The 57,671-nt window shown below is 48.8% G+C and carries 56 protein-coding genes and 1 tRNA gene (2 of these 57 only partly in view); 23 read left to right on the forward strand and 34 right to left on the reverse strand.

Annotation, left to right across the window (positions count from 1 at the left end; translation table 11 throughout):
- The 4 genes from M0L20_RS02640 to M0L20_RS02655 form a co-directional block, all read right to left on the reverse strand.
- Positions 1-721: the 5' portion of a phage integrase SAM-like domain-containing protein gene (locus tag M0L20_RS02640; RefSeq protein WP_248475513.1), read on the reverse strand. It extends 542 nt beyond the left edge of the window; 721 of the gene's 1,263 nt are visible here — the first part of the coding sequence; the start codon lies at positions 719-721; its stop codon lies off the left edge, out of view.
- 274 nt (positions 722-995) lie between these two features.
- A tRNA-Ser gene (locus M0L20_RS02645) sits at positions 996-1,082 on the reverse strand.
- 425 nt (positions 1,083-1,507) lie between these two features.
- Complete coding sequence (locus tag M0L20_RS02650) at positions 1,508-2,194, reverse strand: S24 family peptidase (RefSeq protein ID WP_248475519.1); 687 nt, start codon at positions 2,192-2,194, stop codon at positions 1,508-1,510.
- A 304-nt stretch (positions 2,195-2,498) separates the two neighbouring features.
- Positions 2,499-2,657, reverse strand: coding sequence for a hypothetical protein (locus M0L20_RS02655; RefSeq protein ID WP_248475520.1), 159 nt, complete (start codon positions 2,655-2,657; stop codon positions 2,499-2,501).
- 173 nt (positions 2,658-2,830) lie between these two features.
- Between M0L20_RS02655 and M0L20_RS02660 the strand changes: the two genes are divergently transcribed.
- The 13 genes from M0L20_RS02660 (at position 2,831) to nrfD (ending at position 14,972) form a co-directional block, all read left to right on the forward strand.
- Entirely contained in the window at positions 2,831-2,998 is a 168-nt protein-coding gene (locus M0L20_RS02660; protein WP_248475525.1) for a hypothetical protein, read from the forward strand.
- A gap of 85 nt (positions 2,999-3,083) precedes the next feature.
- A complete protein-coding gene (locus M0L20_RS02665; RefSeq protein WP_248475527.1) occupies positions 3,084-3,548 on the forward strand; it encodes a hypothetical protein in 465 nt (154 codons plus the stop codon).
- Positions 3,479-3,913 carry a hypothetical protein gene (locus M0L20_RS02670; RefSeq protein WP_248475529.1) on the forward strand — a complete coding sequence of 145 codons (435 nt, stop codon included), beginning with the start codon at positions 3,479-3,481 and terminating at the stop codon, positions 3,911-3,913. The genes M0L20_RS02665 and M0L20_RS02670 overlap by 70 nt, the downstream gene beginning before the upstream one ends.
- 12 nt (positions 3,914-3,925) lie before the next feature.
- The gene (locus tag M0L20_RS02675) at positions 3,926-5,791 is read left to right on the forward strand and encodes a DnaB-like helicase C-terminal domain-containing protein (protein WP_248475532.1); all 1,866 of its coding nucleotides are present in this window, start codon (positions 3,926-3,928) and stop codon (positions 5,789-5,791) included.
- A 116-nt stretch (positions 5,792-5,907) separates the two neighbouring features.
- Positions 5,908-6,342, forward strand: a complete 435-nt coding sequence (locus M0L20_RS02680) for a hypothetical protein (RefSeq protein WP_248475534.1) — start codon at positions 5,908-5,910, stop codon at positions 6,340-6,342.
- Between the two features lie 2 nt (positions 6,343-6,344).
- Positions 6,345-7,037 carry an antA/AntB antirepressor family protein gene (locus tag M0L20_RS02685; protein WP_248475535.1) on the forward strand — a complete coding sequence of 231 codons (693 nt, stop codon included), beginning with the start codon at positions 6,345-6,347 and terminating at the stop codon, positions 7,035-7,037.
- Positions 7,034-7,405, forward strand: coding sequence for a LytTR family DNA-binding domain-containing protein (locus M0L20_RS02690; protein ID WP_248475536.1), 372 nt, complete (start codon positions 7,034-7,036; stop codon positions 7,403-7,405). Before M0L20_RS02685 ends, M0L20_RS02690 begins: the two co-directional genes overlap by 4 nt.
- Before the next feature lie 59 nt (positions 7,406-7,464).
- Entirely contained in the window at positions 7,465-7,755 is a 291-nt protein-coding gene (locus M0L20_RS02695) for a hypothetical protein (RefSeq protein WP_248475537.1), read from the forward strand.
- On the forward strand, positions 7,748-8,989 hold the full coding sequence (locus tag M0L20_RS02700) for a phage integrase SAM-like domain-containing protein (RefSeq protein ID WP_248475538.1): 1,242 nt from the start codon (positions 7,748-7,750) through the stop codon (positions 8,987-8,989). The genes M0L20_RS02695 and M0L20_RS02700 overlap by 8 nt, the downstream gene beginning before the upstream one ends.
- 417 nt (positions 8,990-9,406) lie before the next feature.
- Positions 9,407-11,998: a cellulose binding domain-containing protein gene (locus M0L20_RS02705; RefSeq protein ID WP_248475539.1), complete on the forward strand. Its 2,592-nt coding sequence runs from the start codon at positions 9,407-9,409 to the stop codon at positions 11,996-11,998.
- A gap of 277 nt (positions 11,999-12,275) precedes the next feature.
- Complete coding sequence (locus tag M0L20_RS02710; RefSeq protein WP_248475540.1) at positions 12,276-12,545, forward strand: hypothetical protein; 270 nt, start codon at positions 12,276-12,278, stop codon at positions 12,543-12,545.
- A 272-nt stretch (positions 12,546-12,817) separates the two neighbouring features.
- Positions 12,818-13,375, forward strand: coding sequence for a TetR/AcrR family transcriptional regulator (locus M0L20_RS02715; protein WP_248475541.1), 558 nt, complete (start codon positions 12,818-12,820; stop codon positions 13,373-13,375).
- Positions 13,376-13,541: 166 nt separating this feature from the next.
- Positions 13,542-14,972, forward strand: coding sequence for an NrfD/PsrC family molybdoenzyme membrane anchor subunit (nrfD, locus tag M0L20_RS02720; protein WP_248475548.1), 1,431 nt, complete (start codon positions 13,542-13,544; stop codon positions 14,970-14,972).
- 594 nt (positions 14,973-15,566) lie between these two features.
- On the opposite strand, the gene M0L20_RS02725 is transcribed toward nrfD, so the two are convergent.
- The 8 genes from M0L20_RS02725 to M0L20_RS30295 form a co-directional block, all read right to left on the reverse strand.
- Positions 15,567-16,193, reverse strand: coding sequence for a terminase (locus tag M0L20_RS02725; RefSeq protein WP_248475550.1), 627 nt, complete (start codon positions 16,191-16,193; stop codon positions 15,567-15,569).
- A gap of 64 nt (positions 16,194-16,257) precedes the next feature.
- Positions 16,258-16,569 (reverse strand): DNA-packaging protein, encoded by a 312-nt coding sequence (locus M0L20_RS30495; protein WP_248475552.1) that lies wholly within the window; start codon positions 16,567-16,569, stop codon positions 16,258-16,260.
- Positions 16,557-16,802, reverse strand: coding sequence for a DNA-packaging protein (locus tag M0L20_RS30500; protein ID WP_248475554.1), 246 nt, complete (start codon positions 16,800-16,802; stop codon positions 16,557-16,559). Before M0L20_RS30500 ends, M0L20_RS30495 begins: the two co-directional genes overlap by 13 nt.
- A 170-nt stretch (positions 16,803-16,972) precedes the next feature.
- Positions 16,973-17,470, reverse strand: a complete 498-nt coding sequence (locus M0L20_RS02740) for a hypothetical protein (protein ID WP_248475556.1) — start codon at positions 17,468-17,470, stop codon at positions 16,973-16,975.
- Positions 17,471-17,733: 263 nt separating this feature from the next.
- Positions 17,734-18,663 (reverse strand): HEPN domain-containing protein, encoded by a 930-nt coding sequence (locus M0L20_RS02745; RefSeq protein WP_248475558.1) that lies wholly within the window; start codon positions 18,661-18,663, stop codon positions 17,734-17,736.
- 74 nt (positions 18,664-18,737) lie between these two features.
- On the reverse strand, positions 18,738-19,919 hold the full coding sequence (locus tag M0L20_RS02750) for a tyrosine-type recombinase/integrase (protein ID WP_248475560.1): 1,182 nt from the start codon (positions 19,917-19,919) through the stop codon (positions 18,738-18,740).
- 856 nt (positions 19,920-20,775) lie between these two features.
- A complete protein-coding gene (locus M0L20_RS02755) occupies positions 20,776-21,534 on the reverse strand; it encodes a response regulator (RefSeq protein WP_248475562.1) in 759 nt (252 codons plus the stop codon).
- Between the two features lie 33 nt (positions 21,535-21,567).
- Positions 21,568-23,184 carry a histidine kinase dimerization/phosphoacceptor domain -containing protein gene (locus M0L20_RS30295; protein WP_248475563.1) on the reverse strand — a complete coding sequence of 539 codons (1,617 nt, stop codon included), beginning with the start codon at positions 23,182-23,184 and terminating at the stop codon, positions 21,568-21,570.
- A gap of 805 nt (positions 23,185-23,989) precedes the next feature.
- Between M0L20_RS30295 and M0L20_RS02765 the strand changes: the two genes are divergently transcribed.
- Positions 23,990-24,868, forward strand: coding sequence for a PPK2 family polyphosphate kinase (locus tag M0L20_RS02765; protein ID WP_248475564.1), 879 nt, complete (start codon positions 23,990-23,992; stop codon positions 24,866-24,868).
- A 56-nt stretch (positions 24,869-24,924) separates the two neighbouring features.
- Here M0L20_RS02765 and M0L20_RS02770 read toward each other — a convergent pair whose 3' ends face one another.
- Positions 24,925-25,227, reverse strand: a complete 303-nt coding sequence (locus M0L20_RS02770) for a DUF4286 family protein (protein WP_232559328.1) — start codon at positions 25,225-25,227, stop codon at positions 24,925-24,927.
- A 71-nt stretch (positions 25,228-25,298) separates the two neighbouring features.
- On the opposite strand from M0L20_RS02770, the gene M0L20_RS02775 reads away from it, so the two are divergent.
- Positions 25,299-25,721: a cytochrome B gene (locus M0L20_RS02775; RefSeq protein ID WP_232559329.1), complete on the forward strand. Its 423-nt coding sequence runs from the start codon at positions 25,299-25,301 to the stop codon at positions 25,719-25,721.
- Between the two features lie 67 nt (positions 25,722-25,788).
- Here M0L20_RS02775 and pyrF read toward each other — a convergent pair whose 3' ends face one another.
- The gene (pyrF, locus tag M0L20_RS02780; RefSeq protein ID WP_248475565.1) at positions 25,789-26,607 is read right to left on the reverse strand and encodes an orotidine-5'-phosphate decarboxylase; all 819 of its coding nucleotides are present in this window, start codon (positions 26,605-26,607) and stop codon (positions 25,789-25,791) included.
- A gap of 114 nt (positions 26,608-26,721) precedes the next feature.
- On the opposite strand from pyrF, the gene rfbC reads away from it, so the two are divergent.
- Positions 26,722-27,267: a dTDP-4-dehydrorhamnose 3,5-epimerase gene (gene rfbC, locus M0L20_RS02785; protein ID WP_232559331.1), complete on the forward strand. Its 546-nt coding sequence runs from the start codon at positions 26,722-26,724 to the stop codon at positions 27,265-27,267.
- 74 nt (positions 27,268-27,341) lie between these two features.
- Here rfbC and M0L20_RS02790 read toward each other — a convergent pair whose 3' ends face one another.
- Positions 27,342-28,034, reverse strand: a complete 693-nt coding sequence (locus M0L20_RS02790; protein ID WP_248475566.1) for a type 1 glutamine amidotransferase domain-containing protein — start codon at positions 28,032-28,034, stop codon at positions 27,342-27,344.
- Positions 28,035-28,393: 359 nt separating this feature from the next.
- Here M0L20_RS02790 and M0L20_RS02795 point away from each other — a divergent pair, with 359 nt between their 5' ends.
- Positions 28,394-28,789 carry a hypothetical protein gene (locus M0L20_RS02795; RefSeq protein ID WP_232559333.1) on the forward strand — a complete coding sequence of 132 codons (396 nt, stop codon included), beginning with the start codon at positions 28,394-28,396 and terminating at the stop codon, positions 28,787-28,789.
- A gap of 31 nt (positions 28,790-28,820) precedes the next feature.
- Here the strand turns inward: M0L20_RS02795 and M0L20_RS02800 are convergent, their stop codons facing one another.
- The 5 genes from M0L20_RS02800 to M0L20_RS02820 all read right to left on the reverse strand — a co-directional run bounded on the left by M0L20_RS02800 (position 28,821) and on the right by M0L20_RS02820 (position 36,225).
- Entirely contained in the window at positions 28,821-30,326 is a 1,506-nt protein-coding gene (locus M0L20_RS02800; protein ID WP_248475567.1) for a hypothetical protein, read from the reverse strand.
- Between the two features lie 97 nt (positions 30,327-30,423).
- On the reverse strand, positions 30,424-31,461 hold the full coding sequence (locus tag M0L20_RS02805) for a DUF6807 domain-containing protein (protein ID WP_248475568.1): 1,038 nt from the start codon (positions 31,459-31,461) through the stop codon (positions 30,424-30,426).
- Between the two features lie 140 nt (positions 31,462-31,601).
- Positions 31,602-32,219: an LEA/WHy family protein gene (locus tag M0L20_RS02810; protein WP_248475570.1), complete on the reverse strand. Its 618-nt coding sequence runs from the start codon at positions 32,217-32,219 to the stop codon at positions 31,602-31,604.
- 55 nt (positions 32,220-32,274) lie between these two features.
- On the reverse strand, positions 32,275-34,185 hold the full coding sequence (locus M0L20_RS02815; RefSeq protein WP_248475571.1) for a DUF3857 domain-containing protein: 1,911 nt from the start codon (positions 34,183-34,185) through the stop codon (positions 32,275-32,277).
- A gap of 6 nt (positions 34,186-34,191) precedes the next feature.
- The gene (locus M0L20_RS02820; protein ID WP_248475573.1) at positions 34,192-36,225 is read right to left on the reverse strand and encodes a transglutaminase family protein; all 2,034 of its coding nucleotides are present in this window, start codon (positions 36,223-36,225) and stop codon (positions 34,192-34,194) included.
- 174 nt (positions 36,226-36,399) lie between these two features.
- On the opposite strand from M0L20_RS02820, the gene aat reads away from it, so the two are divergent.
- From aat to M0L20_RS02835, 3 genes are all read left to right on the forward strand, one after another.
- Positions 36,400-37,041 carry a leucyl/phenylalanyl-tRNA--protein transferase gene (gene aat / locus M0L20_RS02825; RefSeq protein ID WP_232559339.1) on the forward strand — a complete coding sequence of 214 codons (642 nt, stop codon included), beginning with the start codon at positions 36,400-36,402 and terminating at the stop codon, positions 37,039-37,041.
- 82 nt (positions 37,042-37,123) lie between these two features.
- Complete coding sequence (gene proB / locus M0L20_RS02830) at positions 37,124-38,158, forward strand: glutamate 5-kinase (RefSeq protein ID WP_232559340.1); 1,035 nt, start codon at positions 37,124-37,126, stop codon at positions 38,156-38,158.
- 84 nt (positions 38,159-38,242) lie between these two features.
- Complete coding sequence (locus M0L20_RS02835; RefSeq protein WP_248475575.1) at positions 38,243-39,493, forward strand: glutamate-5-semialdehyde dehydrogenase; 1,251 nt, start codon at positions 38,243-38,245, stop codon at positions 39,491-39,493.
- Positions 39,494-39,596: 103 nt separating this feature from the next.
- On the opposite strand, the gene M0L20_RS02840 is transcribed toward M0L20_RS02835, so the two are convergent.
- Positions 39,597-41,066 (reverse strand): gluconokinase, encoded by a 1,470-nt coding sequence (locus M0L20_RS02840; RefSeq protein WP_248475576.1) that lies wholly within the window; start codon positions 41,064-41,066, stop codon positions 39,597-39,599.
- A gap of 122 nt (positions 41,067-41,188) precedes the next feature.
- A complete protein-coding gene (locus tag M0L20_RS02845; protein WP_248475577.1) occupies positions 41,189-42,400 on the reverse strand; it encodes an ROK family protein in 1,212 nt (403 codons plus the stop codon).
- A gap of 351 nt (positions 42,401-42,751) precedes the next feature.
- Between M0L20_RS02845 and M0L20_RS02850 the strand changes: the two genes are divergently transcribed.
- Positions 42,752-43,909, forward strand: a complete 1,158-nt coding sequence (locus M0L20_RS02850; RefSeq protein ID WP_248475578.1) for a glycoside hydrolase family 18 protein — start codon at positions 42,752-42,754, stop codon at positions 43,907-43,909.
- 93 nt (positions 43,910-44,002) lie between these two features.
- Here M0L20_RS02850 and M0L20_RS02855 read toward each other — a convergent pair whose 3' ends face one another.
- The 8 genes from M0L20_RS02855 to lysM all read right to left on the reverse strand — a co-directional run bounded on the left by M0L20_RS02855 (position 44,003) and on the right by lysM (position 52,424).
- Positions 44,003-44,983 (reverse strand): type I phosphomannose isomerase catalytic subunit, encoded by a 981-nt coding sequence (locus M0L20_RS02855; protein ID WP_248475581.1) that lies wholly within the window; start codon positions 44,981-44,983, stop codon positions 44,003-44,005.
- Positions 44,984-45,108: 125 nt separating this feature from the next.
- The gene (locus M0L20_RS02860; RefSeq protein WP_248475583.1) at positions 45,109-45,975 is read right to left on the reverse strand and encodes a tetratricopeptide repeat protein; all 867 of its coding nucleotides are present in this window, start codon (positions 45,973-45,975) and stop codon (positions 45,109-45,111) included.
- 168 nt (positions 45,976-46,143) lie between these two features.
- On the reverse strand, positions 46,144-48,258 hold the full coding sequence (locus M0L20_RS02865; protein ID WP_248475584.1) for an outer membrane protein assembly factor BamB family protein: 2,115 nt from the start codon (positions 48,256-48,258) through the stop codon (positions 46,144-46,146).
- Between the two features lie 103 nt (positions 48,259-48,361).
- Positions 48,362-49,447, reverse strand: a complete 1,086-nt coding sequence (locus M0L20_RS02870) for a M20 family metallo-hydrolase (protein ID WP_248475585.1) — start codon at positions 49,445-49,447, stop codon at positions 48,362-48,364.
- Between the two features lie 96 nt (positions 49,448-49,543).
- Entirely contained in the window at positions 49,544-50,428 is an 885-nt protein-coding gene (locus M0L20_RS02875) for a S1 family peptidase (RefSeq protein ID WP_232559349.1), read from the reverse strand.
- A 67-nt stretch (positions 50,429-50,495) separates the two neighbouring features.
- Positions 50,496-50,768: a hypothetical protein gene (locus M0L20_RS02880; RefSeq protein ID WP_248475586.1), complete on the reverse strand. Its 273-nt coding sequence runs from the start codon at positions 50,766-50,768 to the stop codon at positions 50,496-50,498.
- A gap of 107 nt (positions 50,769-50,875) precedes the next feature.
- Positions 50,876-51,784, reverse strand: a complete 909-nt coding sequence (locus tag M0L20_RS02885; protein WP_232559351.1) for a DUF937 domain-containing protein — start codon at positions 51,782-51,784, stop codon at positions 50,876-50,878.
- A 166-nt stretch (positions 51,785-51,950) separates the two neighbouring features.
- A complete protein-coding gene (lysM, locus tag M0L20_RS02890) occupies positions 51,951-52,424 on the reverse strand; it encodes a peptidoglycan-binding protein LysM (protein WP_232559352.1) in 474 nt (157 codons plus the stop codon).
- Positions 52,425-52,646: 222 nt separating this feature from the next.
- On the opposite strand from lysM, the gene M0L20_RS02895 reads away from it, so the two are divergent.
- Positions 52,647-53,405, forward strand: coding sequence for an outer membrane beta-barrel protein (locus M0L20_RS02895; protein ID WP_248475587.1), 759 nt, complete (start codon positions 52,647-52,649; stop codon positions 53,403-53,405).
- Positions 53,406-53,473: 68 nt separating this feature from the next.
- Here the strand turns inward: M0L20_RS02895 and M0L20_RS02900 are convergent, their stop codons facing one another.
- Positions 53,474-54,079, reverse strand: coding sequence for a hypothetical protein (locus tag M0L20_RS02900; protein WP_248475588.1), 606 nt, complete (start codon positions 54,077-54,079; stop codon positions 53,474-53,476).
- 68 nt (positions 54,080-54,147) lie between these two features.
- Positions 54,148-54,486, reverse strand: coding sequence for a winged helix-turn-helix transcriptional regulator (locus M0L20_RS02905; protein WP_232559355.1), 339 nt, complete (start codon positions 54,484-54,486; stop codon positions 54,148-54,150).
- A 541-nt stretch (positions 54,487-55,027) separates the two neighbouring features.
- On the opposite strand from M0L20_RS02905, the gene miaA reads away from it, so the two are divergent.
- Positions 55,028-55,927: a tRNA (adenosine(37)-N6)-dimethylallyltransferase MiaA gene (gene miaA / locus M0L20_RS02910; protein ID WP_248475589.1), complete on the forward strand. Its 900-nt coding sequence runs from the start codon at positions 55,028-55,030 to the stop codon at positions 55,925-55,927.
- A gap of 43 nt (positions 55,928-55,970) precedes the next feature.
- Here the strand turns inward: miaA and M0L20_RS02915 are convergent, their stop codons facing one another.
- Positions 55,971-56,264, reverse strand: coding sequence for a rhodanese-like domain-containing protein (locus M0L20_RS02915; RefSeq protein ID WP_232559357.1), 294 nt, complete (start codon positions 56,262-56,264; stop codon positions 55,971-55,973).
- Positions 56,265-56,330: 66 nt separating this feature from the next.
- Positions 56,331-57,671: the 3' portion of a T9SS type A sorting domain-containing protein gene (locus tag M0L20_RS02920; protein ID WP_248475590.1), read on the reverse strand. 627 nt of this gene lie beyond the right edge of the window; only the last 1,341 of its 1,968 coding nucleotides appear in the window; its start codon lies off the right edge, out of view; it ends in the stop codon at positions 56,331-56,333.

Consider the following 57,671-nt stretch of genomic DNA (forward strand, 5'->3'; position numbering starts at 1 on the left):
TATGCTCTCGAACTTTCTGAAATTCTTCTTCAGTAAGATAGACGGGATCGTCCCACTCGGGACCCTTGATGCGTAACCCTTCCAGGGGATTCGTATCAGAAAGTTTATTGAGTTTCGCCCAGATCAGAACGTTTTTGATGGTCTGGGTCTGCTTAATAATGTAGCTATCAGCGTGGCCAACTTTGCCGCCATCGAGGGGAATAGATTTCATCCACCGACGGAACTTCTTCACCCAAGTAATGTCGAAGTCTTCGAGCAATAGGTCCGTCGCTTTCTCATTGATCAGAAAATTAGTGAGCTTTTTTCGCACATTATCGCAGACATTCAGTGTTTCCTTGCAAAGATCACGCTCCTGATCCTTGCGGCTATCAGCCATGTACAACTCAAAGGCGGTCAGTATGGGAGCGGCTCCAGTCAGGGTTTTGTCAAGATAAGCCCGTTTCAGTTTCGCAGCCGTAATTTTCTCTTTGCTTCGATACAGCGTTGTGTAAGCAGCCCGGACATCATTGCGCATAATATCAAGAAATTCATTCTTGAACTGGGCTTCGGGATCTGCCCTGGTGACCCGGTCGCTATCCCAGTGCTCTTTCCAGATCTCAAGCCCCGTCGAGCAGATATCCATTTGCTGACCGGCTACCGTTACCCGACAATACAAGGTACACTTACCACCTTTTTTGCTTTTCCGTCTCCAGAATGAAACGTCCATTTTTACGAGAAACATAACTACTCACGATTTTGGTGAGCAGGGTGTACGGTACATTGTAGAGAGACAGGAACCCATTGATTACCATATAGTACCGTTTTCATATTAAATTGACTTTATGGTTACATAGCGGGGTACCAATAGGTTTTTTTGGGTGTCACTAGAGTTGCCACTAATGCCCAGAAAGGCCGCATAAAACGCGGGGCAGGAGGCTATATTCTGGGGATCAGGCACAAAAAAAGCCCGCAACGGGCTACGTAGCGGGCACTCTTGGTCTTAAACAGTTACTTTGCAGAGAGGAAGGGATTCGAACCCTCGATACGGTTGCCCGCATACACACTTTCCAGGCGTGCTCCTTCAACCACTCGGACACCTCTCTATTATATCGTTCCAAATATCTGATTTTGAGGACGTTACTTTTTGAGTTTTAGCGTTTTTCAAGGCGTTTTGTCTCACTAAGTGTCTCCGATATTGGACTGTATTGCGGGTGCAAAGTAAGCGAATGAGCAGTGATTGTGCAAGTACTGTGCAGTATATGTGCCGTTATGCGGTTTATTTCTTCTGTGTAAGGAACACCGACGATTCTACGGGCGAGGTATTTGTTTTATTTTTATTGCGGTACTCTTCGTATTCCTTAAGGTCAACGCAAAAGTCTTCCTTCTTTTTACTGATCGCTTTCCCGGTCGAAGTATCGTAATAGCTGATTTCGCAGGTATAGCACTTTTTTGGACCTATGGGGTTACATTCGAAGCGAAGAAGTAGAATCGAGCAATAGACTAAAAGCCGTTTCATCGTTTGACTGATTTATTTACGGTTCCAGTCTCGGTCAATTTTTCGAATAAAATAGAGTTCGTATACCTCGGATAGTTTTACTTGGAAGTCAGGGTATTCGCTTTTGTCTGGGTTGACCGAGGCACAAGTAATGATGCCGGCTTTTGTGTCGTGCTGAATGATGCGCTTTATTATTAATCCATCATGAGTAACAATGACAAAATCAGTGCCGCCATTAAGATATAATTTATCCCTCCATAAAACAGGGTCAACAAATCGACCGATAGCTACATCACCGTGACAAATGGCGTTTCGGCTATTGTCATCCATACTATCACCTCTTACCTCAAAAGCCCTAAAGGTGCCCTTCTCATTTTTCGGCAGAACAATATTGTACTTGGGTAGCTCAGTGATGTATTCAGGATCTTTCCAGCCGTGCGGATAACTAGCGTAAGCATATTCGGGCACCAATGGCATTGTCATTAAAACCATACCATTATCTAAATCCCAAAACTCGTTACCTGCTTGGTTCTTCGTTGACTCGGTTTCATCAACCAGATCAATCATTATTGCGTCTTCGCCGGACTTACTTATATACTGGCTTGCTCCAGACTTACTATCTAAATCAAGGAGGTCTTCTACTACAACACCTAAGGCAGCAGCCATGCCTTTTAGATCCTTTTCCTTCTTGACCTGACCACTCGAAAGAATAGTGTTCATAGTCCTTCTACTGATTCCTACGGCGTCAGCAAACGACTCTTGTGTAAACCCCTTTGTCTTGTATAAGCGTTGGACCTTATAGGCGTCAATATACATTGATAATCAACTAGTTATCAAATATCTGCACAAAAGGGCAAATATTTTTGCCCAATAACTTGCACAATTGTGCAGATTGAGCAATATTTACAGCACAATAACTGCACAAATTTAGCACGATATGAACACAGAGCAAGTAACAACTATGCAAACAGAAGTGTCTTTGAGTGAACGGTTAAAACGAGCATATGAACGGGTGTCACCCAGTTTACGAAAATTCGCCCGACAAGAGTTTGCGACCTTTCACCGCATCCATGAAGACACCTTTCGAAAGAAGCGCAATGGTGATGCGGTTGCCACCGAGCAAGAATGCGAATGGATGGAAGGTTGGAAGCCAAAACCCATAAAGGCATGACGATCCACCCATTCAAAATTGTTCGGGGTGGACAGGATGAACCCAAGGCTACTCCCTCACCTCCAAAGAAGTTTGCTAAGCTTAACAACAGGCAAATGCGAATTGATCGGCTAATGGCTGAATTCTTCGCCGATCGCGACCTGTACATTGACAAAATGAGAGCTAAACAAAGGAAGTAACCATGAGTGGCAAAAAAGCAAAACAGCACCACAAAGAATTGGCTTTACTCCGTCTGCCACGAACGCGCCGGAAGCGCCCAGAAATCGCCAAGCTGCCCTAGCCAGTTAGGCGCTGCTCAACAGCTAACCTCTCCTCCCAACAATCAATGGATCTGCCTCAACCCGGCTTTTTAGCCAGGCCGCTACCCCTTTGCCTAATCGGAACCAATGAGCCCGCCAAACGCCCCCAATCAGCCCTCTACGACTCAATCCGCAGCCAATGAACGGATACCAACTCACCAAAGCCTTTTACGACGAGGTTGAAAGCAACGAAGCCATGCAAATAGCGTGTAAGGCCCATCATCTGAGTCTGTATACCTGGATCTGTGAGTTGCGCAATCGCAGCGGTCGTGAGATTCTTGATCTGCCCGTCGACTACACCATGCGAATGGCGTTTATCGGCTCACAACATACGCTGGCTAATGCCATCGAAGATTTAGTCAAGTGGGGGTTGATCGAAGTGCTGATGAAGACCAAAGGGCAGGGTACCAAGGTTAGAATCGCTTTTGCATTTCTGCAAAAGCACTGCAAAAGCGATGCAAATGAAGAGGGCGCTTTTGCAGAAATGCAATTGCAAAAATGCAATTGCATTTCTGCAAAAGCGATGCAAATGAAATGCAAACAACTAAAATTAATAAAACTAAAAAAACTATATATATATATAGGGGGCGTAAAAAAATTTTAGAGGAGTCAACAACCACCGACTCACAAGCGCAGGAGCCACTACCAACGGCACTGCCCACCGACCCGCCACCGATTGAGCCGCTACCGCTCGATCCGCCACCCGAACCGACTACGCCTGACACCAGCGTTCGTCTGAACGGCAAAGGTCAAATGATCAAACCCGACCTGCCAACCCTAACGGCTTTTGTGCTGGACAAGGGCGGTACCAAGCTGATGGCCGATGAGATGTTCTACTTCTACACCTCCAAGGGTTGGATGGTCGGCAAAAGTCCCACGAAAGACTGGAATGCCGCGGCTCGCAATTGGATCTCTCGAAGCAAGTCGACTGAAAGTGCCCAGGCACCTCAGAAAAAACTAATCGTCTAACCAACTATCACCATGGCAACCTACGACGAACTCGGCATTGATGTCAAACTGCACGGTAGCCGAAATCAAAAAGTCAAATGCCCCATGTGCATTCACCAGCGTAAAAATAAATCTGATAAATCTTTATCGGTTGACCTTACCCGAGGCTTGTACAACTGTCACTACTGCTCCTGGCACGGCTACGTCACCGATAAAACTGACGAGGAAATACGGCAGGATCGTAAGAAGTACGCCAAGCCCGAACCCCTTGAACTGCCCCTCAATGACAATACGGTTCGCTGGTTTAAAGAACAGCGCGGCATCGATCCCGAGACCCTGCAATACTTCCGCGTCAGTGAGTCCAAAGAATGGATGCCCGAACGCGATGGCCATCCTGCGGGGAAGCGCAGCTGCATCAACTTTAACTACTTCCGCGACGGCGAAAAGGTCAACGTCAAGTATCGCGACAAACTCAAGTGCTTTCGGCTGACCAAAGATGCCGAGCTGGTGCTGTACAACCTGGACTCGTTGAAAGACCGCACCACCTGTCTGATCTGCGAGGGGGAGATCGATGCGATGACCTTCTACCAGTCGGGACACTATGGCGCCGTGTCGGTACCCAACGGAGCCAGCAAGGGTAGCGCCAAGCTGGAATACCTCGACAACTGTTGGTCGGCCCTCGAAAAGATGCAAAAGATCATTATTGCCGTGGATGGGGATCAGGCCGGGGAATTCTTGAAAAACGAGCTGATCCGGCGCTTCGGCAAACACCGGTGTTGGGTCATTGAGTATCCTGCGGATTGTAAAGATGCCAATGAAGTGCTGCTCAAACACGGGATCGAAGCGGTCCGTACGTTGTGGCAATCGGCGGTTGCCCCTCCCCTGGAATCGGTTCTGCTAGTCGACGACCTGCGGGCCGAATTGGAAGACATTGCCCTTAATGGCTGGCCAAAGTCCGACGCCATTGGTTACGAAGGGTTCGACCACTTACTTCGTTTTCGACGCGGGGAGGTTACCACCGTTACGGGTATCCCTGCCCACGGCAAAGGCGAGTTCACCGATCAGATCGCCATTCGACTAGCCTCCCGTCACGGCTGGAAGGTGGGGGTGTTCTCTTACGAAGAGCCGTCGTTCATCAAGGTTATCAAGCTTTGCCAGAAGTACACCGGCCTGCCCTACTACCGCACGGATAAGAACGCGATGATGAATGCGGCCCAGCGTAACGCAGCGCTCAACTTCGTCAACGACCACTTCTTTTTTATCGACATTGACACGGTCGACCTAACCATCGATGGCATTTTAGACAAGGGCCGTGAACTGGTTTTACGAAAAGGCATTGACCTATTGATCATTGACCCTTACAACTGCATCGAATCCAAGCGGCAAGCCTTCCAGAGCGAAACCGAGTACGTCAGTGAAGTGATGGGCAAGATCACCCGCTTTGCCCGCCTGAATGACGTTCACGTGTTTCTAGTGGCTCACCCGACAAAAATGCGCAAGGACGAGAAGGGCAATTACTACGTGCCGACACTGTACGATATCGCCGGTTCGTCAAACTTCTTCAATAAGACCTACAACGGGTTGTGCGTTTACCGTAATTACGAAACCAACACAGCGGACGTACACGTGCAGAAGGTTAAGTTTTTCTTCAACGGTCAGTTGGGTTCACAGACCTTCAAGTTCGACGCCCACACGGGCCGTTACGCCGAGGAGGGCAATCCGATGTGGCAAACCGAGATCGAGTTTCAGCAAAAGCGCCAGGTTCAATTAGCTATGGACTTAGAAGCTTCTGCGCCCGTTGAACCACCATCAGCCGAAGCCAGTCAGTCCGAGACGCTAAAGCCAACCGGTTCGAACAGCTTCCAAGACCCCTTAGACAAAGAAGACGTCCCCTTCTAGCGAGAACACCGCTATGACCTTTTCCGCTTCTAAGCGCCCCTGCCTGAAGCTTAATACCTCCAATCGACTATCAATTTAACCTGGCCTCGTACGGCCAACCTAACCAATTCAATCCGATGAGTACGCAACCACACGATGCGCCTGGTAGGGATTCTACATCCCAAACCGAAGCAACACCCGCATTTCCAGGTGTCATCCCAAGAACCAATTACTCGCTAGTGCTTCCGCTGGTCGTTCGCCACGGCAATCAGGAAGCGGGAGCCATGCTGGTCTACCGGGCCATTAGCCATTACAAGCAAAACGTCCTGCGTAATCTCTTGCAGAGTTACAGCGCCGACGATCATTCATCAACGGTTGAAGACCTGCTGGAGCTGGAGCTACTGGAAGGCTACTCGCTTGAACTGGTATCGGCGCTTGAAACAGCAGCACGAGCCAACTATCAAGCCTACTGCCAAACGGCTGAACCCGAGGAGTACCGCCAATCCTATCAGGAATGGGAAGAGCAGGACGACAAGCGCCACAATGAGTACTTCAAGACCTACAGCCGCTAATCATGAAGGAGCTAATCGCCATTACGACCGGTGGGCAAGGCTCGCTTGTCGTCTCAGCCCGTGAACTACACCGCTTTCTAGGTAACAGAAGACAGTTTGCCGACTGGATCAAAAACCGGATACGCCAATATGAATTCGTCGAAGGCCAAGACTACATATCGGTTTCACAAAATAGTGAAAACGGTGGACGAATGATTGAGTACGCCCTAACGCTCGACACGGCCAAAGAGCTATCGATGGTTGAACGGACGCAGAAGGGCAAACAAGCTCGCCAATACTTCATCGATTGCGAAAAGCGGCTCCACAAACGAGCGCCCGCTTTGCCTAGTAGCCTCCTCGTCGATCACGACCAACGCATCGCTGACTTAGAACAGCAGCTTAAGCAAATGATCGATTCTCAGCAACAGGCCGCTCGTTCGCTGCTTGACATACCGCGTAGTACCGAAGCCTTACCCGAAGAAACGACTCGCATCAAAGTACAACGGTTAGTTAACGCTTATTGCCGGGCCAAAAGCGTGGGTCAGCAGGAAGTCTGGCGTAAGGTGTATGACCGCTTGTACTACCTCTACAAGATCAACATCCGCGCTCATAAACGCTCCGAGCGGGAAAGCTGGTTGGATGTGGTCGATAGAAAAGGCTACATGGATAAGGTGTACGCTATTGCCAGTGCTGAACTTACCTACGAAGAGGAATGAGAGCGCTGGCGTATCGTAGTGGGGCTGGCCAAGGTGTCAGTCCTGCAACACCGGTAGCGATAAATCCGGCTACGGACTCTCCTCTGATCGTACGGGTAGAAGGGCGTGGTAGCTACGCCATCGTTTATACCAACGACGGTAAACCGCACTTGCTGGCCAAGAATCTGTCGGCACTGGCCAAGCAGCTACCTACTTTCTGGCGGGTGCACAAGTCGCACCTGATCAATCCGTACTACGTTGCCGGCACGGTGGAATCGGTTCGTTCCAAAGCTCTGCTTCGGCTAACCACAGGCTATAGCGTACCCGTGGCGCGTCGACAACGAGCCGCTATCTGTGCCAAGCTCGACCCGCTTAGCTTCCTGCACTAAAAATCACTCTCTCCCGCTGACCAAACCGGTTCAGCTTCACCATCTAACTTATGAATGCAATGAACACCCCAGCCAATACCAACGAAACGCCCCAAAACGCGCCATTGCAACTAGTTGTCAACAGTAAGCTTACCCTGACTCGGGACGACTCGTGCTTAGTGGATATGATGAACCACCTGCCCATGATGAACGATACGCGGGAAGAAGTAAGAAACTGGTTTTTGGCCTACGTCGAACGTGGCGAAATCGGTACGCGATCTTGCGATCATTACAAGTGCCTGGACGATTTCTTTAGTGCCATTATTTTAAAGCTGGTTGATGCGCAGAAAGGAGGACAGGCTCATGTATAATTCGTTGTTCATTAACTTCTACCTGCGGAAGTCCACTACGGAGCCTACACTTGGTTCGGTCAATGTGCGGGTAACGGTCAACGGTAAACGCATCACGCTCGGAACCGTTACGTCGGTAGCCGATTCGAGTTTGCCTAAGTCGGTGATGATTCAGCGGGACCACTGGGACAAGCGCAAATCGAAAGTAAAACCCCAAAGCCCACACGCAACGCTGTTGAACAAGGCAATATCTGATTGTGAACAGAAGCTCCAGAAGGTCTACGCCCAACACGAAAGCTTTGATCAGAAAATGACCGCCAACGGTTTAAAGGGCGTGGTTAAACACGGTCAGCGGATGCTACTAACTTTTCCGGCACTCATTGATAAGTTTTTGGAAGAGCGAATAGCCCTAAAAACCAAAGCATCGACGGTAGACACCTATCGATTCAAAACCCGTCCGCTGTTATTGTTCTTAGAGTCCGAAAACGCGTCAGATCTACCCGCCGTTGACTTTACACCGGGAACGCTCAAACGCTACCGGACGTACTTAATCACCCAGCGGGGTAACTCGGACCGCAACGCCGACAAAAGCTGTCAGGTCGTCAAAACGCTTTTGTTGTGGGCCGCTGAAAGCGAATTGATTCACAAGAATCCATTGATGAACATTCGGATCAGAGTTGACAAAACGCCAAATCTGGAATGTGTGACCCAGGAAGAGCTAGCCACTTTGCGGGAAGCGGTCTTACTACCCCAAATGCGGGAGGTTGCTGACTGTTTCGAGTTCGCTTGCTACACAGGTTTGGCTTATCAGGATATGAAAGCCCTGTCAGCTAAAAACCTGCAACTCGTCGAAGGGAAACACTGCTTAGTGGGGTATCGATTAAAAACGGGAACGGAGTACTGTATTCCGGTTACGGAGCGGGTTTGGGACTTGATGGATAAGTACAAGGGTATCAACCTGCCCTTACCCGCACTTGATGACTACAATCCGTTGCTTCGTCAAATCATGTTCTCGGTAGGCATCGACAAGCGGATCACCTCACACACGGCCCGTAAGACATTTGCTGACTGGTGTATCAACGAAGTGGGTTTATCGGAGGAGGCTACCATCGTCGCGATGGGTCAGAAGAACGCCAAGGAGCTGACGCCGTACCGGAAGACCAGACCCAAACGGTTGTTGGCTGAGTTTCCAACGGACTTGATGCGTCGGGAAATTGACCGAGTGCCGTTCAAGCATATTGTCAAAGCGTCGTAACGAAGTGAAGCCTCAGCGTACTGCCTACAAGCCTGTGTATAGTTTGTAGAGGCCTTGCTACCCTAGTAATTAGACTAAGTGCCCGACTCGTGTTTAAGTCGGGCGCTTAATTTGTTGAATATAGTTTCGCCAAGCTATGTCTTATAAATGCCTTACTTAAAGTAAAACTTTACTTAGTGTACTGGCATAATTAGATCGATTAAGACATCGATAGGCTAAAGAAATGTCCGTTTTGCCCCTATTTGGGAGAATTGTTATAGTGATTGGGCGATTTGTTATCGTCCGTTAGCTTGGCTCTGGTCTACTTTTGCCTCGCAACGCAAGCGGGTGCTGACCCGCATCAGGCGGTTGTATATCCTTACATTTTACCAATTATTTTTTGGCGAGCAGGATCACTAACCCCCTGCACTAACGCGTATGAAAACACAATTTACTACTAAAGCCCGGCGACTAACGGCTCGCTGGCAATGGGGACTAACACTGCTACTAGGCGGCAGTGTAGCCATGAGCGTTCAGGCTCAGAACTCCGGCTCGGTGACCACTACCCAGAGCTTTTCCTACACCGGCCAGATTGAAACTTGGCAGGTGCCTACCGGCGTGACTTCGCTGACCATTGAAGCTAGAGGTGCGGCGGGTGGTGACGTAATTAATCGAGTAGTTACTGCAGGCAAAGGAGCGATCGTGGCTGCCCGGGTGGACGTCACCCCAGGTCAATCCTTAAGTATTCTGGTGGGTCAGAGTATTGGCGGACGCTCAGCTGGCGGTGGGGGCTCGTTTGTAGTAGCATCACCCAGCAGCAGTACATTGGCCACTCCCTTAGTCATCGCTGGAGGAGGAGGGGGAGCTTCTCGGTATCCTTCGGAGGTAGGAGCCAAGCACGGACAAACAGGCTCCGATGGGGGCTCGGGTTCAGTGTCCGGAGGAACGGGGGGACTTGGTGGTGACGCTGCCAGAAATTCCTCCCGGCTTACTGGTGGTGGCGGTGGCGGTTTCATTGGAAACGGTGGAGGATCTGTCGCATATCCTAACGCTGGAGGGCGATCATTCATTAACGGCGGGCAGGGAGGTAGTAATTCCAGTAGCGGTGGTTTTGGGGGGGGCGGTGGGTCCTTTGACGACTATACCGGCGGTGGTGGCGGCTATTCAGGTGGCGGTGGGGGTGGTGATTCGAACGGCGGTGGGGGTGGGTCATTCACGGCCGGGGAGCGGTTGTTTGCCCGCAGTGGCGCAACAGAAGGTAATTCTGGCAATGGCTTGGTAACGATTACCTATCAAGCTCCCCCTTGCTCTCCTTTCTCCGCCAGCCTCACGAACGATGGCCCCCTGACCTGCGCCAAGACCATCGTTACCCTAACCACAACGGGTGGACCGACCGGTGCTACCTACACCTATAGTCCGGGAGCGGTCGCCAGCTCAACCAGTAGCGCTACGGCTACGGTGACCAACTCGGGTCCCTATAGCGTCACAGTAACCGTGCCCGGTGGCTGCTCGGCCACGGCCACAACGAACGTTACCAGTAACACCATCGCGCCAGCGGCTCCCGTCATTGCTACCCAGTCGGGCGGGCCTTATCCCGCTGGTGTATCGAGTCTGACTATTTCACAGAATACGGGCAATGTAATTTTGGGTGTTTCGGGTTGCCAGGACGGTACCATCAACTGGAACGGAGGCACCAGCACCACGTTGGCGGTCTCAACGGCTAATCTGGGTACGCAGAGCTTTACGGCTACCTGTACCAGCAATCAGAACGGTTGTGCCAGTTCCATCGGTACCGCCACGGTCACGGTCGTTGCGCCCACGCTCAAAGTGCTCTCGCGCGATCCGGATAACGGGCTCTTGAACACTAACACGCTCAAGCCCTATCTGCTGCTGCAAAATGCGGGTACGACCCCCATCCCCTACGCTAACGTCACCTTGCGCTATTGGCTGACGACTGAGGATAATGTAGGTCTGATCTTCCAGAAGAACTTTGTAGCCATTGGGCAAAATAACCTCAACCTACGCTACGTACCACTGGCGACTCCGCGTCAGGGGGCCATGGGCTACATCGAGTATAGCTTCAGCGCCGGGGCGGGTAGTCTGGCACCAAACGGGGATTCGGGACCGCTGGAAGTACAGGCCAGTAAGCAGGACTACAGTAACTTCTTCCAGGGCGACGACTACTCCTACAGCACCAACGGCAGCTATACGCTCAACCCCCGCGTCACCGCCTATCAGAACGGCACTATCTTCTATGGTCAGGAGCCTACTTCTGTCAACTCGCAGACGGCGGTGCAGGTCTATTCAGCACCCAAGGAGGGAATCACTACCTATCAGGTGCAGCCCCGGCTGGAACTCCGCAACACAGGGAACGTAGCTCTATCGGTCCCTGATTTCCGACTACGCTACTACTTTACCTCCGACAACAACCAACCAGCGAACGTGTATGTCGATTACGCTGACATCGGGGCGGCTAACGTAGGGGCTCGGATAATTAAATTACCAGCACCAGTCGGCGGAGCTGACAGCTACGTTGAGTTGCGCTTTACCGGTGGCCCCCTGACGCTCAATCCAGGCAGTAGCTTGGGGGCCATCGATCTACGGATTGTGCGATCAGACAACGGGCTTTTTGATCAAAGTAACGACTACTCCTATGCGCCTAACTACAGCGGTCTGGGGCTGAACAATCGCATCACGGTGCTGCTCAATAACCGGCTCATCTTTGGCACTCCTCCACCGGGTGCACCATACCGGGTGGGTTTTGATGAACGGGCCGAGTCGTTATCGGTGAAGGTGTTGGGCAACCCCGTAGTGGGTCAGTCGGCTGAAGTAGAGATTAGCGGGGTAAATGGTCAAACCGTACAACTGAAGTTGGTCGATCTACAAGGCAAGACGCTCCATGGCCAGAGCATTAAAGAGGCTGGTTCGGTCGAACGAGTGAGTCTACCCTTGGGGAGTGCACAAGGCATTCTTCTCTTGGATGTGAACACGGCTACCCAGCGCCAGCAGATCAAGCTATTGCGACCTTAACTTTTCTACACACACCCTCAACTAACAAGGCCCGGATCTTCACTGATTCGGGCCTTGTCATTATTACCATTTGAGTACTGAATCTTTTCGCTACAATGTAGCTGTACAGTAGTGGTTCAGAAATGAACAGCCACTGTACAGCTACTTGATAGAAAGGTCAAGCGAAGACTAGACAAAAGACGCTTCTGTTATAGCTTTCCAGCGCTTGGATGCGTATTTTTAAGTCCGTTTGGTCCTTAGCGACTAGCCGTACCTACCGTAACTTCTATAAACCTTCATGCTTATCTGTCAGCCTAAACAGGCTCAGCCTTGCTTTTTCTACCGGAGCAGTACCGATCAACTAGCACTCAACACGTTTCTAGTCCACTGCGGAGGCTCACAGGCTACATTCGAGCCAACCGGCAAAGCCTTGTTTGCTACCGATCGTAAAGGGCAGTCCGTTTCTATCTTCGTGATGCCTGGTTCATGGGTACGCTGTTTGGATAAAGGGCAGTTCACCGCCGTCCCTGACCGCATCTTTCAGCAACAGTTCGAGCTGGTTTGTTAGACCTACTAGAACGAATAAGCCGAACTACAAACAGCCCAATCACACGCCCTGGCAGCAAATGTTTGTGAAGGCAGGTCATGGCTCATAAACTCAACGGATTGGCTGAACGTGAGGCATTGATTGGTGAGATGGCAATTTGAGAATAGCCGCTAAACCCGAAGGTTGCTTTCTATCGCATTCGATGAGTGTCTTCGAAAAACGGGCGTTCTGAGCAATTAAAAATTAACTGCTCAGAATTTGTAAAGAAACCGACCGTATGGTATCTTCACGTCGTGAAAACTATAAATAACTATAAACGCAAAAAAGAGCCCCTCCAAAACCGGCAACTCATTCTGGATGCGGCCCTGGAGATTGCCAGTCAGAAAGGTATCGACAATATGAGCTTAGAGGCTGTGGCCAAAAAAGCCCGTCTTACCAAGGGGGGACTGGTACACCATTTTCCCAAAAAACAAATGTTAATAGACTCCTTGTTTAGTGACCGCTTGCAACAGTTTAACCAAGCTTTTCAACAACAACTGGCTATTAGCAGCACCCCCGTACTAGCGTTTTTAAGAACAGTCATCAACGAAAATCCGAGCCCCCAACAAAAGCGATCGCTAAAGGTAATGATGCAAGCAGCGCTGAATCAAGAGCATTATCGGGCGATGTTCAGCCAGTGGTATCAGGAAAACGTACTGCCCGATCCTAAGGACTGTTCACCGGCTCAGTTGATCCTATTTTTGGTGGCCGATTCCATCTTGGCCGCTCATGTACTGGGCTTTTACGCGCTGACCAATGAGCAAAAACAGCGAATCTTACAATTTTTAGAAACGCTCGATCTGGCTAGTTAGCTGCCTAATGCAGGTAGGTGCTAGGGGTTATCCAGCCTGATCAATCAACCCTAAAGGGGCATAGTATACCCTATTCTTATTCATAAGTTAATTCATTAACCTCAGCTGATCTACCTGCGTATCAGTGGCTTTTCAGGTAGATCGGTCAAAAGCGTCAAAATAACCTATGTCCCATGTAATTTCATCCGTAAGACCACCTCTCGTCACCGGGGGCAAGACCTATGCCGATGTGACCGAAGATATCAGCAAACAGGTGGAAGGACGCCCCACCCGGGAGTGGAAGATCGCCTTTACAGTCGCCCTGATCGTGCTGCTCTACGGGACCGCCTGTGTGTTTTGGACCTGGTGGGAAGGCCTGGGGGTATGGGGCTTGAACAAAACCGTGGGCTGGGCCTGGGATATCACCAACTTTGTCTGGTGGGTCGGTATCGGCCACGCCGGTACGCTGATTTCCGCTATCTTGCTATTGTTCCGCCAAAAATGGCGGACGGCCGTCAACCGGGCCGCCGAAGCGATGACGATTTTCGCCGTTATGTGTGCCGCTATGTTTATCCTGATGCACATGGGTCGGCCCTGGTTGGCCTACTGGGCACTACCTCTGCCCAATACCTTTGGCTCACTATGGGTCAACTTCAAATCGGCCCTGGTCTGGGACGTCTTCGCCATCAGTACCTACTTTACCGTCTCGCTGGTCTTCTGGTACATGGGTCTTTTACCCGATCTGGCCACGATTCGGGACCGGGCCCGCAGCAAGGTCTCCCGCTACATCTATGGGGCCTTCTCTTTAGGCTGGAATGGGTCGGCTAAGACGTGGGCCCGGTATGAGTATATGAGTCTAATTCTGGCGGGTCTTTCCACGCCCCTGGTGTTATCGGTGCATACGATTGTCAGCATGGATTTTGCAACCTCGGTGATTCCAGGCTGGCATACGACCATCTTCCCGCCTTACTTCGTAGCAGGAGCGATTTTCTCGGGCTTTGCCATGGTGCAGAATTTGGTATTAATCATCCGGGTGGTCTATAAACTGGAAGACTACATTACCTTAGAGCACATTGAGTCAATGAACAAAGTGATTACCCTGACCGGCTCGATTGTTGGGGTAGCTTACTTAACCGAGTTTTTCATTGCCTGGTATTCAGGGGTCGAGTTTGAAAGCTATGTGTTCATCAACCGGGCCACAGGTCCTTATTGGTGGGCGTACTGGGCGATGATGACGTGTAACGTGATTACCCCCCAGCTGTTCTGGTTCCGCTCCGTTCGTCGGAGTGTGGTCTGGACGTTTGTTTTATCAGTGGTGGTCAATATTGGGATGTGGTTCGAGCGGTTTGTGATTATGGTTACCTCCCTGCACCGGGACTATTTACCCTCCAGTTGGGTCATGTTTCACCCCACCTTATTTGACATTAGCGACTTTATCTTCTCGTTTGGTCTGTTTTTCACCCTATTCTTGCTGTTCTCCAAGTTCTTGCCAGTGGTGAATATGGCGGAGGTAAAAACGATTATCAAATCGTCTTCGGCAACTCTACCCGTATCGGTGTCTGGGGTTGCCAAGGGGGAGCGGGTCAGTCATCCAACGTTCAACAAGGCGGTAGAATGAAGGCGCAAAACCTCGCGTTCGATTATGGATCGTCAAGCGAAATAGTTTAGTTTATAGCAGCCTAAAGATTGTTTGGTTCGGGTAAGCGTACACTATTAATATGGTCCCGAGCAGGTCCATACTTTTTGTTTGGTTTGATGGGTTACAAGAGTGGCATGGTTTGTATTCTTGGATTACATATTATCTTAAAACGCTCTATTCTTGCAACACGCTACGCTTGAAGGATCTAAGTAACTACATAGTAAGTAACCGATATGGAATTAGCTATCGCATATTTACGGAAGCCTTACGATTGCCCTGCGATTAATCATCCAAACAACTCCACAAGCGCTCGGTAACCTGTGCATATTTGCGATAGCTGTTTGCTCTACCGAATAGGGGAAACAGGCTTGAACTTCCGTAAATATGCGAAAGTGATACGCTCGAATTATTCCTTTGTCCCCACAGAGTCACGAATTATAGCAGTATATAGGCACAGAATCGTAAAATTAGCTCTGTCACGCGACGATCTACAGCAAAACACACTCTACCTCATCTGATCACAGAAAGCGCCTTAAATGAAACGCTTTCGCATAGCACTAACTACCAAGCCCCCTAAGCAGAGGTCGATTGCTCCTGACTGGCCCGCTGTGCTACATACTGCTCCAACTCATCAAGCCACTGCCCTTCGTTGTCCGGTCGGGTTTCGACAACGATCTCCCCGCTCACCTCCTCACGACGGATCAGCACGTTTTGCGCTCGGGCCACGGGTGGCGTCGGCTTAAAGCTCCACTTGTGGGGTTGGCGGTTGGTGAGCCAGAACTGACACGCTCTGACATTAGGCGGTAAGTGCTTTTCCACTTCAATGTGCCTGATCACCCGCTCCCCGTTGGCGTCTTTGAGTAGCCATACCTGGGTTTCGGTGTAGGTGTAGCCACACGCTAAGCGGAACAAGGCTTCGGCTACCTCAGCGTCAGCAATGATCTTACCCCGCCACATGGCTTCTCGGAAGTCAGGATAGCGTTTCTTCCAGTAGTTGAGCGTACGAACACTGATATCAAAGAAGAAAGCAATCTCGCTATCGATAGCGCCTAGCAGACAGATGTTGTGAACCTGTTTGGCGTATTCGGGCTTATAGCCTCCCGGCCGGCCTCCCTTGTTGCCGACTGCGTTGCGTTTACCCTGCATAGATTCCGCCGTACGGAGTCGGGAAGAGGAAATGTGTTGAGTGCCTTTTTTCATGATTGTTGGTGTGGGCAGGTAGTAAGCCTCGCACGGGCGCACGCGTGTGGCGGTGTGCAATAACTTAGTTTGTTGACGAAATGGGGTTTATGAACGGCGGGTATTCGGTCTCTAAGACGATACCTCCGTTAGACTGCTCTCGACGAACCAGCACACGCTGTTGCTGTTGTATTTGATCACTCCGACGCTGTTTATTATGTAAGCCTAGCTCCCGCATGATGATGTTGGCATTAAAGTAGCCTAGTACGGCTCCTTCAAACTTGTGAGAGTAGATCACATCCTCAATGCGGGCGATTGCCCATTGAAAAGCCTCATCATCGCGTTTAGATTCTTTGAACTTACGCCAATAACCTTGACCACTCCCTAGTAAGCACACAGGCCCGAGAGGGTGTAAGGCCGAATAAGGGGTAAGTCAATCAGACAGGTTTGTTCGCCCTGTGGCGAAGTAGTAGGTCTTATGCGCTGCTCGGTCTTCATCCAGGGGTTGTTATCTACCCATTGAAAGTAATCGGTAGCAGCCTCCCATAGCGCCTGCGGAGTGGCAAAGCGGGCAGTACGTCCGTTGGTGTGGCGTAGTCGCCAGGCTTGATTAGCCGTTTTAAAACCCATCGTGGATAGAAGGAATGAAGTCCTGAAGATACAAAGAAAGCTGGCGCGCGCGAAACGACCGGGCATTAATCATAGAAACAGCGCAAAGGGCGTTTCTTACCCTCTACGCTGTTTCCATTAGACGCTTCGATTTTCACTGCGTTATCACTGCCTTTACCTCAGCCGGCCAATCAGTTTAGGCTTGGATTGATCGGGTGTAAAGGACGCCCGTCTGCCGGGTTGGTTATGAAACCGTCGTCAATATCGTCCTCGTCTTCATCGGTGTCCTCCTCGTCGTTTTCGTCCTCCTCATCATCTGTCGGCAGAGTGCCCACATACGAGTTCACCGCATCATCCTGTACACTGGGAAAGTCCTCCGGCGCATCGGGAATAATGATCCAGGCGTTTACCGACTTGGCCTCATCAGTCACCCAATCCAGGTTGTTGTTGATTTCCTGCGAACGGCTCCAGCCAGGCATCCGCTCGTCATCGAAGTCGTCATAACGCTCGCAGTGCCAATAGAACTTGCCATCCTGATGCATATAGAAGCCGGGCCGAGGGCCGAACCCGACTATGTTCAGAATCATTGCGTATTTATTGATCAGTGCTTCAACGTAGAGGTCAGGTGGGGTCTGAGTGGCGGGATACCATTTGCCAAGTTCAATGTCTGTACCGGGTAGAGTTGCCATAGTAAGTCTGGGTCAAGATTAGACCTCCAATGTAGTCAATTCGGCGATAGTAGGAAGACCGTTTGCTTCCTCATTTTAAACGAACCTAAGTGTTAATACATTCATGGATGCATTGTCCCGCGCAATGGTTAAGGTTGAAAAGAATCCCGAAAGGCCAAGCCGAAACGATGGTTGCTATAGTCTGTAAAGCCATTGATAATATAAAGTCCAGTTAGATGCGGTTCGACTGGTCAATGACATTGTCAGAAATAGGTAATGTTATATTACTTGAACAGCATTGAGTTAAACCAGTCTCTTAATCCTTTTGATGGTAGTAAGAATTTATCGGCGTCATTTGTTATTATTTTAATTAAAATACGCCTAACTAAAGAGTCAACACCTATAGAAGCTTCGTAAAGTTTGACCATTTTTTTGCCATCATACCCTTCGATAGATTGTCCGTGAATATACTTTGACCTGATGTTATAATATTCAGAGAATTCATTATATAATCTAATTCGTTCATCATGATTATTTCCAAAGTACAATGCAATTCTTTCTCCTAATCTATGCTTCAATTCAGTTGTATCACCCGCAGAAAATAAGCATTCTAGCAATAAAACATAAAATGAAATTTTTTCAGGCAATGAAGAGCTAACTCTAGCACTGTTAAGGAACATCATTGCTCGCTCCATTCTATTATACTTATTGTAGTTAGTAGTTTGAGAAATCATTGATATTCCTTTCTGTGAATCATGATATTTTATGTCACGATCATCATCACTAAAAACGCTTCTATTAGGCACCAGCTTAAGAAGTATATCATAGGCAAATTGTATCTCCACTAAACTGAATACTTCAGTTGAAGAACTTAAATCAGCCTTACAGAAAGCATTTGGAGGATAAATTCTTGTTACCATGTCATGCTCAAATGAATGGGAAGTGGTAAATGTAATTCCACAACAACAATCTTTCGCAAACCACAAGTGAAAAAGCAAATCAGATAAAAAGGCTTTTTCTTCTTGAACTTTGAAAGGTAATTTTTCGACTGGGTCGAATATTAAAGTTTTATAAAAGAACCATTCATTGATTAAGGATTTTTTATAAGTTCTTCCGTAACTTTCAATTACTCTGTTGCTTTGAAAAAGAGCATCGACCTCTGCTTCATTTTCAGCGGAAGTAAAACTAAATTCTCCAATAGATAAAGGATACATATCCTCATACTGTAAGAAGATACTATTACATATAATCCAACTATTCATATTATTTCATAAATTATATCATTGATTTAGATTCTCCGTTCGTCATCCAATCGACTATCCAGCAGTAAACCCAACGACCGAAGGTATCGCATAGTTACCTTCGGGTCTGTGTGTCGATTATGCCGCATGAGTCTGAGCAGGTCCTTATCCTGCATATACAAGTGAACATTGCGGGTATGCTTCCAAGCGTACAACGTATGGTCGTCGCTGAATCCTAACGCTTTCAGTACCTCACGGTAGTAGTCAGTAAAGTAATTGATGCCAACCGGCTTTGGTCCTGGCTTCGGATCGCTGTAATTACCGGGCACTCCCTTTCCTTGGTTACCGAACACGTACCATTCCGGATCAACGCTCTTCAACTTCATTTCCTTAATCACATCCATCAAACCCGGCGATATATCCACGGGCTCAGCTCGACCGCTTTTTGAAACGCTTGACGGTATCAGGATCGTGCCGGTATCAAGCCGCATATCTTTTACCTGCAACATCCGCAGTTCCTTCGGCCGGATGCATGCATAGTACAAAAAACGAATGTAGTGTAGCAGCTGGGTTGCGCGAGGGGTGTCGGATTCTTTAAGGTAAGTGGTGATTACGTCAATTTGACCATCGCTATAGATCGAATGGTTGCTAATTTCTTCTTTCAGGCGCTTGATGCCTTTGGCCGGATTCGCAACGACCAAGCCTTCATCCTGCCAGAAGGTAAAGAACCCTCGGATCGTCGTTAGTTCGGTGTTATGCGTAGTGGCAGCGAGGTTGCGCGTTTTCAGTGCGTTGGTAAAGTATTCCTGAATATCCTTTCGCTTGAGGTGTTTTAACTCGTAGGTGTGCAAACCTCGGCTAGTAGCCCAGGTCAGGAAGAGGTTCAATATTGATCGGTAGCCCGTAACAGTCTTGTCCCGTAGCGACTCCTTAACGGCGAGGTAAGCAGGTATCGCTTGCGCGAGCGTATGCACATCGCCGAAGCGCTGCTCATTCGTTTTTAGGAATGGATTGTAGCCGGCGTCTAATGCTTGATTGATACCCTGTATGAGTAGCGATGCATGTTCGTTGCGCTCGGCTTTGGTTTTAAAGGTGTTGATATCCTTGTAAACCTTGATGCGTTCGAACTTTCCGGTAGCAGGATGTTGATAGCTGAAGTAGACAAACCAACGGGCGCTTAGATCCCCTTTGGCATTGAAAAGCTGAGCTTTTTTATAGGGCTTAACCATTTGTCTCTCAACGTGTCTCAGATTAAGCGGAACTATCTTAGAATCAGTACCTTTAGGGCTATTTGCTTGCGGCCAACCACTCGGACACCTCTCTGTTTGTGTTTTGACAGCCGCTGATCTTATCCGTATTCTGGCTTGTATTGGATAAGCGTTACAAGCTCGTAGCGTCAGCTGTTTCCTAATGGGAGTGCAAAATAAGCGAATGTGTAGGGGTTGTGCAAACAATGCAATGAAATAAAGACAACTACAGGGGAATGCTTTTCTTCTACAACCGAATCCCCCCTACATAATAGGCCACCCCAAGCGCCAACAGGATCAGACCAATGACGACATAGAGATACATAGGTAATTTGTTTTTCATGGCAAAGTGTATAGTAGCGGTAAACCGATATAGCCACCGGAGATTATCAACAGATTTCATATTGATAACCTGCCCTTAACTTTTATAGCTTTAATTTCTACGAATAACGCTACGATCGCTGGTTGTGTTATCCGATTTACTGACTGCTAAGCAATTCTACATAATAGAATCGAAATAAAGTTTAAATCTGCTGCTTGTCCAGCTATACCATCATGTCCTCCTAACGCTATAGATACGCCACAGCTTATGTAGTCATATTTCACTAACTATAAAGTAGCCTTATAGTAGTGTTAGTACCAGTAAATATTTGATACTAAGTAACAAATGATAGCTTTGCGCTGAAAAACGAGCTTTGTTCTTCTGAACTGCTTGTTTTGGTGTGGATAGAAGTAGAAAGCCCGACTCAATTTGAAGCCGGGCTTTTTTCTTGTAGCCTATAAGTTGGTTACTTCTACCTAAACCGCAGCGCTGATTTGAGTGGGTAAAAAATGAATACTAACGCGTCCTGACAACTTGTAAGTAATTGATCAGAGGCTTTCGGGCTCCATCGGGAATGGCAATTTCGTGCGAACCGATATAGAGCTGATTCGACTCAATCCGGTCTATGTAAGCAAGATTGATAACCAGCGAACGCGACAATTGATAAAACCCGGCGGACAGGTAGGGTAAGAGTCTACCCAGGTTTAATGATATATTGATGGCATGGTACGTCCTGGTAGGATAAATTCGATGAAAGCCCGCTGGCGTTAAAAACAGTTCACTGTTGCCACGATCCGCTTTTACAAAGAGAATCTCGGTCTTAATAACCCGAATATAACCACTACCCGTAGGTAGAAACGTGTGATCGGGCAATTCAGGTGAACCCGCAATATTTCCTGCGTAAAAATTATGCATGGCTAGATCAATTTGAGCGGCTAACTCGCGGACACGAACCGGTTTATGTAAAAAAGCAGCCGGAAACGTTCCTTTTGCCCGCTTAAACGTCTCCGCTTCCGAATTTCCGGTTATGTAAATGACAGGCACCCACTTGATGCGCATTAGCTCTTTTACCGTTGTAATGCCATCAATCGGTCCGTTTAGCATGATATCCATCAGCACGATGTCGGGCTGGCTTTGTTCCATACTTCTGATCGCATCCTCATAGCTGGTTGCCTTCCCGCAGATGATGTAGCCTGACTTACTTAGGCTCTCTTCCATATCGGTGGCCATAAACAAGTCATCTTCAACAATTAAAATTCGTAAAGGCGTTTCCATCAGTAGTGTATATGTGCAACAATAGAGAGTGGGCTATTGGAGGGTAACCAGCGTTGATAAGTCGAACGACAGTGTAAACGAACAACCGTTGTCCATGTTGAAATAGCTTTTCCCTTTTAGTTTCTGGGTAATCATATCCATCAGCTTCATGCCAAACGAATTTGCTTTCGGTTTGGGCGTAAACCCAGGCCCATTGTCTACAAACAGAACGTTGAGCTTTCCATTTACTTCCTGACAGCTTATTGCTAAAGCGGGGTTTGGGTGATCTGGAAATGCGTACTTACACGAGTTAGTCACCAGCTCATTCAGTAGTAAACCAACACTAATGGCTCGGTCGGCATCCAGCCATATTGGACTCAGGGTATACTTGGGCTGAACATGGTTAAAATTGAAGCTGCGCAACACGCCACTGACTAACTCAGGAATATATTCCCTAAGATCCACTTCAACCAGCCGTTCTCCATCATACAGACGCTGGTGCACCAGCGCCATCGCTTCCACACGCAAAAGGCTTTCCTCAACGGCTTCTCTGGCAGCTGGATCGGTCAGCCGATTATATTGTAGCCCAAGCAGACTCGTGATGGACTGAAGATTGTTTTTGACCCGGTGGTTCTGCTCTTTTACTAGTTTGGCATTGTGCTCACTAAGCCGACGGTATTTTCGGAATAGCCAGTAAAAAACAAGACACCCGATAGCCGTTATACCAAAAAGTACCGTCGTCATCCAGGTCATCCGCTTTTGTGCATTGAGCTGCACTCCTTTTTTTTCGCTTTCATAGCGCATTTCGGCTTGTGCTATTGCCCCCTCCCGGTCAGCGTTCAGCGCTTCCATACGCAGCTGATTATGCTTTTGCTGATGTTCGAAAGCCAGCTTCCACTGACCGGTTTGCTGATAAAGTTTTGTATAGATTTCTTCCAGAAGCCCATTCTGCCAGTAGTCCCCGTGCCTGGCCGTATCACGCACGTAAGCCGCCTGATCCAGCCATTTTTTGGCGGTGAGCGGTTGATCAATGGCCAAGTAACAACTGGCCAACTCCTGTAAACTATTAATGATGCTGTAGGGGGTCTTCTGCTCCAAATTAATTGCATAGGCTTTTTTTAGGTATGGAAGAGCCAGATTACCATTTCGCAACGCCAACGTTTTACCCATGCATAGGTAGACATTGGCAATATCTGGTGCTTTTTTGAGGGCGATGGCTAATCGTTCTGCTTTCCGAAAAAAAAATAGGGCGCTGTCTAACGAAGCTTCCGGTATCGATCCCGCTTTTTCTCGATTCATTCGCCAACCCAGGTCGTGAACGCCAGCCAGCACAATGAAAGCCCCCATTTCGCCGTGTTGTGAACGAACGTGGCGGAAGTTGGCTATTGCCTGACGAGCATGAGTCATCGCCTGCCCGTGCTGCCTCTGAACGATATGGTTTTCTGCCATTCGCAGATGCACCTTACCAATGTTCTCGGAAGGCCCAAGCGGTTCTCTGATGCGCAATGATCGAATGAACCAAGCCTGCGCTGTCACATAATCGCCCACTGCACTATGGCGTTTGCCTAGTAAATAGCACTTCTCGGCGACTTCCATCGAATCGCCGGTGGCTATCGCTTCCCTATATTCCTGCTGGGTTTTCGCCAATTTCTCGTACAAGTACTTACCCACTAGCGGGCGTTGTGCAGAAGTGGAGTACGACAGTAATCCTGTAAGGGCCATTCCAAGAAATAACAATCTGCGTACTAGTTGATCCATTCTGCCAGCTAACAGACAAGAGAGCCTGTTAAGAAAACGATTTGCGCACTGTAATAATACGATAAAACGGGAGATTGAGGGTGTGGGCACGACGATAATTGCCTGACTACAAGGATAAATAGCCAAAGGAAAGGCACAAGCATGATAAGCTCGTTCGTAAAAAAGTCGCTTTCGTAGGAAATAGCAGGCAGTTGGGAAATTTGCTATCGTAGTTTTCAGAAATAATCGCTTTTTCGCAGTCGAAGTTCTGTTGTGCACTAATCCAACTGACGCAACTTTCTACTTCTATCCACACTTACGACAAAAGGTTAAGTCCATTAAGTACTCCGCTTATTCTGCATGATGATGCGCTGGCGAGTTCAAAATCCAGCGCATCATTTATTTCTTCTCCGATACGCTTTCACCACGCTTGAGAGTCAATGTAAAGGTTATCACTTTTCTTGCCCCTCTACAGGGTTCTGCCGATAGCCGGCAATCTGTTGATAAGAATAGGCGACAACACACCCTACCTTCTAAAAACAACTTACAACGATTCCTGCTTTCAGGAGTTATCTGTAAAGTACTCCTGCTTTAATCACTTAAGTTGGCAGGCAGGTCCTTTACAAACGGCTCGGGTCGGACTAGAATCTTTGTGGCGCATAGCCTACGTCAACGACTTCTGTTCAGCTGTCCGCAGCCGAATCACCTTTACTTGTGGCTTGTCGGTCGTATATCGTTCATGAAAAACTTAAAAACCAGCCAGTTCCGGTTTGATGGCAAAAAGAAATTCCTAATTGCTGACAATCCAACTCAGATTACCAATTTTTATACCGACGAAGTAGATCACGCCCGGCAGCTGGACGATTTGGCCGCTCGTATGGATCAGGCCCAGAACCGAATGCACGCCGATGGCCATTACGGATTATTGGTTGTGCTTCAGGCAATGGACGCTGCCGGAAAAGACAGTAGCATTCGGCGCATTTTCAAAGGCGTTAATCCCTCCCGCTTTCAGATAGCTCCTTTCAAGAAGCCAGCCAAAGAAGACCTGAGTCATGACTTTTTATGGCGGTTTTGGCAGGAGCTTCCCGAACGGGGTCAGATTGGTGTTTTTAACCGGTCGTATTATGAGGAGGTGCTCGCTTTACGGGTGCATCCCGACCGTTTGAGCCAGCAAATGATTCCAACTGGTTTATTACCAAAGGATGAAAAAGTGCTTTGGAAACAACGCTTTGGCGACATCGTGCATTTTGAGGACTACCTTTTCAGAAACGGCTTCCCGATTGTAAAGTTCTATCTGAATGTTGATAAGGAAGAACAAGGCAAGCGACTTATTGCCCGCCTGGAAGACACTCAGAAGCAGTGGAAATTAAGCGAAAGCGACCTCGAAGAGCGCGAATTCTGGCCCGACTATTTACAGGCTTACGAGGACACGATTAATGCAACCGCAACCCGGCAAAATCCGTGGTATGTCATACCCAGCGACGATCGGCCCAATCAGCAGTTGATTATAGCGTCGGTTATTACCGAGTTGTTAGAGTCATTACCCGTCGATTTTCCAACGACTGATCCCAAAGAAGCAGAACAGCTGATCAAGAAAATAAAAAAACAGGATAGCTGATAACAGCCTATCCTGTGTGAGCAGCACCTTTTGCAGAATCTGTAAAGCTTTATTCTTTACGCATCTTCCAGCAAGGTATCGAACGATACAAACTGATTGGCGAAGCGGTCATGCATCTGCTGTTGCATCTCGTCGGCATGAAGACTTTGGTAGGTGAAATAATCCTCCATGGCATTAAAGTCAAGCTGTACGGAATAAGTCACACCGCCGTTATCGATTTCGGTCAACAGGCGGAGCAACTTATGACTGATGGGCAGACCTGTTGACAGCATAGCCGGAATGTGGCTGGTTTTCATCCAATGGAGCCAGTCATGCTCGACTTCGTTGGCCACGCTATAGGTAGTGTTGTAAAGAATCATAGTCATCAAACAACCAATCGCTACTGTAAGTTGGCATTTTGGTTGTTTCTTTACGCCAAAATTGATTTCGTATGTATACCGGCTTACTCCATGCCCACTCCGGCTTACGCTGGATTGCTCTTGTTTTGTTAGTTGCGTCCGTCTTAAGTGCGCTTGCGAAAAGCGACTACACCGACGGCAACCGCAAGCTATACCTCTTTACGCTGATCAGTGCTCACCTTCAGTTAGTAATCGGCCTGCTTTTGTATTTTATCAGCCCTAAAGTGAATTTCAACGAAATTAGCGACAAACTGTATCGCTTTTATACGGTCGAGCATATCACGGGTATGCTGATCGCTATTATACTCATTACCATTGGTTATTCACGTTCCAAACGGGCTACCAATGCGGCATCCAAACAGCGGCTAATTGCTATTTTTTATGGTCTTGGGCTGCTCCTGATACTGGCTATGATTCCGTGGCCGTTCCGAATCCCTGGGGCTGGCTGGTTCTAATCGAACCTGAACAGCGAGCGAAAAGGCGTTTAGCATACTCTATGTAGGCTGAACGCCTTTTTTCATGTTATTCAGACAGGTACTGTGCCATCTCTTTCTGAAGCAGTTGGGCTTCGGCCCGCGCCTGCTCGGCAAAATCGGTTCCGCTTGATGCGTACAAGATGCTCCGAGATGCATTCACCAGCAACCCGCCCGCCGTCGTCAGGCCCCGACGCGATACCTCTGCCAGCGAACCACCCTGAGCGCCTACGCCTGGAACAAGCAAAAAATTGTCCGGAGCCAGTTCACGGATGCGACTTAATTCATCCGCCTGCGTTGCTCCTACAACGAACATCAACCGATCGGGGCCCGCCCAAGTCTGAGCGGTTTGAATCACGATCTCGAACAATTCCTGCTCACCCACGGGCTGACGCTGGAAATCGGCACTACCCGAATTAGACGTTAACGCAAGCAAGATAACCCACTTGCCTTCATAGGCTAAAAACGGGGTAACCGAGTCATTTCCCATGTAAGGCGCAACCGTAACCGAATCAAAATTTAGTCCAGCAGCTTCCGGATCGAAAAAGGTACGAGCGTACAGACTAGATGTGTTTCCAATATCGCCACGTTTGGCATCGGCAATGGTGAAACAATCGGCAGGGATGTATTCCAGCGTTCGTTGCAGGCTTTCCCAACCACGAGGGCCCTGCGCTTCGTAAAAGGCAATATTCGGTTTGTAAGCCACAGCCAGATCAGCCGTAGCGTCAATGATAGCCCGGTTAAACGCAAATACGGGGTCTTTTTCGTTTAGCAGATGCGAAGGAAGTTTGTGGGGATCGGTATCAAGACCAACGCACAGATAGGATTTTTTTCTAAAAATTTGTTCGCTTAATTCCTTGTATGTCATACTCGTGAAGTAAACCCACTTAGTAAATTGGTTGCTCACAAAGTTACAAACTACGGTCTGTCTTTTGTAGCTTTGCAGGACAAGAAGCGCACTTTTACCATTTTACTATCTCCTATGCAAGTTCGCGAAACTTCTATTAGCGGCCTGATTGAACTTATTCCTCGCGTGTTTGAAGACGAACGCGGTTATTTTTTTGAGTCCTACAACAAAACTTTATTTGCAACGCTGGGCTTGCCCATGGAGTTTGTGCAGGATAACCAATCATTCTCGGTAAAGGGAGTTTTACGTGGCCTACACATGCAAAACGATCCGTTTGCTCAGGGAAAGCTGGTGCGGGTCATAACCGGCCAAGTGCTCGATGTAGCCGTCGATCTGCGACCTGATTCACCGACGTTCGGGCAGTACGAAACGTTTCTGTTAGACGCGAAGCTGGCTAACATGGCTTACATCCCGGAAGGCTTTGGCCACGGTTTCGTCGCGCTGGAAGATAGCATCTTTAGTTACAAATGTACGAACGTGTACAACAAAGCCTCCGAAGCAGGCGTCATCTGGAATGACCCTGATCTAAATATCAACTGGGGGGTTAGCAATCCAATCGTTTCCGAGAAGGATATGGAATTGAAGCCGCTCCGCGAGGTATTTCCTACTGTCTTTGTTTAGCTGACCGAAGGATAAGGAGTTGGCCAGATCACTACGGTCATTGATTCAACTCCTTATTCAATCTATTTACAGTACTACTTCTCGTACATTTCCTCCATCACCTTACGGCCTACCTTACGGGCCGATAGCGGATTTTGTCCCGTTACCAAGCGCTCATCCACTTCAATATACGGCAGGAAGGGAAGAATCCCTTTGCTGTACAGCGCATTCTTCTGGCGCAAGGCATCTTCCAGCAGAAAAGGAACCTGATCATCGAGCCGCGCCAACTTCTCTTCCATATTCGAGAAGCCAGTCACCTGTCGGTTATCAATCAATGTCGTTCCGTCGGAGAGCCTGACGTTCAACAGGCCACTGACTCCGTGACAAACAGCCGCTACAAAGCCACCATTTTCGTAGATCTGCCGGGTTATGGCCTGTAAGGTTGGGTTGTCCGGAAAATCCCACATCGTACCATGGCCCCCTGTAAAGTACACGATCTGGTAATCAGCGGGATTCACTTCGTCTAAGCGGATCGAGTGCTCGAGTTTATGTCGGAAAGTGGGATCATTATACCATTTTTCGTTGATGGTATCGCGCCGGTCTATACTTTTTTCATCAATCGGCACTCGACCCCCATTTGGACTGGCAATGTCGTAGGGCAGCTTGCGATCCGCCAACTCGTCATAGAAATGCGTAGCCTCACTCAGCCAAAGCCCTGTTTTATGCGATTTGGTCGGGTAATCGGTGTGATTAGTACACACAATCAACGCTTTATAAATAGGATCCATGTCTAAGTAAGCAGTTTATGGAGTTTACGGCAGCAGCGCGAAGATAAATCCTTTCTGGTAAAGTGCCTACTTATCTTCAACGCGCAGCAGGTATCAGCAGCCAGTAGCCTACGGGTGTACTCAGCGCGAATTTTATAACTAACATACAACCATTACCCCTATCAAGCTCGCTGTCTGCAAAAGAGGGCTGTCCGTATAAATAGTTTCAAAGAGGCATTAAACCAAATTGCACTTTCCTTATCTAATCATTGGCTAACGTACCGTTTAACAAATTAAAATTTTATAAAAATAAGATTACACCCCTTGTAAAGTCGGCCAAATCTGTATATTTGTTCATAAACCGTAATGTACTACTCGCAATGAAAACCGTCTCTTATGAAGCCCTCCAGGCCGAGCAAGCTTGGATGATTGTTTCCGATCAGCTCCAACAGCGTAATAACGTGCTTGCCAAAGGTATATCGCACATGGAGCGCAACCCGACCGAGTTACCGATGGCCAGCCGGTTGATGATTCTACGCTATCATCTGAAGATGAGCCTGCGCCAACTAACGCATGAAGCTCGTCAGCAGGCACGCACGCCGGAGGATACCAATCGACTCCATCAGCAGTGGCTACACGTTCACCAGTTGTTTTTTCTACTTCGCCAAATCGACGCTGAGCTCAACCGGGCCAGCCACGAGAATAATACGCTCCGCACATGGCTAGACTCGCTCGAAGGGCGCGTTTATCGGTCTGCGCTGGTTCACTTGAACTAATGTAAAAAGGGCAGTCAAACGACTGCCCTTTTTATTTACCTCTTTTTTGTACGACGAACGGTACGCATTTTGGCGGACAAGCTGTCGGGCTAGCCGGAGCCAGTGCTACGGGCGTGGTCACAACCGGCACGTTACCAGAAACCGGACTGTTTTTGGGACCATCAGCGCTGGTAGCCAGCCATCCTAGTTTTACCCATCCGCTCACGTCGGGTCCGTCGGGGGGTGGCCGAAACTCGATCTGCGAAATAGTGGACTCCTGCCAGTTCTGCTTCTTACTCAAATCGATTTCATAGGTATGAAACTGGCCGTCGTTATTAATTGGGAAATCCAGATACTGATCCGAGCCACGCGTTATGTGCGATTGTCCCGGATTCTTCCACGACAAACGAAACGAATTATGCTGCGTTTGAAAAGCCGCTCTCAGGTATAATTTAGTATTGTTGCTACCCTTCCAGCAAACGCCAGGAGACTGAATCAGATCCCGTTGCTTGTTAGTCAGTTTGATGTCTAGATACCCTTGAATTGGCCATCCGGTATCAACAGCATTAAAGTAATGCCAACCCCGACGCGAGGTATCAAATCGGTAGTTGGGTCCCGATGCTGGACGCGGCTTTGCGTACATATACGCTCGAATATCCGGCAGGCTACCAACGACCATTTCGTAATCCCACTCGTACGTAATGTTGTGATCGAGGATAATGAAAGGCGTGTTTGCAATATAGGATGCATCCTGCGTGAACTCATCACCGGCCAGATCGCTCCCGAAATAACCTTTTTTCCAATCATATGAATCTTCAGAATAAAGTCCTACACCGAAACCATTATCGTCGATAGACGCCATCCAGGGTTCGGTGGGGAAAATATCACCGAAGCTCACCGGCGGACGAATTTTGGTAAGCGCGTCATTTGCGAAAGGGTTATTGCCTGTATACGCGTAAATGTTGTGGTAGTGCCCGTTTAGATAAATACAGGGCATCTCCTGCTGACGCCCTTCATACGGAGTTTTGTCGGACCGAAAAAGCGTTGCTTTTGCGTGCACTTTCACCACATTCCCAACCAACTTTATCCAGTGTTCGATATACGATTCGCCTAGTACATTGTTTAACGGAAAATGGCGTGGGTGCGTTTTTACGTACAGCAGCTCGTCGGTCTTTTGAAAGTCCAGAACGTTCGATGGGTTGCCGTAAATATCACCGGCCTGAATCGGATTCCAGCCTAATCCAACCCAATCCTGCCGGGGTTGGATACCATTCTCCGAGTAAGGGTTTGGGTTGCTGTAAAGGCCAATCTGAATCTGCCGGCCAAGATCGAAGTTATTGACCATGTTTGGCCCATTGACAACCGACAGGTAGGTAATGGCCCCTCCGTAGCGAGAATCGACGCCAACCTTGATTCGGTCGTTCTGAATGGTTTGTAGTCCGTTGAATGCTGTTACAGGCGGGTTACGCGGTGTATACACGACCTGAGCGACACCATTCTCCAGCGTTACCAGCCAAAGTACAATACCGAGCCGGATCAATAAAGGTGAAAAATACATATGGATAGAAGTAGAAACACCAGTCCTACATAGCATCTGGAGTTCTCTTAATCAACAAATATATCATATGTATTCTTCAGCCGCAACTCTGTGAGGCTCAGCGACCAAATCCGGCTACCTGCTGGCTTATAAATTTGTCTGATGTTTTTCCAGACTGGACAAGCAACCGATACCGGAATGTAACCGACTTGCCAGCGGGTAGCGTATAGTTCATAGCCGGAGCTTTACCATCCGTAAACACGGCAGGCCCTAATGGGTTAGCAGCAAACAAACCATATCCTCTGGCGTGCCAGTACGTTGGATAACCAACATTTTGCGGATGATCCAGCAAGACGACGGAGATGGGTTCTTCGTTCACAACGCCAGTCAGGTTCATCCATTTGCCGCGCGTACCCCAAACAGCATCGCCTTCAACACCCTCGCTGCTATGGTACATTCCTGTTACACCCGCGTTATCGAGCACAGGTACTTTGGTGGCCACTCCCTGCGCATCGGTAAAGACTTCGGGTTTGGTAGACGGCTGTTCGAGCTGCCGGGCCAGTCGAAGCGCAATCATACCTTCTTTGTTATCCTTGAAAAGAACATCTTTATCCGCAGCTTTCAACGTAGTAATGCGATCAATGGTACGGCTGTCGGCAGTACCCCGAAATTCGAAAGTCGTTGTCTCCTGAAGCATTATTTTGTTGTCTTTATCAAGCCAGTCGGCGGTCACCACCAGTTCGGCTTTGTCCTTACCGCTTTTCATGGACTTTACTCCGGTGTGCACGATAGTGCCAAACGGCCCTTTATGTTCGGGACCGACAGCCGTAGAGTTATTCCAGAAATCGTGACCGTTTACGTCGCCGTAATTAAACCACATACCTACATGGTGCGGATGGTCGATTCGTTCGCCAGGTCGCGGGTCCATTGGCCAGCCACGCGTAATGAAGTTGCCACCCGCCGACCGAATCGGATAGAGAACGGGCTTTTTAAGCACCGCAGGTCCAGGGTAGATATACGCCGTAAAGGGTTTGCCATCAACCGTTACTTCCACCCGTTTCTGCGCTTCTTGGTGTGTTAGTTGAATCCGGTTGCTTTGCCCTTGTCCGCTGGTTGCGACAGCCGCTAGTATCAAGGTAAAAAAAAGTTGACGCATCAGATCGTACAGTTTTAATCCGTTTAACATAGAATAAAAAAGCCCCAGCCTAAAAAAGCCGGGGCGTACGAAATGCTACTGATGGGCAGCGCAGGAACTGGAATATGAAATGGCATCAGTTGTTCAGCGCAGCAACTGGATTAATTGCCGAGCAAAATTTTATTTGTCACTTCCTGATCGATGGTGATATAGCCTGGATAGTTGACGGCCTTGTTGCCAAGCGCCAGCGTAGGCTTGATCTTGATCGTTAGTTTCGATGGCTGCGTACCCGACGAACCCGACAAGTTTTGAACGAGTTGCGTAAAAGCGTCGCGGGTTTTCGCATCGGTCAGCAGTTGATAGGCATTAGCATTCAGCCGCACAGGAATGCGCGTACGGCCACCACCGGGTTGAACTTCGATCCGTTGATTCAGAAAACCGTTGAACAGTTCCTGCCCGGCCAAGATTACCTTGTACTCCAATTGGTTGATTCCAGCCAGCTTATTCGTTGGGTTCGTAATATCAAGGTTGATCCGGGCATCGAGGGGCACATTTCGCGTCAGCAACCCAGCCGCCAGCCGAGGAAAGCGGGCCGGATTGAGGTCTTCGAGTTTCCGGAACTCGCGAATATCGGTACCAGCCAGAAATACGCTGTCAGCCGAAGCAATGGTGTATCGGCAATCGCCCAAGGCTTTTGCCTGTGAAAGTTGCTGGTTAACAGAACACCGGCTAAGCAAAAGCGGCAGCACAGCCAGCAAGACAATAATCCCTTTTTTCATGGTTGTTCGTTAAATCTTTTACACGTAACATTCGACAATGCGAAAAGGATTTGGTTTAACTCCGTTTCACAAACACGAGCTGCGTCCGGTCAGCTTTGGCTATTTTCTTGCGAAAATCGACCCACTCGGCATAAGCTGGCGCGGGAAAACGTCCCCGATGCATTGTGATTCGTCGGATATAAACAACCCGCTCGCCATCCATAACCAACTTCGCTTGGTAAGTCCCGAATTTTGACTCAATGGTCAATGGCTCGATCTGGTATTCGGGCTTATATCCTCTGGGTAACTGGTAGGTGATGGTATCGCTATCATCGAAATCATAAGCTGGCCCTAATTCGACGGGGGTCTGGCGTGGCTGCGTTAACGGCGTAGCAGGAGAAAGCGCCGACATTAGGTTGAGGGGCAGAAACAAGCGTGTTCCACTAGCGTTTGCCCATCGGCGGATCGACAATCCTAACCGTTCAGTAACCGAGGGAATGGCACCCGTTTGTTTCCGGAATGAAAACGAGTCAAGTTCAAAAGCAGGAATAGCAATGCGTTTGAGCAGCCAGCTACGCTGATCTTCGGGGTTTAGACTATGGATGGCATTTACGTGATCATCCTGCTGAAAACCCGTGTAACACGTCACCAAATCGACGCTTGCGTCCCCCTCCTCGTTGACCGTGACCGTCGCGCGTCGTTGCTGGCAATTGTCCATTGCTCGATACATTGGCGTTTTGACCAACCGACTCCCCTCCGGCAGAACGAGTAACACATGACGATTGCCCGTAAAATCACCGACGTAGCCAGCCGGATCGTGGGAGCTGGTACATTCCAGAAAAAGGGTATCCTTCTCGTTCGGCACGCACAAGATAACGTGATTAAACTGAAAGCTGGGGAAGTTTGCTTGGAGGTCCGGCTCTTTGTCGCCAGCCCTTGCCAGAGCCGGATAAGCGGTTACGCCCGCGGCTTTTAACAGAGCCTGGGCATAGTTGGTCAGAGCTTTGCAATCGCCGTATTTACCAACAGCGACTTTCTCCGCTTCAATGGTTTGCCAGCCTCCTATTCCCAACTGAATGCTAACGTAACGCGTTTGCTCCTGTAAAAACTGATACACCTTTCGCACCTTACCGGCTGTAGTGGTTTCAGTTTTCGTCAGGTCTATTACGCGCTGCCGCAGGTCGTCAGGAATGCGATCACGGCCTTGGTTAAGGTTGTAGTAAAACCGTCCTAAATCGCTCCAGCTCGTAATCGTTCCTTTGTACGACTGCACCTCAAAATCAGTGGGTGCTGTGTAGACAATGGGTAGTTGCTCCCTGGCCGGAGGAGACAACGGCTCCAGTTCCACCGCCGGCGAGTTGGTTAACGTCCAGACGTACGCTTTACCACCATTGATCAACGACTCCTCTTTCCTCGGCGCAGCAATGTTCATTTCTTTGTACCGTAGTGCAAGTCCAGCCGGCATATTGACCGTAAAGGAGGCTTGTTCAACCGATACGTATTCATCATCCTGCGGCATCCAGGTTGGACAAAACATCAGGTTTCGCTCAAGCGTCTCAACAACAAATTCAACCGTGTATGGGTAAGCAGGCTGCTTGGGAAACGAAGCCGATTTAACCCGGTTATCGTCGAAGAGATTATAATCGGTGTATGTGCTGTAATCATTAATATCTGGTTTTTTCAGCTTTTTGATCAGCTTGCCGGTTGCATCGTACAAAGCGCCTTCCAGATTGACCACTTTCGACAATTTATCGTAGCCCACCACCATTCTGGAATGGCCGTCGCCTTGTTCGTCCAGCACCGTTACGACACTACGAATCCGCTGGGTAGCTTCTCCCGCCGATTCAACCGAAAAGACGGTTTCGTGCCGACGAATTACCGCGTGTGCATTCTCCTTAAGCGCAGGTGGCAAGGTGCTTGCCTGGTATTCAGACTGCCCCGCAGCCATCCGACTCATGACCAGAATAAGCAAAAGAGTTTTTTTCATGACAGATCAGCGCGTCTCCGCTACGGTTGCACGTTTCAACACCACCTGCTCTGCCTGTTTCGCTACTACCTGACTGAACAGTTCGCGTAAAGCCCCGTACTCCTCAGCATAGTACAGGGGTCGGCGTAATACAAAGCGGCTGGTAACCAAAAGCTGGTTTTCGGCATTGACCGAAATATGATATAGAAAGCGGCCCCCGTCGCCCGGTAATGACATAGAAACTGGTTTAGGCATTTCTTCCACCCGGAATCCTTTCGGCAGTGTATAGGTAGCCGTAAAATTCTCTTCTATCGGTACACCAAAATCAACGGGATAAAGCCGCTCCGTTTCTTTGAACGGATTGATTCTGTGCGCTTCGGTCAGCATGGGGTAGAAATACAAATGATCGCCCGCCCGAGAACAGGCTTCGGGTATGCTTATCGTGTAGTCCGTCGTGAAGGCTCCCGAACTGGAAACCCCATCCGGAAGCGTAGCCTGCTCAATTTGCCAGGCTGGTCGTTGCTTTTGAATCGTCTCGAGAAATTTCTTTTTCCCTTCTACCGCAAACTCCCTGCGTGCGTTCCAGGCGCTATAGCCACCATGAGAATGAATGAACTTACCACTTATTCCCCCATCGTCATTAAGGGTAAACGTACCGGTGTACACTTCAACATCCCGTTCCAGAGGCAGTAATGATACAAAACGCGGCTTTGTCGGATGAACAAGTCGGCCTGTTCCATTCAGACAGCGAACCGGTAACATTCCGAGCGTTACGTAAGGATCGGTGGCATCCAGCAGCATATCTTTCCCGCCAACCGATACCTGAGCAACAACGTAGTTAAACTTTTTTATCAAAGCGTAGGCTTCGTTGATGCGCCCGTGCGAACGAGTACTGAGAACAACCGGATTGGCATCAATGTCCATTTCCCGCAGCAGCGCGATCAACAGTAAGTTGATATCGGCGGCATTTCCTTTTTTGTTGTCGATTATTTTCTTTGTCGACTCCGTCGACCATAACGAAGCTTCGTCGTTCCATTTGATGTTCTGGCGAATAAACTCATACGCTGACTTTATCCGGGATAAGGTATCGGCCTGCTGACTGAGTAACGCTTTAGCCGTTTCGCGCATAGAACCGGTACGCTTGATCTTACCGCCAAAATCGGCGTCATTAAGTAACGTTCTGTCAAAAGCATCCCAGCCGACCGAAAAATCTTTCCGGCGTATGCCCGTCACGTCAGGCAGTTGATAACTAGCCAGCTCAAATTCGATCTTGGCCATGTAGTCATCTTCCGTCGTCATGTAAGCCTCTTCCCGAAAAGCGGGAACATCTTTCATCGCAAACCGGTACACAGAAGTCTGTACATCATCTTGACCTGGCAAAAGGTGAGTCTTACCCTTTGTCTGCTCGTTGACGATCATTTTTAAATAACCGCTCAGCAGCATTTTGTAATAAAAGTAATCCGGAATAGTAATGCGGTATTCGCTCCACTTAACGGGTACGTCTTGCTGGAACCGCCACGTACGGGGGTTGTAGCCTACGCTGAATGGTGTGCGGACGGTGTAGCGGTAATCAATGATCGATCCTTCATGAACATTGGGCAAGGTATACTTCTCAATCATCAATTGATCCGACGCTTTTTCGGTGAAATGACCAGCCTTGGTCAGCCGATCAGTGGATACGTTGCCGTTCACAAGATTGTAGGTATACCCCTCAAAGTCTGAAACCGACTCATGCTGACCTAAATGACCGATCCGAACGGGCAGTTGAATTGTAGCCCGGTCATACGCAGCTTTCTTACGAATGTGGATTCTGACGTGATACTGACTCACGAGCCATAAATCATTGTCGTTTCGGTCAAAGGTCACCTCGCCGTAATCATAAAGAATGACAGCCGAAGCTGTAGAATCGGCGGTGCTGCTGGTAAACTGATCAGGATAGATTACGCCGAATTTTACAACGGGTCCTGCCGGTTGTGCTTTTTGCGCTACGGAGGCAGTTAGGCATAGTGTACAAAATACGGCCAGTAGACACAGCCGATGCCTAAACGAGAAAGAAAACATATACAGTGTGATAGATGTACTTAAAAAAGGCAGAAATATATCGGTTTTTTTCGAGTTATATCAACAATTGGCCCAGTTGCAGCCTTTCTCAGCCGGATAGAGATGGTTACGCTTTATTCTCCCGATTCATCGACTATTTGTTCTATATTTGCCCAGAACGCACCTTTTTGTTTGATGAACAAGCTGTCCGCCGACGACCTGATTTATGGGTACATCCACGGTATTTTCCCGATGGCCGACGCTGACGGTACGCTGTATTGGTACGCTCCCGACCCACGCGCCATCATTCCGATTGACACCTACAAGCCCGCCCGTTCCTTACGACCCGTCATAAACCAAAACCAGTTCGAGATCCGAATAAACACTGATTTTGAACAGGTTATGCGCTATTGTTCATTACCTCGTTCGGAATCAGACAGCACCTGGATTTCAGAAGAAATTATTGGGGCTTATACGGATCTGCACCGGATGGGCCTGGCTCACAGCGTGGAAACGTATATTGAAAACCGTTTAGTGGGTGGCTTATATGGGGTGTCGTTGGGGGCTGCATTTTTTGGTGAATCCATGTTTCACCTGGTTAGTAATGCCTCGAAGGTGGCGTTTCACTACCTAATCCTAACCCTGCGCCAACAAAAGTTTCAACTCCTTGACACACAGTTCATTAACGACAATGTTCGCCGGTACGGTGCCATCGAGATTCCTAAACCGGATTACATGAAGCTGCTTAAATCCGCGCTACGCAAGAAAGCCCGTTTCAACGAACCGGCGCTGGAACATCTGTTTAAAAACCACGCGGGTGATTCAATAACGGAGTAGTTTTCCCGCTGACATCAGGTAGCAATTACTATTTTTGTGCCCCTCTATCCCGTAAAATTAGCGCGGATAAGCGGGGCTTTACATGTCAAAACCTGTTCTTGTACTCAAATTTGGGACGGCATCCATCACCAAGCCAACTGGCGAACCCAACGAGCCAGTTATGGTGGACATTGCTCGGCAAGTCGCAAGGCTACATCCGCACTATAAACTAGTTCTTGTTTCGTCCGGTGCCGTTGGAGCGGGCAAGGCGCTAATCCACGATTACCGGGGGGAGATCAGCCAACGAAAAGCGGCTGCGGCTGTCGGCAATTTGCTGTTGCTCAATCAGTACTCGCGCTTTTTCTCGATCTATGGGGTGTCCATAGCCCAGAGCCTCTGCGAACGCCACCATTTTGCCAACCGCGACCAGTTCTTACAGCTCAAGCAAACCTACGAGGAACTGTGGGCCAACGATATCATTCCGATTGCCAATGAAAACGACGTTGTAAGCAACCGCGAACTTAAATTTTCGGATAACGACGAACTGGCTACCCTGATTGCCGTGGGTTTCGGAGCCGAAGCGCTGATGCTTTGCACGTCGGTCGGTGGGTTGCTTGATACCAATGGACAAATCATCCGGCAAGTCACGGCCTTCGACGAACGAATTTTTGGCGTCGTCAGAACCGATAAATCCTCGCTCGGGCTGGGTGGTATGGCCTCAAAACTCACATTTGCTAAACTGGCAACCCGTATGGGTATTCGCGTGGTCATTTTCGGCCTTAACGAACCGGATAGCTTAGCCAAGGCTTTAGAGGGTGATGTAGGAACCGAATTTATCCCACAACCGACTACGCTTTCGGCGAGAAACCGATGGCTCGGCAGCGGTAGCTTGGCAGTCGGGCAAATCCGAATCGACACAGGTGCCGTGCGTGCACTTCAACAGCGCCGTAGCCTACTAGCCGTAGGCGTCCGGGAAGTAGTAGGCGAATTTGCAACCGGTGAAATGGTTGAAATTGTCGATGAGCAAAAGACAACCGTTGCAGTAGCACGGGCGCGAATTTCGTCCACGGTATTGCTCCAACAGCTTAATCAACAAAATGTTGAGGTAGCAAATGCCAATGATATTGTACTTTTGTAACCGTTGCTTTCTCCAATTCGTTTGGGCGGGAAGCGCAATCACCCGTTAGCTTACTAGTCGGACAAGACTATCCGGCCTATTTCTATGACACCGATTACTCCACTCCTTCAGGACGCGCAACAGGCCGCTGCGGCTGTTCGCCGGCTTAGTTCGACCCAGAAAACCGAGTTGCTCACCCGACTTGCCGATGTATTAGCCGCTCACGTGAGCGAAATTATGGCGGAAAACAAGCAGGACCTTGATCGGATGCCGGAATCGGACCCGAAATATGACCGGCTAAAACTTACCGAAGCACGTATTGCGGACCTTTCCAAAAGCTTACGGACAGTGGCCGAACTTCCCGACCCAACGGGAGAAGTTATTTTTGAACGGACGATTGAACAGGGGCTGCAACTCAAAAAAATTGCGGTTCCACTAGGCGTGGTAGGCGTCATTTACGAAGCCCGTCCGAACGTAACGGTCGATGTAGCGTCGCTTTGTCTGCGGTCGGGCAATGCCTGCGTACTGAAAGGCGGGAAAGAAGCAGATTCGTCAAACCGCTATCTGGTGGGTCTGATTCAGGATGTTCTGGAAGCGTTTGGGATACCCAAAGCCGCCGTAACGCTGTTGCCTCCTGACCGGGCGGTCGTCAATGAACTGCTGACCGCCACGCGCTATGTGGACATTATCATTCCGCGTGGTTCGGAATCGCTTATTCAGTTTGTTCGTAAAAACTCGCTGGTTCCTACCATAGAAACGGGTGCAGGAGTCTGCCACGCGTACGTGGACCAAACAGCGGATCTCGACAAGGCAACAGCTATTGTTGTCAATGCACGAGTTTCACGGCCATCGGTTTGTAACTCGCTCGATTGTGTACTCGTCGACAACGCCGTTGCGGAGAAATTCCTGCCCATGCTGACAGAAGATTTCAGAAAGTGGAACGTCGAGGTGTTCGCCGACGAAACAGCCTATCCTATTTTTGAAAAAGCAGGCTACGAAAAGCTCCAGCATGCCCGCCCGGACGATTTCGGTCGTGAATTTCTGGATTACAAATGCGCAGTAAAAGTCGTGGCGGGCCTGGACGAAGCGTTGTCGCACATTCAAACCTATTCATCCCGGCACTCGGAAGCCATTCTATCGCAAGACCAGACGGCTATTGATCGCTTTTTGTCGGAAGTTGATGCCGCTGCCGTTTATGCCAACGCATCGACCCGTTTTACCGATGGTGGCGTGTTTGGACTAGGTGCCGAAATCGGTATCTCGACCCAAAAACTTCACGCTCGTGGCCCGTTTGCGCTTGAGAAATTGGTAACCGAAAAATGGGTCGTCGTAGGCGACGGGCAGGTACGCTGGTAGTGAATACTCTTATTCCCAACAAAAAAGAGCTTACGTGTCATAAGCTCTTTTTTGTTGAAACCATTTATAGTATTCTATTCTTGAGAGTGCGTTTGTCTGCTGGTCATTGTTTTTGTAAGGCGCTCGTCCAACGTTCAAATACCTGTTTATACTGGGTATGGCTATCAGCGTCGGGCTTAAACGTCTGCCCAAACTGCACGTCATCGGCTATTTTTTCCAGCGGTGCATTCAAATCAGAAATAAGGAGAACGGCTCCCATGGCGCTGCTTTCATTGCTGTCGTTGAGCCGGACGGGAACGCCAAATATATCGGCCATCATCTGTACCCAAAACGTTGACTGAGCGAAACCACCGTTTGCGTAAATTTCTCGGGTTGGGCCAGCCTGTTCGGCTAATAATTGCTCAATACTCAACAAATTGAACATGACTCCCTCCAGGGCTGCGCGAATAAAATGCGCTCGCGTGTGTCGGTAATCGACGTTCAGATAAGCTCCACGCGCAGACGCATCCCAGATAGGCGCCCGTTCACCGTGCAGATACGGCAAAAAAAGCAAATCGTCAGAACCCGCCGGGACCGTTTCGGCTTCCGCCAAAACCGTTTCCGTTTCCTGCTGCATCAACTTCTCCGACAACCATTGTAATACGTTAGCCCCGTTGTTGCTCGGTCCCCCCACCACATAGTAAGGCGTCCCATTCCGCTGATCGAGGTAGTAGCAGAACAGTCGTCCGTGCGGATCGCGCTGGGGTTTGTTGACCGTTTGCCGAACGGCTCCGCTCGTGCCAATCGTGATCGTTGTGATTCCCGGCTCAATACAGCCAGCCCCCAGATTTGCTAGACACCCGTCCGACGCTCCCGGATATAAGCGAACCCCCTTCGGTAAAGCAGTTTTTGCAACGCCCGGCTGGTCAGGATCATACACTACCGAAAACGTGGTGGCTTGTGGCTCCGAAAGCTGTTCAGGACGAATCCCCGCAAAGTCGAGAGCCGGTTGATACCAGGTTCGCTTTTCTTCGTCAAACAGGCCCGTAGCTGTAGCAATCGAGTAGTCGATATCATAGCGAGCCGTCAGTTTCCACCAGACATACTCTTTGAGCGAGATGAATTTGGCAGCCTGTTTCAGCAAAGCTGGTTGATTTTTCCGGAACCACGCCAACTTACAGAGCGGAATCATCGGGTGAATCGGCGTACCGGTATGGGCGTAGATATCGTCGCCCAGCGCAGCCTGAGTTGTATGAAGCTCATCGGCCTGTGGTTCCGCCCGATTGTCGGACCAGAGCAGTGCATTCGTCAGCGGTTTGCCATCGGCATCGACAGCCAGCAAACTATGCATACCAGCACTAAAGCTAACCCCATCAATATGGATCTGTTTTCGTTTAGCACCGATCACGACTTCGCTCAATCCCTGCCGAATAGCCTGCCACACCGCTTCAGGGTCCTGTTCGGCGTAGCCCGGTTGAGATGACAGTGTCGCCAGCGGCAACGACGTATGCGCAATGATATTCCAGTCGTGGGTATTTACAGCGAGGATTTTGACGTTGGTGGTACCGAGATCCACGCCGAGCAGACAATTCATAGAGTAACAGACGTTGTACGAAACGCCAAAGCAACGCATTTTTCCGATTCGTCGCTACCCTAATCGAAAAAACGCTACGCTACGTTTATCCGTCGCCGTGCGCTTTTTGTAAGATGGCGAGGCTAGGGGATCAACTCGCGCTCCAATAAATTCTGGATGACGTACGCCTGCGTTCCGTAGAATTTGGCCATTTCGCCAAGTTTGGACAATTCAATGGAGAGGTTATCGCGGTAGTTCGGCAGACAGTACTTATCAATGGCCTGTTCGATGGGACGCGTGATTGATTTTTCGGCTTTAGCCAGTACGCCGTTTACAATGATCAGTTCCGGGTTAAACAAATGAACCGTGGTTGATAAGGCTTTTCCTAAAGCACTGCCCACATCGTTCAGCAGGTCAATAGAAAAAGCGTCTCCGGCATTTGCTTTGGCGATGATGCTTTCAATGTCGATGTCTTCCGGATCGAGTTCGGTCAGCAGTGACACTCTTCCTTCTTCCAAACCAGCCCTGGCCCGCCGAATCAGCGATGAAGCAGACGCCAGCGTTTCCAGACAGCCGACTTTACCACAACTGCACAGTTCGCCATCCGTCTTCATCTGAATATGCCCCAGTTCACCGGCAAAACCCGCCGACCCCTGCAAAATTTCGCCGTTGGTAATAACGCCCAGGCCGATTCCCCAATCGATGTTGATCGACAAAACATGCCGTTTGTCCTGCGCCAACCCAAAACGATGCTCACCGAAAATAGTGGCTTTTGTATCATTGATGAGATAAACAGGCGCGTCGAAAATTCGTTGCAGCAACTGGTCCAGCGGCTGATCCGAACAGTTTATACTCGGATACGTATGGTTGATTGCCTCCCAGGGGTTTACCAGACCGGGTAATACGGCTCCAACGCCAATCACCTGAAGCTGCTCGGCTTTGATGCGTTGCGCGAGTTGCTCCAAGGGTTCGGCTAATATCTTCAGCAACGCAGGTGATTTGTCAAGGCGTAACGCCACATCCAGCCGGAACACGACCTGATTAGCTAGATTAAAGACCAGTAACTTTGTGTCATGAACATTGATATCGATAACAACCGTAACGTGCTGCGTAGCGTCGAGCGCAAACAGCGATGGTTTTCTGCCGTAATGTGCCGTTCCGGTTCCGATTCCCTGTACCCAATGCGTAACGCTTAACTCTTCAATCAGCGATGTAGTTGATGGAATGCTGGTGTGTAGCCGACTGGACAATTGAGCGATTGTACGCGATTCAGAACGGTATAATTCCGTGATAATCGCTCGTTTGAGCTTATTCTTTTTCGCATCTATGACGGAAAAGACAACGTTATCCTGCATGATCGATAGCGCAATTGATCATTTTAAACGATCCTTCGCTTCTGGTTTTAGTTAGGATTGAGCCAACCGTTTTTGACAACCGTTCAGATTAATTTCTTGTCCAACAGGCTTAAAAAGCAGTTCTTGAGCAGTAAAACACGACAAGATAAATTCTATACCCTTTTTTTCAGCGTTTCTCGGAAAGACAAACGGAATATTTTCTTTAAGGTTATTTTAACAAAGCTATAATTTAGATTATTCTTAAAATAATTCTACTACTATCATTCACCGGCGAATGCACCGAAATGTTACGGCAATGGCGTCATTTCGATTCGCGCCTAGTTCGTAAATTGCTGCTTTAACTAAAACTGCATGAAAAATCGAATTAGCGTCCTTCCTCTTAGTATTCTTGCTCTACTCTTCGTCAGCCACCTGCAACTCGTATTGGCTCAGTCCACCACTTCGTCAAAACCCTACGTTATCATTGGTTACATTAGTGGCAACGGCTGGACAAAGAGCCAGATCGAAGCCCAGAAACTTACCCATATCAATTACGCATTTGCGGTTCCGGCGGCCAACGGCGAACTAGCTCCGCTCAATGCCAAAGATGTAGAAAACCTCGCAGCCCTAAACACGCTGAAAGCAGATAACAAGGCGCTGAGAATCCTGATTTCAATCGGTGGCTGGGGCGGTTGTAAATACTTCTCCGATGCAGCATTGACCGACGCATCGCGCCGGAAATTTGCCAATAGCGCGGTCGATTTATTGAAGAAGCATAAACTCGATGGCGTTGACATTGACTGGGAATATCCGGCCCAGATTGGCGACAACAATATTTTCCGGCCCGAAGACAAGCAAAACTATACGCTGCTGTTCAAAGCCCTGCGTGAGCGTCTCGACCAGCAAGGCAAGCAGGACAAGCGGACAGGGACTAACCATTACCTGCTGACCACGGCCACGGGTGTAGACACGGCATTTGTTAATCATACCGAGCTAGGAAAGGCGCAGAAATACCTGGATTATGTCAATATCATGACCTACGATATTTACCACGGTAATGACAAGAAAACCGGTCACCACAGCAATCTGTACCAGTCAAAAAAAGGAAACCAGTCGCGGAATAGCTCTGCCGATGGTGTTGACGGACACATCAAAGCGGGTGTTCCAGCCAATAAAATTGTCCTGGGCATTCCGTTTTATGGTCGTGGCTGGGCCGATGTTAACCCGCAGGACAACGGTCTTTACCAGCCAGCAACGGGCAAGCACTATTTTATCAGCCACGACGAACTAGCCGATAAGTACATTGGCAAAAACGGATTTGTTCGTTACTGGGATGCTGACGCTCAGGCACCGTATCTATGGAATCCAGCGTCGCGGATGTTTATTTCTTACGCCGACGAAGAGTCGTTCAAGCATAAGATTGACTACGTTAAGTCGAAGCATCTGGCGGGCGTGATGTTCTGGGAATACATCTACGATCTTCAGCAACAGAAGCTGCTAAACAGTTTGGTTAACGGACTGGCTCAGTAGTTGAATTTGAACGAGTTCGGGCCTTGATTGATACGCCATATATTGAAGATATGGCGTATCAATCAAGGCCCGAACTCGTTTTAACTGCTTACACTACGGCACATACGTCTCCAGAACGGTCATTGAGCCGTCCGGAACAAACGTAACATTATCCACCGAAGCCGGAATAAGGGCGCATTGACCCATTTTGAGCGGAACCCGATAGCCGCCTTTGGCTTCAATCGTTAATGAGCCACTCACGCAAATAAGCACCACGAACGAATCGATGTGTGTGTAATCGTGTTCAACTTCTTCGTCAAAATTGAGCACGTTCGTCACGAAGTAATCACTAACGACTGTATTGACGCTCTCGTTTAGCTTCTGCTCGTATTGAGTCTTGTAATGATCGTAGTGGTGATAATCGATGGCGTCAACGGCCAGGTCGGTATGTAGTTCACGTTTCTGCCCCGTCGTTGCATCAACGCGGTCGAAATCATAAATCCGGTAGGTTGTGTCAGAAGTCTGCTGAATCTCAGCTAGCAAAAGTCCTTTTCCGATGTAGTGAACGCGGCCAGCTGGCAGAAAAAATACGTCGCCGGGCTTAGCGGGTTCAATGTTCAGGATATCCTGAATTGTGTTGTCGGCTACTGCTTTGACGTATTCGTCTTTCGTTACCTCCCGGTTAAAGCCCGAATTTAGCTTTGCTCCTTCGTCGGCCTGCATGATGTACCACATCTCTGTCTTGCCGAATCCACTGTGCCGCTTTTCGGCTAGTTCGTCGTTGGGGTGAACCTGAATCGACAGGTCATCATTAGCGTCGATAAACTTGATCAGCAGGGGAAACCGATTGCCATATTTCTCGTAGACATGCGCGCCAACCAGTTCGCCCTTGTATTGCTCCACCAGATCGCGGAGTGATTTACCCTGTAAGGTTCCTTCTTTTACGATGGAAACATTGCCTTCCACGTCAGATACTTCCCAGGTTTCACCGCAGTTGGGCAGGGGCGAAAAATCTTTACCCAAGACGGTTTTTATCTTCTGACCACCCCAGATTTTATCTTTAAAAATAGTTTCGAATGTAAGCGGATACAGCATAGTGAACAGTTGAAATTAACGCTACAAGATAGGCAATAAACAGAACGCTCGCATTCTAATGGGAATAAGTCGGCGTTTACAGCTACAAAAAAGTAACTGGCAACCAACCGTGTTTGTTAAGAGCGCTAGACCTGTGCTTTTTTCAGTACGCTCCCAATCAGGCTACCGGCAAAGGTCAGTCCGACCGACCCAAACAGACTAAACGTTTCGACCTCCCGATGTGTACTGGATTCGCTAGGCCCGACGATTACATAATAGCCCAGAAGAATGACGAACACTTGAAATAGAGCCAGTACCCAGCCTTTGCGAGGTTCTACAAAGCCGATGCCCACCGCCGACATAGCTGCCCATAAATAGGGCCAGTGAATGACCGTACTCTTTTTAATGATGTATAACAGAATCAGACTAATCATAAGGGTCAGTCCAGCATTTAGCGCTAGTTTTCGGTCGAAGAAGGTTGCTTTAGCCGTTGGTGTACTGGATGGCTGCGTTTGTTTTTGTTGCTCAATCTGGGCGGCTCTGGCTATATCCTGCTGAGCTTCGGCCTCTTCCCCAAGATGCCGACGAGCTAGCCCACGATATCGAAACGGTTCGGCCTGCTCACCATGCGAATGAAAAATAGCTTTGTCGAAATCCAGGAAGGCAGCTTTGTAATCCTGTTGTTCGGCGTGAATCTGACCGCTTTCGAGATGTAAGTCAGCAATGGTATCATCGTAACTTTTTCCTTGACTCAGGTCAGCCAAGGCCGCCGATGAATTACCCATAGCCCGATAGCAACGAGCCCGATACAGGTACGCGACAGCCGATCTTGGCCGGTTAACAAGGGTGCGGTTAAAATAGTCTAACGCCTGGCCAAACTGCCCACTCGTGTACAGGGCAATGCCTTCCTGTAACTGCTCGGCTTCTTTCTCGGCATTCGTTCGTTGATCAGCGTAGTAGCGGAGGTAGATAATATAACCAACAAATACCGCTGTGGCTGTTAATTCAAGCATACGTATCCAGGTCTGTTACTACCTTACCAAGATGTTCTGCCAATTGTTGGTTCCAAACCGTATTAGTTATTCACCTTTCTGCGCCAGTGCTTTGCTCCATTCTTGGCTAGGTGAATTCACTGGAAAAGGCCAGTTAGGCACAAGCTTATCAGATCTTGCACTTATTCGTTATGGTAAGGCAAAGGATACGTAGTTGTCTCCCGATTTGGTGTTGAGCTTACCACCCCCGCAGGCTATAACCACATATTGTCTGCCGTTAACGGCGTAAGTGCTGGGTGACGCATACCCCGCAGCAGGCAGTTGCACCTGCCATAACTGCTTGCCAGTCGTCCGGTCGAACGCCCGAAATTGCTCATCACGACTGGCTGCGATAAACACTAAATCGCCCGCCGTAACGAGCGGTCCACCGTAGTTATCCGTTCCGGTGATGGGGATACCTCGTTTGGTCAAAGCCGGATATTCGCCCAGCGGCACTTGCCAACGGCGTTCGCCCGTGTTCAGGTCGATGGCCGTCAGCGTTCCCCAGGGCGGTGTACTGACCGGATAGCCGTTGGCATCGTACCACCGGTTGTAGCCGGTGTGCTGGTACGGAACACCTGTTTTCTGCGTACTGCTTACCGTCGATTGCTTTACTTTATCGGTTAAGAAATCAACAATTGCTTTTCGTTCGGCGTCGGGCAATTGCGAAAAAGAAGGCATCATGGCGCGGCCTTTTAGCAAAACTTGGTTTATCAGCGCATCCGACAACCGTTTATTAACCATGATAAGCGATGGATATGAACCATCGTGATTGCCGCGTCGGTCGGTTCCGTGGCAGGCGGCACAGTGAAGACGGTATAGACTGGCACCGGTTAAGGCTACTCCCCTCGCCCGTTGTTCTCGTCTGATCAGCGATGTATAAACGGGTATTTCTTTCGCTGGAACGTACAATATCCCTTGTCGGTCCGTTGCGGCCCCACCCCACTGCGCTCCCCCGTCGGTACCCGGAAAGAAAACGGTCATCTTATCGGTAATGGGAATATAGGCCCGGCCCGTATTTGCCCGCTGAAGCACATTCACCAGCGAATCACGATTGGCGACGAACGGGTTAAAATCTTTCTCGGTAAACGATTGACGCGTGAAGTAAGGTTTGGTTGGAATTGGCTGCGTTGCACTGACCTGTTCCCCGACCACCACCTCACCAGGAACCACCTGTTCGTGAATTGGATAGAGCGGTTTTCCCGTGACCCGATCAAAAACAAACACATACCCTTGCTTGGTAATTTGCGCAACGGCATCAATACGTTTACCGTTCTGGACTATCGTCAGCAAGTTGGGGTGGGCGGGTGGGTCCCGATCCCATACGTCGTGGTGGACGAGCTGGTAATGCCAGAGTCGCTTGCCAGTGCTGGCGTCTAGGGCCAGTAAGCAATTAGCAAACAGGTTATTTCCTTTTCGATTGCCGCCGTAAAAATCGTAAGCTGCTGAACCGGTCGGTACGTACACAATGCCCCGCTGACGGTCAATAGCCATTCCAGCCCAGGCGTTGGCCCCACCAACATGCTGCCGGGCGGGTCGTGGTGACCAGGTATCGTATCCAAATTCACCACGCTGCGGAATCGTGTGGAAGGTCCAGACAAGTTGCCCTGTTCGAGCGTCGTATGCGCGAATGTCGCCTAGCAAAGCCGTTTCACTTTCGGCCACACGCACGCCAACGATAATCAGATTTTTATAGATCGTGTTGGGTGTATTGGATAGCACGTACTTATCCGCACCGGGTCGCTCCAAACCTTTTCCCAGATCGATACGCCCCTGTTTGCCAAATGTTCCTATCGGTTTACCCGTATGCGCATCCAGTGCGTAAAGCCACTTCCCGGCACCAAAGAAAATGCGTTTTTCTTTACCCTCAGTCCAGTAAGTTACACCCCGGCTTGTCGTTCCAGCATTATCATCAAGGCTTGTTTTCCAACGCTCCTGCCCGGTGGCGGCATCAAGGGCAAAGGCCTGCGTTCCCGCCGAAACACTATACAGCACACCACCAACGACAATCGGGTTGCATTGCATCTGAGTGCGATTCAACAACGTATCGGCGCCACCGGATGCATACGTCCAGGCTATGCGTAGCTGATTGACGTTCTGTGTGTTGATCTGCGAAAGCGCAGAGTAGTGGCTACGAGCGCCATCACCATTGTATTCTGCCCAATCGGTGTCCGGCACAGGTTCCAGAACAAATCGAGTCCCGGTAAGGGTGGTCGCCAATAAGGAGATACAAAACGTCGTTAGGGCAGCAATCAGCCTGGACATAGCTCGTCTTTAGGCGCATAAGCCTATTTTTCAAGAAAGAAACGAGCACGGCTCAGCCTACTCATCAAGTGGTCAGTGATAGCCTTCTTGACGGTACGACGGCTTAAAGCACCTGACTAAGCATTCGTATGTACCCATCGACGCCCTCTTCGATTTCACGGAGATAAATAAATTCGTCGGCTGAATGCGACCGGCCCGAATGTCCAGGTCCGCATTTTAGCGACGGACAGTTCAGGACCGCCTGATCCGAGGTAGTTGGAGACCCGTAGGTATACCGTCCCAGCGCGATACCGGCTTGTACAATCGGGTGATCGGCTGGAATGCTGGAAGGTTTGAGCCGGATCGAGCGCGGCTTCACTTCAGATTGAATATTATTTTGAATGGTTTGAATGACTTCTTCCAGCGTGTACTGCTCCGTTACGCGCGCATCAATCGTAAACGTGCATACATCCGGCACGACGTTATGCTGCGTTCCGGCGTTGATGATCGTCACCGACAGTTTGACGGGCCCCAGCGTTGGCGACACGTTCGGAAACTCGTAGGTTGTTAGCCAGTTAATATCGTTGATGGCTTTGTAGATTGCATTATCCCCTTCGTTGCGAGCCGCGTGTCCACTGACACCGTGCGCGATACAGTCAAGCACCAGCAGTCCTTTTTCGGCAATTGCCAGCTGCATCTCGGTCGGCTCTCCCACAATGGCAAAAGAGATTGGTGGTAATTCGGGGAGTAACAATTCCAGCCCATCGCGACCCGATATTTCTTCTTCCGCCGAAGCCGCCATCACCAGGTTATAGGCCATGTTGGGCTGATCGTAGAAGTAGGCAAACGTTGCCAGGAGCGAAACCAGACAACCGCCCGCATCGTTAGAACCGAGGCCAAACAATTTACCGTCTCGCTCTAGTGGACCGAAAGGGTCCAGGGTCCAGGATTTATTTGGTTTAACGGTATCGTGGTGAGAGTTAAGCAATATCGTTGGCTTCTGTTCGTCGAAGTGGCGGTTTTTAGCCCAGATATTGTTTTTTAGCCGCTCGAACGGTACGTGCTGTTCACGAAAGAAAGTTTCGATGAGTACAGCTGTCTGTTCTTCCTCGCGACTGAAAGATTGCGTTGCGATCAACTGTTTGAGCAACGACAAAGCCTTGACGGTGAGCGATGTTTGTTTGGAATCCTGTGCAGTAAGTTCCGACATAGAAAAAGTGTTGGCCGCTCAAAGATACGGCCAACAGGCGGTTGTTCGGCCATTCGTTTGTCAGAACTGGATGATAAGCACTAGATAGCTATGCTTTTACGCTTCGTAATACTTTACTCCCCGCTCCCTTAAAAACGCTTTGATTACATCGACATGAACACACTGCCCGACGTTCAGAAACGGATAATTGGAAACTCGACTTTTACGCCCATTGACGAGCACCTCCCGATCTTCAATGTCAAAACCGAGGTGCAGGTGACGCGTAGCCGATTGCATACCGTAAATTAGCCCGTTGGTGTCGAATAATGGACCTCCACTCTGCCCCCGTAAACCGGGCGTACTCATCTCTATCCCGGTAATATCGCCGTTTTCGCTAAGCAACCGGGTTACAATACCGTCGATGGGGAAGCGGGGTGACGTAACCCGGCCTTCGGTAGTCCATTCGATGTCGTCGAGGGCTGGATTGTAGCGAAAATTGGTAAATTCAGGAAATGGATACCCGAGCCGACACAGGCTGCGACCGGGTTTTACGCGACTTGTATCCCCCAAAAATGTAGCATACGAGCCGTACAGCAAGCGGTTATATCCTTTGAATCGGAGCAAGGCCAAATCCTGGGTTGGGTGCATGTCGATGGTGAGTTCTTTGTATTGATCGACACAGCTTATGAAACTATTACGAACCCGAATAATCGTTTCGGATTGGAGCTTAAACGTCAGTTCTAGCTGGCTAATGCGCTGTGCCGCATTTTTTTCGCGCAGCACATCCCGACGAGCGCCCTGAAAATCGCGGTAGTTGTGATAGATAGCGTCAGCCTTTGCTACGAGTTCGGCAACGTGTTTGCACGTAACGGCACAGCCTAGTTCGTTAACAAAAAATAAGGTAGCACTGCCCGGTACTATTGCGTCATGCCCATACAGCCGAACAATGGAATGAAGAGGGCGGGTAAACGAATCAATGCGCTCAATGGCGTCAACAAACATAATGAAGTCGGTAAGTCAATCAGACAGCAATATAACACGTCCCGATTGACTCACCGACTTACCTATTTTATTTCTTAACCTTGACGTTGATCTCAGCAGGCACTACAGCGCCCCGTGCATCAGCACTATCGGGTGGTGCTTGCTGTGGCGCGGTCATGCTTGAGTTTGTCGTATCGCCCTGACGCCCAAACACGGAGCTATCGCTTCCTGTCGAAGCCGCTTTTGACTCAGCGGTTGAGTCTTTTTTTTCACCTGAACAATTGGTCAGAAATACACTTGAGCTAACCAAAAGGCCGACTGCCAGCCAATTATGAAAGCGATGTGCGCGGTTGTAATTCATAGCTATTAAACGTTGAGTTTACGCTTTATAACAACCGCGCGGGCTTACCTGTTTGTAAACACCCCGAAATCAACCGCTAAATGAGCATAGAGATCCGATAAACGCGCCTATTTTGAGTCCGTTGAGTCTCGTATACCCAATGCACCGGGAGCCGTTGAATCAGCAGCCTGTCCATTGGCGTCTTCAATACTCCGCTTTGTAGCGGCTGATGTATCTTCTGCCGCATTTGATTCAACGCGTGAGGTCGAGTCAGTACTGACGCCATCTACTCCGTTTTGATTCTGACTACATTTCTGCACCAGCAGCGCAATCACCAGGGCGGCAATCGCGAACATAGCCCAGCGTAGCCAGCGAACATTCTCCCGTCGCCGGTCGCCTTCGTCGCTCTTCGGTATATTTGGGTTGATGACGGTACCGCTGAAATTATCGGTGCCTTGTACTTCAGTCGGTGGACCGCTGGGCGTTACCAGGTCGTTGAAACCAAGTAAACTTCCTGCGGCATCCAACCCACTTGGTAGCGCAGTTTTGAAGTCGGAAGCCTGCCCTTTCAACAGCGTCGTCAGACTATGCGCAGTAAGCCCATTTTCCTGTTCCTGCCGACCCAGCGTACCCATCAGGATAGAACCGGCCAATTCAAGAATTGTAAGCGCAGATTCTTTTTTTACACCACTGTATGAACTGATAAGGTCGGTAGTGCCGGTTAGTTTATCGTCAAAGATCTTATCCAGAAACGCACGGGCGGCCGACGAGGTTTCAACCGTCTCCTGATGCGAATCGGTTACCTGGGCTACCTCAAGGGGTGTGTTGCCATAATCTCCTTTATCGAGGAAACTAATCATTGAGGTTGCGCCCCCCGTCGTCTGGACACGTTGGGTTAAAGCACCTAGTAGTACGGGTAGCGAACCTGTTACGGCTTTCAGCGTACTCGCTGGTGTTTCGTTTAGTTCAGTACTAAGCTGATCGATTACGCCGGGCGTAAACTGATCTTTCAGGTAAGATAATAAGTGAATAGCCATTCGTTTTCCATTCAGTTGAGATTAGTAAAACTGGTCACTTATCCGAATGTTCGGAAAGAGATCACCAACAAAGCAAAAGGGTTGAAGACTGATGAACGTATCCGCAACTGCGCTCTACTTCACCATTCTTCAACCCCCCTGACTTATTTTTTACAGCAATGCTGTCCTACAGTGTCGGAATCCGCAACACCTGATCCGGATAAATCAGATCGGGATCTTTCAGCATTGGCTTGTTAGCCTCGAAAATGACACCAAATTTCATCGGGTCGCCATACACTTCCTTAGCGATTTTTGAGAGCGAATCACCGGATTTCACCGTATAGAACTTGCCAGCGGGTGTTTGCTCAGCAACCGTAAGTTGGTTGTCAACGGCACTCACTCCTTCTACGTTACCGACAGCCAGAGCGATTTTTTCCGAATCCTCCTGCGATTTAACAGAACCCGTGAGCGTTACTGTATCACCTTTCGTTTTAATAGTCAAGCTATTGTAAGCCAGCCCCAACTGCTTTACGTGGTCGAGCAGGGCTTGTGCCCGTACAGGTTCTACTTTTTCGGCTTGTACTGGATCAGCAGGTGCCGCTGTTTGCTCGTTGTGGAAGATTTTCTCGCCTACTCCTTTGAAAAATGATAAGAGCCCCATGCGTTTAGTATATATTTTGGTAAAACAAGTGATTAAATGGCCGTCAAATAAGCCAATAAAATTCTTTCACACAACCATCCTGTCCGGTTAATGTTTATTTCCTCTCAAGAAGCTCAATAACTTTTCCTCTATCCAAGCTGTTTAGATGCGATAAAAGCTTGCTTTTTCAACTTAAAGTCAATTATTTCCCGCTTTCTTACTACTATACTTTTTACTTACTCTATGAACCGATTAAGAGCTACTACACTAGCCTTTTTAGTGGGTACAGTATCTGCATTTGCGCAAAGTAATTTCGAGGGTGGCGTCAAAGGAGGAGCTACATTCACCCACGGCCACACAACGATTCCTTCCGTTGCCTTAACCTCTACTGTTTCGGTACCTCAGTTAGACAACCAGAGCAACGGTGTTGGAACCGGTTATTCGTTTGGCATCTGGGGGCGGCAGAATTTCAACAAATTCTACATCCAGGTTGAAGTCGATTACAACCGGTTTGTACTGAAGCAGAAAACCGACTTCACTGCATCACCTGCCGTAGCAACTTACCTTGCCAAAACGACAATTCCAGTTTCTGTTCCCGTGAACTTCGTGTCGGAATCAGTACTCGAGTCAGTGAACGTACCAATTTTATTTGGCAAAAAATGGGCTGATGGAAAAGTTCGAGCGTTTATTGGCCCTAACCTACTGTTTACTAATAAGGCACAGGTTAAACGGGCGATTACAGCAACAATAGCAGGAGCAAGCCGTTCACTGCCAGAAGCCACATCAGACTTAAAGAATCCAGATCCCAACAACCCGACGGAGAAAATTCTGGAAGTCAAATCGTTTACCTACGCGGCTGAAGTTGGTGTAGGCTATACATTCTTTAATCGTCTGGATCTTGATGCCCGCTACGCCGTTCCGGTCGGTGGCGTCTACAAGAACAAAGATATTACTGGCTATCTCGGTATCGCGACCGTGTCGCTCGGACTCCGGCTCTTTTAAATAAGCTTATTATTGCGGCAAAAGGCAGTATGTTATCACGTGATACATACTGCCTTTTGTTTTTGTATTTATCGCCCCACGGATTGCTGTGTTGTCGAGTCGGCCACGAGTACAAATGATTGACCTGCTGGTCGTAGCCGATAACGAAGCATTCTAGCGCCACCAGTCGGTTTAGCGTTCACGTCTCCGGCATTGTAAACGGGAAACTTGCGACACAGCACATCACGCTCTGTCCACAAGCTGTCGTGTCCCATGTACCCATCCAACTTTTTGAACCAGTTTTCTGGCTGAATATCCGCTTTACGCTCCGGCAGAAACTGCCAGCCATATACCCGCCCAAATGACCCGCTTCCGTCGCTTGTGCTATACAAGTATAGTTCAGGAAATCGGTTTTTGTCCAGATCTGCAACCTCAGCACCAACCACGGCCCCGTCGATATGCATCCGAAAGTTGGTGAGCAAGGCCGCACCACGATACGCTTTCACCGATACATCACGCATAGCACCGCTGTCCGTTGCCGACACCTTAAAGGTGTAAACGTTGAACCGCAGCGTTTTTTCGTACCCAGCAATAACCGGTATGGCTGTTGGCTGAGAGCTATCCCTGTTAAAGATACTATCAGGGGTTAACAGCCACAAGGCACTCAACCAAACACTGCTGATTAACAATTTCATGCGTATCTTCTAGCCGGCTAATTAAACCGAGTAACGATACGACATATAAAAGAGTTACCCTAGCTGGCTTACGCTACAAGAAACGCTTCACCGATCTCCATTATTTGCTTTAGAATTGGCAAAATTTTACGCGTCTTTTCGGTCAAACCGTATTCTACGCGTGGTGGCACTTCGCTGAAGGAAGTCTTCCGGACTACACCCAATGTTACCAAAGCTTTTAATTCCTGAATAAGAATCTTTTCGCTGACATCAGGGATCATACGACGCAATTCACCATACCGCCGATCTTGCTCACTCAACTGATAAATAATGTACAGTCGCCATTTACCACAAATAACGTCAAGTGATTTTTTTAGAACAGGTTGGTCAACATCAGAAATGGCTTGTGTGTTAGTGTTATCACTCATAGTGGGGTAATACTAATTGTTATAACAACTACTTATTTCATAGTAAGTAATTGTACGTAGGTCACAAAGATAAAATGAACGAAATTAAAATGTTGTATTTGGCAAAAGTCTTGTGCGGTTTTTGTAACATTTTTCCGAACATTCACCTACTAATTAGTAAGATTTATGCTTCTTAAAAGTTAACCAGCGTATGTAACTCCACAAAAGACGCCTGACGCTTACTTTAGCTTAACTATATGCAGATTAATATAGTTAACAAATGAGAAATATTTAATGTATCAACACACACCAAAAGCCACAAATTAGAACAATACTCGATCAGCTGTTCCTATCCTTTTTGTACTCTTATAAAGGCGGTTTAAGTATTAGTACTTAAACAAATAAGTTAACATAATCCTCTTTTATCGTAATATCACCCAGGCTATAAGGGTACTATTTTTTCATTTTTTCACCCACGTTTGATCGATAGTACCAACTGCTTACTTATTTATGTAGTTGGAAAGCACTTAATTTTGCGCTTTGTATTTAATTTTCTGATTGATTGAAGACACTGCTCATTGTAGCTGGGCCTACAGCTGTAGGCAAGACGGCACTTTGCGTCCGACTTGCTAAATCATTGCAAACGGATGTTGTTTCGGCAGATTCACGACAACTGTATCGTGAGCTGAACATTGGCACCGCCAAGCCAACAAAGAGTGAGATGCAGGGCGTGCGCCATCATTTTGTTGACTCGCATTCGATTACTGACTCAGTCAATGCCGGCCGCTACGAGCGCGAATGCCTGGCTTTATTGACTACTCTGTTTGCGGAAAAAGATATTGTAATTCTATCGGGGGGGACCGGACTTTACATCAATGCGGTGTGCTTTGGCCTCGACGATATGCCGGTTGTAGACGCCGACCTGCGTCAGCACCTGCGCGACCGCTGGAAAACCGAGGGGTTGGCAATACTTCAGCACGAATTGTCGCAACTCGATCCGGCATATGTCGAAACGGCTGATATGCAGAACCCCGCCCGAGTTTTACGCGCGTTGGAAGTTTGTCTGTCAACCGGGCTGCCTTATTCGTCGTTTCGTCGCCAGCAGCCAGCGCAGCGCCCGTTCCAATCTGTATTTGTTGCGCTGGATCGCCCACGTGACGAATTGTATACCCGCATTGATGCCCGAATGGACGCCATGCTCAGTGCTGGACTAGTAGACGAAGCCCAATCACTTGTTGGTTTTCGGGATTTATCAGCGTTACAAACGGTAGGGTATCAGGAGATTTTTCCGTATCTGGATGGCGCTTACAACTACGAGGAAATGACCCGTTTATTAAAACGCAACTCACGACGCTACGCCAAACGACAGCTCACCTGGTTTCATAATCAAGGTGATTACACCTGGTTCGGACCAGACGATGATGAGGCTATTCTTTCTTTGGTAGCCAGCCAGCAGCAATGAGTCCTTTGTGTATGTAAAGAACTCATTGCCACTAAAAGAATTGTTACTGAGCGCGGTAAGCCAGCATACCGCCAATTACGTTGCGAACATTGTTGAAGCCATTTTGCTCAAGAATCTGCTGAGCCATTTCGCTACGCTTTCCCGACCGGCAGTGAACAATCACTTCTTCGTCTTGCAAACCGTCCAGTTCGTCCAGTTGGTATGGCAGATCACCCAGTGGGATAAGCCGTGCACCAATGTTATCCGCTTCGTATTCGTTTGGCTCGCGAACATCGATAAGATTCAATTTTTCGCCTTTATCAAGCCGTTCCTTCAATTCTTGTACGGTAATGTCCATGGGTCTGTTTAACGGTTAATAACTGTTGAATTTGATGCTATTGCGCCTGATGATGCACCAACCTCGTCAGTGCTGAATAATCAGTTTCTGTACGGCTGTCCGCTCGTTCTCCAACAATCGGAGCAGGTACAGGCCATCAGGCAAATAACTTAGGTCTAACGTTTGCTGCCCTCGGCTTGGTTCGACTGAGCGTAGGATTTGCCCTGTTAAACTCATTACGTCAACCCGCGTCAGCCGCGGATTTTCCCAGCGGATAAGTCCATTCGTTGGATTAGGGTAAGCCAGTAACGGAGCTAGTGGTTCCGGTTCGTTAATGGCCGTGACAAGACCATTTCCTTTTCCGCCCATCACCGCACGAAGCATGAACGCACCCGACAAATTTAAGCCGACGCCACCGGTCTGACTAACCTGGGGCCTGTTTTGCTCCCAGACAGTACCCCCACTATAAAATATCTGTGCGCCAAAAGGGCTGTTTTTATCAAATCCCAAACGCAAAAAAGTAGTGTCACTCGTACTGATTTGTTGATAGCCGATATAAAACGTATCCTGAACCGCTATGCCTCGGTCAAATTGAAAATAAACAAATTCATTGCGCGAGGCCGGGTATTGTACGGTAAACGCTTTTTGATAAAGGACAACCCCCGGTTGTCCAGTTGCCCCACCATTGGTGTTTCGGGTGGCATTGCCGTATACCGTTATAACGAATGGCTGCCCGGTCTGATTCGTCCGGAAAGGCACAATACAAGCCTGAATACCCGCCATTGTATCGGGCTTATTTAAGATAAAACGTACCGCTACACGCTCACGGGGACCTAATTGAAGCCCATATTCCCAACTACCATCGTCGTAAGCATAGTAATTGTCGAGTACCGCCCGCGCCGAGATCGTATCGTTCTGTTTAAGGACGCCACCCGGTATAGTTACGTTTTGGTCGTCTGTTGTTTCTACGTTGTACTCATAACGCAAGACAGCGCGAGTTGCTCCGGTCAAACTCCTGACCGGTTGTGGTCGGACAGCTCGGGGAAATAACTCTAATCCGCCAATCTGAAATTGATTGGTCGCTCGGGCGGTATCAACCTGCACAGTCCGCCCCGATACCTCATCTCGAACGATAAAGTTCGACTTCAGACTGTTAAATACATTGTTAAGATTTCGAATATCGGTCTTGATTGAGTCCGCCGTCTCTAATTCAGGCTGAACCAGATACTGCGACAAAGGCATAGCTGTATACCGTTTGAAGAAAGGACCAAGTGCCTGTCGCATGGCTGCATCTTTTACAAACCTGTCGTTTGCTGAACGGCCTCGATTCAGGTATACATAATCAAGGTTCCAGGTGTCGAATGGTCCGGATGCCCGGCCAAACGAACGAAATCGAAACGCAAAGCCCGAATGGAAATAGACCGCATT

Source organism: Spirosoma liriopis, assembly GCF_023196085.1.
Taxonomy (GTDB): domain Bacteria; phylum Bacteroidota; class Bacteroidia; order Cytophagales; family Spirosomataceae; genus Spirosoma; species Spirosoma oryzicola.

What these genes read in the sequence shown, in the direction of transcription:
- M0L20_RS02650 (WP_248475519.1), bottom strand. Translation starts at nt 2,194, where the DNA reads ATGAACACTATTCTTTCGAGTGGTCAGGTCAAGAAGGAAAAGGATCTA.
- M0L20_RS02655 (WP_248475520.1), bottom strand. Translation starts at nt 2,657, where the DNA reads ATGGGTGGATCGTCATGCCTTTATGGGTTTTGGCTTCCAACCTTCCAT.
- M0L20_RS02665 (WP_248475527.1), top strand. Translation starts at nt 3,084, where the DNA reads ATGAACGGATACCAACTCACCAAAGCCTTTTACGACGAGGTTGAAAGC.
- M0L20_RS02670 (WP_248475529.1), top strand. Translation starts at nt 3,479, where the DNA reads ATGCAAACAACTAAAATTAATAAAACTAAAAAAACTATATATATATAT.
- M0L20_RS02675 (WP_248475532.1), top strand. Translation starts at nt 3,926, where the DNA reads ATGGCAACCTACGACGAACTCGGCATTGATGTCAAACTGCACGGTAGC.
- M0L20_RS02680 (WP_248475534.1), top strand. Translation starts at nt 5,908, where the DNA reads ATGAGTACGCAACCACACGATGCGCCTGGTAGGGATTCTACATCCCAA.
- M0L20_RS02685 (WP_248475535.1), top strand. Translation starts at nt 6,345, where the DNA reads ATGAAGGAGCTAATCGCCATTACGACCGGTGGGCAAGGCTCGCTTGTC.
- M0L20_RS02690 (WP_248475536.1), top strand. Translation starts at nt 7,034, where the DNA reads ATGAGAGCGCTGGCGTATCGTAGTGGGGCTGGCCAAGGTGTCAGTCCT.
- M0L20_RS02695 (WP_248475537.1), top strand. Translation starts at nt 7,465, where the DNA reads ATGAACACCCCAGCCAATACCAACGAAACGCCCCAAAACGCGCCATTG.
- M0L20_RS02700 (WP_248475538.1), top strand. Translation starts at nt 7,748, where the DNA reads ATGTATAATTCGTTGTTCATTAACTTCTACCTGCGGAAGTCCACTACG.
- M0L20_RS02705 (WP_248475539.1), top strand. Translation starts at nt 9,407, where the DNA reads ATGAAAACACAATTTACTACTAAAGCCCGGCGACTAACGGCTCGCTGG.
- M0L20_RS02710 (WP_248475540.1), top strand. Translation starts at nt 12,276, where the DNA reads ATGCTTATCTGTCAGCCTAAACAGGCTCAGCCTTGCTTTTTCTACCGG.
- nrfD (WP_248475548.1), top strand. Translation starts at nt 13,542, where the DNA reads ATGTCCCATGTAATTTCATCCGTAAGACCACCTCTCGTCACCGGGGGC.
- M0L20_RS02725 (WP_248475550.1), bottom strand. Translation starts at nt 16,193, where the DNA reads ATGAAAAAAGGCACTCAACACATTTCCTCTTCCCGACTCCGTACGGCG.
- M0L20_RS30500 (WP_248475554.1), bottom strand. Translation starts at nt 16,802, where the DNA reads ATGGGTTTTAAAACGGCTAATCAAGCCTGGCGACTACGCCACACCAAC.
- M0L20_RS02740 (WP_248475556.1), bottom strand. Translation starts at nt 17,470, where the DNA reads ATGGCAACTCTACCCGGTACAGACATTGAACTTGGCAAATGGTATCCC.
- M0L20_RS02745 (WP_248475558.1), bottom strand. Translation starts at nt 18,663, where the DNA reads ATGTATCCTTTATCTATTGGAGAATTTAGTTTTACTTCCGCTGAAAAT.
- M0L20_RS02750 (WP_248475560.1), bottom strand. Translation starts at nt 19,919, where the DNA reads ATGGTTAAGCCCTATAAAAAAGCTCAGCTTTTCAATGCCAAAGGGGAT.
- M0L20_RS02755 (WP_248475562.1), bottom strand. Translation starts at nt 21,534, where the DNA reads ATGGAAACGCCTTTACGAATTTTAATTGTTGAAGATGACTTGTTTATG.
- M0L20_RS02765 (WP_248475564.1), top strand. Translation starts at nt 23,990, where the DNA reads ATGAAAAACTTAAAAACCAGCCAGTTCCGGTTTGATGGCAAAAAGAAA.
- M0L20_RS02770 (WP_232559328.1), bottom strand. Translation starts at nt 25,227, where the DNA reads ATGATTCTTTACAACACTACCTATAGCGTGGCCAACGAAGTCGAGCAT.
- M0L20_RS02775 (WP_232559329.1), top strand. Translation starts at nt 25,299, where the DNA reads ATGTATACCGGCTTACTCCATGCCCACTCCGGCTTACGCTGGATTGCT.
- pyrF (WP_248475565.1), bottom strand. Translation starts at nt 26,607, where the DNA reads ATGACATACAAGGAATTAAGCGAACAAATTTTTAGAAAAAAATCCTAT.
- rfbC (WP_232559331.1), top strand. Translation starts at nt 26,722, where the DNA reads ATGCAAGTTCGCGAAACTTCTATTAGCGGCCTGATTGAACTTATTCCT.
- M0L20_RS02790 (WP_248475566.1), bottom strand. Translation starts at nt 28,034, where the DNA reads ATGGATCCTATTTATAAAGCGTTGATTGTGTGTACTAATCACACCGAT.
- M0L20_RS02795 (WP_232559333.1), top strand. Translation starts at nt 28,394, where the DNA reads ATGAAAACCGTCTCTTATGAAGCCCTCCAGGCCGAGCAAGCTTGGATG.
- M0L20_RS02800 (WP_248475567.1), bottom strand. Translation starts at nt 30,326, where the DNA reads ATGTATTTTTCACCTTTATTGATCCGGCTCGGTATTGTACTTTGGCTG.
- M0L20_RS02805 (WP_248475568.1), bottom strand. Translation starts at nt 31,461, where the DNA reads ATGCGTCAACTTTTTTTTACCTTGATACTAGCGGCTGTCGCAACCAGC.
- M0L20_RS02810 (WP_248475570.1), bottom strand. Translation starts at nt 32,219, where the DNA reads ATGAAAAAAGGGATTATTGTCTTGCTGGCTGTGCTGCCGCTTTTGCTT.
- M0L20_RS02815 (WP_248475571.1), bottom strand. Translation starts at nt 34,185, where the DNA reads ATGAAAAAAACTCTTTTGCTTATTCTGGTCATGAGTCGGATGGCTGCG.
- M0L20_RS02820 (WP_248475573.1), bottom strand. Translation starts at nt 36,225, where the DNA reads ATGTTTTCTTTCTCGTTTAGGCATCGGCTGTGTCTACTGGCCGTATTT.
- aat (WP_232559339.1), top strand. Translation starts at nt 36,400, where the DNA reads ATGAACAAGCTGTCCGCCGACGACCTGATTTATGGGTACATCCACGGT.
- proB (WP_232559340.1), top strand. Translation starts at nt 37,124, where the DNA reads ATGTCAAAACCTGTTCTTGTACTCAAATTTGGGACGGCATCCATCACC.
- M0L20_RS02835 (WP_248475575.1), top strand. Translation starts at nt 38,243, where the DNA reads ATGACACCGATTACTCCACTCCTTCAGGACGCGCAACAGGCCGCTGCG.
- M0L20_RS02840 (WP_248475576.1), bottom strand. Translation starts at nt 41,066, where the DNA reads ATGAATTGTCTGCTCGGCGTGGATCTCGGTACCACCAACGTCAAAATC.
- M0L20_RS02845 (WP_248475577.1), bottom strand. Translation starts at nt 42,400, where the DNA reads ATGCAGGATAACGTTGTCTTTTCCGTCATAGATGCGAAAAAGAATAAG.
- M0L20_RS02850 (WP_248475578.1), top strand. Translation starts at nt 42,752, where the DNA reads ATGAAAAATCGAATTAGCGTCCTTCCTCTTAGTATTCTTGCTCTACTC.
- M0L20_RS02855 (WP_248475581.1), bottom strand. Translation starts at nt 44,983, where the DNA reads ATGCTGTATCCGCTTACATTCGAAACTATTTTTAAAGATAAAATCTGG.
- M0L20_RS02860 (WP_248475583.1), bottom strand. Translation starts at nt 45,975, where the DNA reads ATGCTTGAATTAACAGCCACAGCGGTATTTGTTGGTTATATTATCTAC.
- M0L20_RS02865 (WP_248475584.1), bottom strand. Translation starts at nt 48,258, where the DNA reads ATGTCCAGGCTGATTGCTGCCCTAACGACGTTTTGTATCTCCTTATTG.
- M0L20_RS02870 (WP_248475585.1), bottom strand. Translation starts at nt 49,447, where the DNA reads ATGTCGGAACTTACTGCACAGGATTCCAAACAAACATCGCTCACCGTC.
- M0L20_RS02875 (WP_232559349.1), bottom strand. Translation starts at nt 50,428, where the DNA reads ATGTTTGTTGACGCCATTGAGCGCATTGATTCGTTTACCCGCCCTCTT.
- M0L20_RS02880 (WP_248475586.1), bottom strand. Translation starts at nt 50,768, where the DNA reads ATGAATTACAACCGCGCACATCGCTTTCATAATTGGCTGGCAGTCGGC.
- M0L20_RS02885 (WP_232559351.1), bottom strand. Translation starts at nt 51,784, where the DNA reads ATGGCTATTCACTTATTATCTTACCTGAAAGATCAGTTTACGCCCGGC.
- lysM (WP_232559352.1), bottom strand. Translation starts at nt 52,424, where the DNA reads ATGGGGCTCTTATCATTTTTCAAAGGAGTAGGCGAGAAAATCTTCCAC.
- M0L20_RS02895 (WP_248475587.1), top strand. Translation starts at nt 52,647, where the DNA reads ATGAACCGATTAAGAGCTACTACACTAGCCTTTTTAGTGGGTACAGTA.
- M0L20_RS02900 (WP_248475588.1), bottom strand. Translation starts at nt 54,079, where the DNA reads ATGAAATTGTTAATCAGCAGTGTTTGGTTGAGTGCCTTGTGGCTGTTA.
- M0L20_RS02905 (WP_232559355.1), bottom strand. Translation starts at nt 54,486, where the DNA reads ATGAGTGATAACACTAACACACAAGCCATTTCTGATGTTGACCAACCT.
- M0L20_RS02915 (WP_232559357.1), bottom strand. Translation starts at nt 56,264, where the DNA reads ATGGACATTACCGTACAAGAATTGAAGGAACGGCTTGATAAAGGCGAA.